Here is a 56,915-nt window from a genome sequence, read left to right as displayed (position 1 = left end):
GCGACGAGACACTGGCGCAACACCCAGTCGCACTCAGGCAACTGGCGGCGGCCGACTGTATCCTGCTCACCAAGCCAGACCAGGCCAGTGCGGCGCAGCATGCATCATTGCGTCTGCAACTTGATCGTATCAACCCATCAGCCGCCCGGATGGAAATCAACCACGGCACCATAGCAGCAGACCGGTTGCTGGAACTCGCTTCGGCAACCCACCATGCGGCACGCACCAGCAATACACCCATCACGGGCACCGCCCTGCTGTCGCCGCACCCGCTGTCGATGCGCCATGCAGGCAGTACGCTGCCGGCCGATCATGGCCTTGCGGTAACCACCGTCACCTTCGAAACACCGCTCGCACTGGCCAGCCTGCCACAGTGGATTGCCACGCAGACGGCCAACCTGCCCGGTCATGTCCTGCGAATCAAGGGGCTGGTGCATATCCAGGGAGCTGCTGTGCCCTACGCCATCCACGGCGTCGGCCACAGTATCTATCCACCTGTGCCGCTGCAGGGCTGGCCAGATACTGACCGGCGTAGCCACATTATTTTCATTACCCACATGCCGACGGCATAAAGCCGCAGTCGCACGGCCATGCCATGAAAGTCAATTTCATCAAGGCCGCGGCAATCCTGCTATGCGACGTTACAAAGTCCCGTATAAGATAGCGATGCCCCCACTACGGAGATGCTCCATGCCCAACCTCAGCACACCGCGCAGGACCGTACTTGCCGCTGCACTCGCCCTGACCGTGACCTTCGCACCACCATTGGTCGAAGCATGCACCCGGCTGGTCTATCACGGCGTGGCCGACCAGATCGTGACGGCACGTTCGATGGACTGGAAAACCGACGTGGGCACCAACCTCTGGGTCTTCCCGCGTGGCATGCAGCGCAACGGCGAAGCCGGCCCCAACTCCATCAACTGGACCTCGCGCTATGGCAGCGTCATCGCATCGGGCTATGACATCTCGACCACCGATGGACTCAATGAGGCGGGGCTGTCGGCCAGCGTGCTCTGGCTGGTCGAATCCAGCTACCCCGAGCACGACAGCGGCAAACCGGGCCTGACCATTGCCGCCTGGGCGCAATATGTGCTGGACAACTTCGCCACCGTGGCCGAGGCCGTGGCTTACCTTTCGACCGAACCGTTCACGCTGGTCAGCGACAACGTGCCAGGCGAAGACCGCCTGGCGACCCTGCACCTGGCCATGTCCGATGCTACCGGCGACAGCGCCATCATCGAGTATATCGATGGCAAGCAGGTCATCCATCACGGCCGCCAGTATCAGGTCATGACCAATTCGCCGACGTTCGACAAGCAACTGGCCATGGAAGAATACTGGAAGGACATCGGTGGCACCATTGTGCTGCCGGGGACCAATCGGGCCGCAGACCGCTTTGCCCGCGCCTCGTTCTACGTCAATGCCGTCCCCAAGACCGATGACCCGCTCGAGACCATCGCCAGTGTCTTCAGCGTGATCCGCAACGTATCCGTACCCTACGGCCTGACCACGCCCGACCAGCCGAATATCTCCTCGACCCGCTGGCGTACCGTGACCGACCACAAGCGCAAGCGCTATTTCTTTGAGTCCGCGCTCACGCCCAATACCTTCTGGGTCGATCTGGACAAGCTGGATCTCTCCGAGCAGACCGGCAAGGTCATGAAGCTGGATCTGGGGGCCAATCAGAAGAACATCTACTCAGGCATGGCCAACGACGCCTTCCGGGAAAGTGCGCCGTTCCGGTTCCTGGGCATCTGAACTCAGTCGTCCCGCTGCTTGCCCAGGCCCAGATAGCTCTCGATCACGGCCGGATTGTCCCTGAGCTCGTGGGCCGGGCCTTCGAGTGACACCGCGCCCGCTTCCAGCACGTAGCCATAGTCGGCGACCTGCAATGCAGCGCGGGCGTTCTGCTCGACCAGCAGGGTCGCTACACCGGTCGCACGCAGGCCGGCGATGATATGGAAAATCTCGCGCACGATGCGTGGTGCCAGCCCCAGGCTGGGCTCGTCGAGCATCAGCACACTGGGCTTGGACATCAGGGCACGCCCGACCGCCAGCATCTGCCGCTCACCACCCGAGAGCGTTCCCGCCATCTGCTGGCGACGCTCCTTCAGGCGCGGAAACAGGGTGAAGATTTCGTCCATGGTGTCGCGCCACTGGCGCTCGCCTGCCCGGTAGCGGCGAAAGCCGCCCAGCAGCAGGTTGTCCTCGACACTCATGCTGCCGAACAGCTCGCGCTTTTCCGGCACCAGCGCCAGGCCTTGCGCCACCCGATGTTCCACCCCCCAGTGCTCGATCTGGTCGCCCTGATAGCGCACGGAACCATTGGCCCGCCCATTGCGCGGCAATGATCCCATGATGGCATTGAGCATGGTGGATTTGCCTGCACCGTTGGCTCCGATCACGGTCACGATGGCACCAGGTGCCACCTTGAGCTCAGGCACGGTCAGGGCGTGGACCTTGCCATAACGGACAGTCAAGTCTGCCACCGCCAGGACCGGCGGCTGGCGCTGGCCATTGTCGGCCACAGAATGCTCGCTCATGCCTCGTCTCCCTCTTCGACACCACCCAGGTAGGCTTCCAGTACGGCAGGATGGCGCTGGATTTCCTCGGGCGATCCCTCGGCCAGCCATGAGCCGAAATCCATCACGACCAGATGATTGGTCAGTCGCATCACAAAATCCATATCATGTTCGACCAGCAGGATGCTCATGCCCTCCTCCCGCAATTGCGACAGGACTGCAGCCAGTTCCTGCTTTTCACGGTAGCGCAAACCGGCAGCCGGCTCATCGAGCAGCAACAAGACTGGATCTGCCGCCAGGGCACGGGCGATCTCCAGCAGGCGCTGCTGGCCCAGGGCCAGATTGCCCGCCTGTTCGTGCAGATAAGCGCCCAAGCCAACGCGTTCAAGCTGGCGGGCGGCTTCCTTGAGCAGGCTCGCCTCGCGGGCACGATCCAGACGCAGAATCCCGGCGGGAACACTGACGTGACTGCGGAGGTGCGCACCCAGCGCCACGTTTTCCAGCACCGACATCTCCGGCAGCAGTTGTACGTGCTGGAAAGTACGGCCCATGCCGGTCTGCGCGATCTCGCGTGCAGAACGCCCGCTGATGCGCTGCCCCAGAAAGCGTACCTCACCGGAAGTCAGAGGCAGGATGCCGCTGACCAGATTGAAAGTCGTGCTCTTGCCGGCACCGTTCGGGCCGATCAGGCCCACGATCTCGCCGGCACGCACGCGGAAGCTGATGTCATTGACAGCCACCAGCCCGCCAAACTGCTTGCGGATATGGTCGACTTCCAGCACCAGGCTGCCTTTCTCGGGGCGGATACGACAAGGCAGCTCGGCAGCCGCCGGATCGATCACGGTCGCCGTAACAGGCAAACTCGTGCCACGCACCCGCCACAGTCGCCGCCAGAATGCCGACAGCCCCGGCCACAGGCCCTGCGCTGCATACTGCAACATCAGCACCAGCAGCACACCGAAGACGATCATTTCGATATTGGTGCTGGTATCGAGCAGTTTGGGCACGATATTCTGGATCTGGTCTTTCAGGCCCAGGATGACGGCCGACCCCAGGATGGCTCCCCAGACATGCGCCGCCCCGCCCACCACGGCCATGAAGAGATACTCAATGCCGTAGTTCAGGCCGAACGGACTGGGGCTGACGGCACGCTGCATGTGCGCATACAGCCAGCCGGACACCGACGCCAGCATGGCGGCATAAACGAAGATTACCGTCTTGTAGGCAGCGGTATTGACACCGAAGGCCTCGGCCATGCCGGCCCCGCCGCGCAGCGCGCGGATGGCACGACCCGGGCGTGATCCCAGCAGATTGAGCGTAGCCCACACCGACAGCAGCACGCAGAACCAGATCAGGTAATAGATGCTGCGACCGCTGCCCAGTGACCAGCCGAACAGGGACAGCGGCTGGATGCCTGAAATGCCATCGTTGCGGCCCAGCCATTCGAGATTGCCGAACAGGTAATACAGCGACAGGCACCAGGCCAGCGTGCTGAGCGGCAGATAATGCCCGGACAGACGCAGCGTGATGACGCCGATGATCCACGCCAGCACGGCTGTGATGACCAGCCCGGCCGGCAGGGTCAGCCACGGCGACCAGCCTGCCTGGGTGGTCAGCCAGGCCGTGGTGTAGGCACCAATTCCGACGAATGCTGCCTGCCCGAACGAAGTCAGGCCCCCCACCCCGGTCAGCAATACCAGCCCCACCACCACCAGGCTGGCCAGGCCGATATAGTTGAGCTGGGTAATCCAGAATTCCGGGGTCGCGCCAGACAGCGGCAATAGTGCCAGGATCAGCACGAAGGCGCACAGCGTCGCCCGACAAAGGGTACGGTTACGCATGGCTGATCACTCCTCTTCTTCTTCGATATGCGGGCTGCTCAGCGAACGCCACAGCAGCACCGGAATGATCAGGGTGAAGACGATCACTTCCTTGTAGGCGCTGGCCCAGAACGAAGCAAAGGCCTCGATAATGCCCACCAGCAAGGCACCGGCTGCGGCCACCGGATAGCTCGCCAGGCCGCCGATGATGGCACCGACGAAGCCCTTGAGACCGATCAGAAAACCGGTATCGTAGTAGATGGTCGTGACCGGAGCGATCAGCATGCCCGACAGCGCGCCGATGGCTGCCGCCAGGGTAAAGGTCAGCCGGCCCGACATCACGGTACTGATGCCCATCAGGCGTGCCCCGCGACGATTGACCGCCGTGGCTCGCAAGGCCTTGCCATAGATGGTGCGCCCGAAAAACAGCCACAATGCCACGATCAATGCTGCGCAGGTCAGCACCACGAACAGGCTTTGCGCCGACCAGGTGACCGCGCCGAGATCGACCTGTCCTTCGACGAAGGCGGGTGTACGCCAGCCTTCGGCACCGAAGAAAGCCAGCGCCACACCCGTCAGGGCGAAGTGCACGGCCACCGATACGATCAGCAGCACCAGCACCGGCGCATCGACCAGGGGCTGGTAGACAATGCGATACAGCATGGGTCCCAGCGGCACCACCAGCGCCAGCGTCAGCAGCGCCTTGCCCCACAGGCCGATATCGTAGGCAGCCAGCCAGTGCGTAAGCGCAAACAGTGCCACCGGCAGAACCAGATATTGCAGCGCCGCCCAGGCCAGTCCGGTCGCCCGGCGCTGGCGAAAGGCCTTGAACAGCTCCATCAGGAAGGCACAGGCACCTGCGATCAGCAGCAGCCAGACCGTACCGGGCACGCTGCCATTGACCAGCATGGCCAGTGTCAATGCGCCAAATGCGACAAACTCGCCCTGGGGGATGAAGATGACCCGCGTAACCGCGAAGATCAGGACCAATGCCAGGCCCAGCAAGGCATAGATAGCGCCGTTGACGATCCCGTCCTGCAGCAGGATCAGCGCGATGGTTGCATCCATTCAAATTCCTGTCGAAGCCCTGGGCGCTGCCTGCGGCAGTCTGACCCGGGCTTTTCGTTCGGTCTTCCCGGCCGCCCTGCGGGCGGCGCGGGAATCCAATTTATATCTGTTGCCTGTGCGGTATCAGCCGATCAGGGCAGGTAGACCCACTTGCCATTCTCGATCTTCGCCATGACGCGAGCGCGATTGTCGAGTCCGGAATGATCGGTCGGCGACATGCTGAAGACGCCATGCACGCCAGCGACTTCCTGCAACCCTTCGATGGCATCGCGCAGCGCCACGCGGAAGGCTTCGGTACCCGGCTCGCCAGCCTTGAGCGCCTCGGGCAACGCAGCCTGGATCAGCACGCCGGCATCCCACAGATGACCACCGAAGGCCGATACCGAACCGGCACCATACATGTTTTCATAGGCCTGGGTGTATTCCAGCGCAATCGCCTTGCCTGGGTGATCATCAGGCAATTGCGCCGCAACCACCAACGGGCCGACCGGCAGCAGCGTGCCTTCGCCATCGGCACCGACGACGCGCAGGAAATCGTTGTTGGCCACACCGTGGGTCTGGTAGATCAGGCCGCCATAGTTGCGTGCCTTGAGTTCCTTCTGCGGCAATGCGGCAGGCGTACCGGCACCGGCCACCAGCACGGCATCGGGACGGGCAGCAATCAGCTTGAGCACCTGACCGGTGACGCTGGTATCGGGACGGGCATAGCGTTCGGTCGCCACGATGCGGATGCCCTTGGCCTCGGCGGCGCGCTTCATCTCGTCAAGCCAGCCATCGCCATAGGCATCGGAAAAACCGATGAAGCCCAGTGTCTTGACATTGTTCGACGCCATCGATTCTGCCAGCGCCTCGGCCATGAGAATATCGTTCTGTGTCGTCTTGAAAGCCCAGCGGCGCTTGTCATCCATGGGTTCGATGATACGGGCATTGGCCGCCACGCTGATGAGCGGCACCTTGGCCTCGGCCACCACGTCCAGCATCGCCAGCGTACCTGGCGTGGCGGTGGTACCGATGATCACATCGACCTTGTCCTCGGAGATCAGCTTGCGGGCATTACGGACTGCCTGGGTGGTATCGGTGGCGTCGTCCAGCACGATGTACTCGATCTTCTGGCCGGCGATCTCGGTCGGCAGCAACGCCACGGTATTGCGCTCGGGAATGCCCAGCGATGCGGCCGGACCGGTACTCGATACCGTCACGCCTACCTTGACCTGTGCCTGCGCCCAGCCTGCACAGAGTACCAGCGCAGTGGCCAGCATCGTGCGAACCATATTGTGTCCCCTCATTCTTGCTCTCCCGATCCGGAAATGAAACAGCTCTCTTATAAAAGCCAAACAGCGTATTGTATTCAAAATGTGCTCAGATACCGTGCGCCGCATCAGCCGACCAGAACCGCCGCACGCGCACGGCAGCCAGCGCGGCCAGCACGCACTTGACGATATCGCCCGGAATGAAGACCAGCACGGCTGCTATCGCCTTGCTCAGATCCATGCCGGTTACCAGCGCCAGCCAGGGCGCACCCAGCGCATAGACCACCACCACGCCGCCCAGCAGGCTGGCGACCGCCTGCCCACCCAGCGCACGCCAGGCCGCGCCGGAGGCAGGCAAACGTTGCGCCAGCCAGCCGGTCACGAGCGCACCGGGCAGCATGCCCAGCAGAAAGCCTCCTGTTGGCCCCATCAGGACCCCCATGCCGCCACGCCCACCCGGCAGGACCGGCAGGCCCACCACGGCCAGCAATACATACAGCGTCACGGCCAGCAGGCCACGCCAGGGCCCGAGCATCAGCCCTGCCAGCATGATCCCCAGTGTCTGCAGGGTCACCGGCACCGGGATCAATGGCACGGGCACCGGCGGCACTAGGCTGAGTACCACGCACAGCGCGGCAAACAGGGCAACCAGAACGATATCGCGCGTTTTCATGGAAGACTCCTTTGTCTATTTGTCATATCCGGATTTTCAGAAACTCTGCTCATCACACTCGCCTGCCACATTTCAGCGCCGCGCATCCACAGCCTGAGCAATCGCCTCGGCCTGCCGCAGCATGCGGGCCAGCAGCGGTTCGATGCGCTGCAGCACATTGCCGCCGCCCCTTGCTGCCTGAGCCTCTCCTATTTCCTGCCAGGCACGGGCAATCTCCGGCACGAAACGCAATACCAGAGCACAGGCCAACGCCACACGCGAGGCATCGAGCAGCCGCAGTCGCTGCAGCGGCATCAGGGCGCGCTCGAGCGTGACCAGCAGATCCCCGCTGCGCGTAGACAGCATCAGTGCCAGCCCCAGCCCGAACAGGGCCAGTATCCGCAGCGAGGCGGCCCAACCGGCCATCGGCCCCTGGGCCCAGCCGGTAAAAAGCCCCAGCAGAACGATCACCGGCAACATGCGCCACAGGGGCCGCCACAGAAACCGCAGATGACCGGCTGCCCAGCAGGCTAGCCCCCAGGCCAGCAACACGGCAGCCGCCAGCCAGGGCAGTGCCGTCACGAAGAAAAGCCCGGCCCCCGCCGCGCACATCACCAGCAGCTTGAGGCCCGCCGGCAAGCGCTGCAGGACGGCATCACGTCCGACGTGATATTCGATCAGCATGGCGCACCACCCAGCGTCGCACAGCGGCGACGATACCAGTCCAGTGCCGCTGCCGGCGCATCATCGGCCACCACCTTGCCGTGCTCCATCACCAGCACCCGGTCGAAATCATCCAGCAGCGGCAAGTCATGGGTCAGCACCAGCAATTGCTGCGGCAGTGTCTTCAATACCGCACGCAGCCGTTCCCTGTTGAGCAAGTCGAGTTGATTGGTCGGCTCATCAAACACAATGGCCTCGGGCGCGCAGACCAGCACGGCCGCCAGGGCAGCCATCTGCTGCTCGCCACCCGAGAGCGCATGCGCAGGTCGTTCGGCCAGTGCAGACAGCCCCAGTGCCGCAAGCTGTGCATCAATGCGCTGCGCCTGTTCGGCACGCGTCAGCCCCAGCCGCTGCAGGCCGAAAGCCATATCTTCGCGCACGATGGGAAACACGATCTGGTCGGCTGGATTCTGGAACATGAAACCAACCCTGCGGCGCACGGCACCTGCCTGGCTGCGGGTATCGAGCCCATCGACCCGCACCGAACCCGTCGTCGGCAGCACCAATCCATTGACCAGGCGAGCCAGCGTACTCTTGCCGGCCCCATTGAGTCCGACCACGCCTACGCGCGACTCGGCCAGCCGCAGCGAGATCTGCTGCAGGATGGGCCTTCCGGCCGCTTCGACACCGGCCTGTTCAAACTCGATCAACATGAGGCAGAATTATGCCATCAACCCATCCCGCTCACGCCCTGCCAGCAACGGATCACTCATATGGAAAAGCTCACTCTCCCGGATGAAGAATGGCGCGCCCGCCTCGACCCCGACGAATATGCCGTCACCCGCCGCAAAGCCACCGAACGTCCATTCTCGGGCCGCTACCTGAACACGACGGCCACCGGCATCTACCGGTGTGTCTGCTGTGGCACGGCGCTGTTTGCCTCCGACACCAAATTCGATGCCGGCTGTGGCTGGCCCAGCTATTTCGAAGCCATCGACCCGGCCAATGTGCGCGAGGAGCGCGACACCTCGCACGGCATGATCCGGACCGAAGTACTATGCAACGTGTGTGACGCCCACCTCGGCCATGTCTTTCCCGACGGTCCGCCACCCACCGGGCTGCGCTACTGCATCAACTCACTGGCCCTGACCTTCGAACCCATACGATGAAAAAATTCCTGTTCGACCTGTTTCCGCTGATCCTGTTCTTTGTCGCCTACCGGTTTGCCGATATCTACACTGCCACCGGCGTGGCCATGGCAGCCGCCGTGCTGCAGATCGCCTGGCTCAAGCTGCGCAGCCTGCCGATCGAGGCTACCCACTGGATCAACCTGGGCGTCATTGTCTTCTTCGGCGGTGCCACCCTGATCCTGCACGACGACGCCTTCATCCGCTGGAAGCCCACCGTGCTGTACTGGCTGTTCGGTGCCATCCTGCTGGGGGCGCAATTGCTGTTCGGTCGCAACCTCATGCAGAAGATGCTGGGTGCCAAGGTCGACATGCCAGCGCCTGCCTGGAGCCGGTTCAACCTGAGCTGGGCCGTATTCTTCCTGATCGCGGGCGCGCTCAACCTGTACGTCGCCTTCTCCGGCCGATTCACCGAATCCCAGTGGGTCAACTTCAAGGTATTCGGCCTGACCGTGCTGCTGATCATCTTTGTGATCATCCAGTCCCTCTGGCTGGCACGCCACATGACTCCCGCCGGGCAGAATGCCGAGGCGGGGAACTCCGGCAGCAATCCCCGGTCTGACAGCAAGGATGACTGACATGACACAACCTTCACCGCTCTCTCCTGATGTTTCTGCCGAACGCGCCGCCCTGCTGCGCGACCGGCTGGTCATCCTGCAACCTACCGACCTCGAGATCGAGGACCAGTCACACCAGCACGCCGGCCATGCCGGCAGTCGCGGCGGTGCCAGCCACTTTCGGCTGCGCATCACCAGCCCGCGCTTTGACGGTCTGAGCCGCGTAGCCCGCCAGCGTCTGGTGTATGATGCGCTGCAGGATCTGATTCCCTTTCCGATTCACGCGCTGGTTCTGGAAACCCAGGTACCTTAACTAGGACATCCCATACCTATGAAACGCATCGCCCTTATGGCTGCCGCCTGCGCCATCGCAGTGCCCGCCTACGCCCAGAACGTCGCCACGGTCAACGGCAAGCCCATCACCCAGAAAAGTTTCGACCAGTTCATCTCGCTGCTGGTCAGCCAGGGCGCAGCCGATTCTCCCGAGTTGCGCAACCAGGTCAAGGACGAAATGATCAACCGCCTGGTCTTTGTCCAGGAAGCCGAAAAGGCTGGCCTGAACAAGAGCGCCGATGTCGAGACCGAGCTCGAGCTGGCACGCCAGGGTATCCTGGTCCGTGCGCTCATGAGCGACTATCTCGAAAAGCACGCCATCAGCGACGAAAAGATCCAGGCCGAATACGACAAGGTCAAGCAGGCCCAGGGCGACCGTTCCGAATACCAGGTGCGCCATATTCTGGTCGAGGACGAGAAAACTGCCCAGGACATCCTGGCCCAGATCAAGCGCGATGGCTCCAAGTTTGCCGATCTGGCCAAGGAACACTCCAAAGACCCCGGCAGCGCCGAACGTGGTGGCGAACTGGGCTGGTCTGCAGCCAGCAACTACGTCCAGCCGTTTGCCGACGCAGTCACATCCCTGAAGAAAGGCGATCTGGCCGACAAGCCGGTCCAGACCCAGTTCGGCTGGCACGTGATCCAGGTCGAAGATACCCGCCCCATCGAATTCCCCGCCCTGGAGCAGGTCAAGCCCCAGATCGAGGAAATGCTGCGCCAGCAGCAACTGAGCGCCTATCAGCAGGAACTGCGCGAAAAGGCCCGTATTCAGTAAGGCCGACAGCAATCTGGTTGCCTGCATCAGCGGCAGCCAGGACAAAATTACCCACCACGCGCACCATCAAGGTGCGCGTGGTTTTTTTATCTGAACATGGGGGAAATCCATAATGATCTATCGCTGCAGCATCCCCCATAATGATGTTGCAGTGCATCGAACAATCGCATCCAGCATGCCACCCCAACCACAAGGACCCTCGGCGTGAGTCCCGCCCTCGAGATCAATGCGCTCAATGCCTGGTACGGCGCTACCCACATCCTGCGCGATGTGTCGTTCAACGTACCCACCGGCTCCGTCGTGACGTTGCTTGGACGCAACGGTGCCGGACGCTCCACCACCTTGCGCGCCATCCTGGGCATGACCAGTCGGCGCAGCGGATCGGTCCGCATCCATGGACGTGAAATCATCCAGTTGCCTACCTACAAGATCGCCCACATGGGCGTCGGCTACTGCCCCGAAGAACGCGGCATTTTCGGCAGCCTGACCTGCGAGGAAAACCTTCTGTTGCCACCCGCAGTCGACCAGGTGGCGGGTGGCAGCATGTCCCTGGCCGAAATCTATTCCCTGTTTCCCAACCTGGCGGCCCGGCGCGACACACCGGGCAATCGCCTGTCAGGCGGCGAACAGCAGATGCTGGCCATCGCCCGCATCCTGCGCACAGGTGCTCACCTGCTGCTGCTGGACGAAATCTCCGAAGGGCTGGCCCCCGTCATCGTCGAGACCCTGGGGCGCATGCTGCACGAACTCAAGGCGCGTGGCTATACCATCTTGCTGGCCGAGCAGAACTTCGACTTCGTCGAACCCGTCTCGGATTTCTTCTATCTGATGGAACATGGTGTCATCACCGACTGCGTAGCGGCCTCTGGGGTGCAGCAGAATCGCCATGCGCTCGAGCGCGTGATGGGAGTTTGAAGCGATCGCTCCGACGGACAATCTCGTACTGACTGACAACACAATTTTCCAGAACAGCCTACGTCCAGACTCCGAAACGCCCCACGCTCAGCCTGGGCTTCAAGGATAGCTTCGGTGAGTTGCTGACCGACGTCAGGGCTTATCGCAGCCGGCTGATGCCATTTTTTTCCAACTTGTTGCCCGAAGGGCACCTGAGAAGATATCTTGCAGAAAAAACAGGTATCCATCCAGACAGGGAGTTCTTGTTGCTTCAGGCGCTGGGCCAAGGAAAAAGCATACCTGCCCATGAGTCGCGAAGTGCGCGAAGCCATCGAGGGTCACCTGCGCACTTTGCCCATCGTTGCACTTTGAGTCGCAAGCCCCTGGTCTATTAATCGCCCAGCAACGCCTTCAATCCATCCTCATCCAGCACGGGCACACCCAGCTCGCGGGCTTTTTCCAGCTTGCTGCCGGCCTCTTCGCCCGCCACCACATAGCTGGTCTTGCGCGATACCGAGCCGCTGACCTTGCCCCCTGCTGCCACGATATGACGTGCCGCCTCTTCCCGCGACCAGACCGGCAGCGTGCCGGTCAGCACGAATGTCTTGCCGGCCAGACCCAGACTGGCGGGTGCCTCGTCAAGCTGCGGCTCGACACCGGCCGACATCAGGCCGGCAATCACCTCACGATTGTGCGGCTCGGCAAAGAAGTGGCGAATCGAAGCCGCCACCACCGGGCCGACATCCGGCACCCGGGTCAGGTCCTCTTCGCTGGCCGCCATGATGGCCTGGATGGCCGCCTCGGGCGTGCGCCCGGCCGCCGGGCCGAAAGCCTGCGCCAGATCACGGGCCGTCGTCTCGCCCACATGGCGGATACCCAGCGCAAACAGCAGACGGCTCAGTACCGGCTTGCGCGCGGCTTCGATGGCCTCGACGAGATTGGTGGCCGACTTGCGGCCCATGCGCTCATAAGCGGCCAGTTCCTCGGCCTTGAGCGTGAACAGATCGACCAGGCTGTGGACCCGGCCTTCATCGACCAGTTGCTCTACCAGCTTGTCGCCCAGCCCATCAATATTGAGTGCCTTGCGGCTGGCCGCATGCCAGAGCATCTGCTTGCGCTGCGCACCGCAGATCAGACCGCCGGTACAACGCGCAATGGCCTCGCCTTCGAGCCGCTCGATGGCCGAACCACACACCGGGCAGACCGGACATGCCTCGCTCATGCGCCAGGCCGCAGCAGTCTCCGGGCGCAGCGCCAGAACAGGGGCCACGACCTCGGGAATGACATCGCCGGCGCGACGGACGATGACGGTATCGCCGATGCGCACATCCTTGCGCAGGATTTCATCTTCGTTGTGCAGCGTAGCGTTGGTGACAGTCACCCCACCCACGAACACCGGCTTGAGCCGGGCCACAGGCGTCAGGGCACCAGTACGCCCCACCTGGACCTCGATGCCCAGCAGTTCGGTCGTCGCCTCCTCGGCTGGAAACTTGTGTGCCAGGGCAAAGCGCGGCGCACGCGCCACATAGCCCAGCATACGCTGCAAGGCCAGATCATTGACCTTGTAGACCACACCGTCGATATCGTAGGGCAAGGTCGTGCGTGCCTGTCCCGTCTCGGCATAATAGGTCAGCAGGCCAGGCAGGCCCTGTACCAGACGGTTGCGCAGCCGGTTGACCGGCAAACCCAGGTCATGCAGCCAGTCGAGTACCCCTGCATGCGTGACTGGCAAGGCGCTTTCGGGCAATACCTCGCCCCAGCCATAGGCAAAGAAGCGCAGACGGCGCTGCTCCGTGATCTTTGGGTCGAGCTGCCGCAGACTGCCGGCGGCCGCATTGCGTGGATTGACGAACTGTTTTTCACGCCGCGTTGCCTGATCGGCATTGAGCCGCTCAAAATCCTTGCGGAACATCAGCACCTCACCGCGAACTTCCAGCACATCCGGCACCTTGCCGGCATCGCCCTGCAGGCGTAGCGGGATTACCTTGATGGTGCGAATATTATGCGTGATGTCCTCGCCTGTCTGGCCGTCTCCGCGCGTTGCGGCCTGCACCAGCAGCCCCCGCTCGTAGCGCAGACTGACCGCCAGGCCATCGAGCTTCTGCTCGCAGAAATAGTCCAGCAGGCCATTTTCCGGCAACTTGCCGGCCTCGCGCACCGTATCGCTCATGCGCTTGTCGAATGCGGCAACGTCTTCTTCGCTGAAGGCATTGTTGAGCGACAGCATGGGCAGCCGATGTTCGACGCTGGCAAAACCATCCAGCGGTGCAGCCCCCACACGCTGCGTAGGCGAATCGGGCACGATCAGCTCGGGATGCGCGCCCTCGAGATCACGCAGACGCTGCATCAGCCGATCATAATCGGCGTCGGCAATCAACGGATCATCGAGCGTATGGTACTGGTAATCATGCCGCCCGATCTCGGCACGCAAGGCCGTAACCTCACTGGCCGCATCAACGGGTTTGGTACTCGCGCCGGACATGTCGGATGCCTGCGCGCCCTGCGCCTTCTGCTCCATGGACATCGTGGTTGCAGCCGCCGATCAGGAAAAAACCCGCAAGGTACGCGGATGGCCGGCCGGCAGACCCGAAGCCTGCATTTTCTGGTACAGCTCGCGCACCTGCTGATCGATGGCTTCCTCGCAACCCGGCTCGATGGGTCGCCCCTGGTCGTCGATCAGTTGCGCCTCGAGCTTCTGGGCCAGTCGCACGGCCGTTTCCAGCATCTTGCCGAACGGACGCTCCTGGGGCTCGCTGCGCGGCACATCCAGCAACATATCCAGGCGGCTGATCGGCACATCGGACTTGGCCGGGTTATCCAGCCCCTGGATAACCAGCGTGACATGCGGCGGCTTGCGCCCACGCGTAGGCAGGTGCAATACATTACCCGTCTGCACGAAGCCGCAACTGCGCGCCACGAACATGACATCCTGTGATTTCTTGGGTGGTTCGAGCACGACCGCCACGCCAAGCTGCATATCCAGCGCGGCGCAGGTCTCGTCGAGGCTGGCGGCCTTCTCGACGACCTTCTTCTGCTCCGGGCCATCCATCGTGGCATCGAATTTTTCGGCGATTTCCTGCAGGCAGAGCCATATCTGCGACCATTCGATATCGGTCAGCGGGCCATTGCGGTTGACCATGAGAACGGCCACCTGCACCAGTCCATAGGACTCATGCCCGCGCAGCCCGACACGATGGGCCTGATCGAAGGTCCGCGCAAAAACCCGATAGGATTTGGTGCTGGCCTCCTTGAGGCGTTCCAGTTCGAGCGCCAGTTCCTTGCCGACCACCGGTTCGGGAAAATGCAGCTCGATCACGACCTCACAGGTTGGGTCTGGCTCATCGGACTCTTCCTTGCGCTCTTCGCGCGCGCGTGGTGCCGCTGCCTCCTCATCCTCGTGCAGGCCAGGTTCGCGTCGTCCGGCTTCCTTTGCGGATGCCGGACGAGCGGGCGCTTCCTCGGCCATCAGCGGGTCGGTGCTCCCTTCCGGGAAGGGCACCTGCATGCGGGCACGGGCACGTCGGTCCTGCCACCAGTTGAAGGCCAGCACGCCGGCCACGAACAACAGGCCCAGGACGATCAGCCCAATCTGTAAATCACTCATTTCCATGTGCTCCTGGCAAACCCGGCATCCTGACCGGTTTTTTCTGCATATTTCTTGTCTGGAACGCTAAATGTCCGAATCCATTGCGCATTATGACGCAATCAGGCGGTCCATTGTAAGGCCGCCTCCATATCGACCGCCACAATCCGCGAAACCCCCTGCTCCTGCATGGTGACGCCGATCAGTTGCTGAGCAATCTGCATGGCAATCTTGTTATGCGAGATGAACAGGAATTGCGTCTGGCCGCTCATGCCACTGACCAGCTTGGCATAGCGCTCGGTATTGGCATCATCCAGCGGCGCATCCACCTCGTCCAGCAGGCAGAAAGGTGCCGGATTGAGCTTGAAGAGCGCAAACACCAGCGCTGTGGCGGTCAGCGCCTTCTCACCACCGGACAGCAGATGAATAGTGCTGTTGCGCTTGCCTGGCGGCTGGGCCATGACCTGTACACCGGCATCCAGGATTTCGTCGCCGGTCATGGTCAGGCGTGCCTCGCCACCACCGAACAGCACCGGAAAGAGTTCACCGAAGTGCTGATTGACGGTGTTGAAGGTTTCCTGCAGCAACTGTCGTGTTTCACGGTCGATCTTGCGGATTGCATCTTCCAGCGTTTCGATGGCCAGTTGCAGGTCGGCATACTGGCTGTCGAGAAAGTCCTTGCGCTCCTGCGCAGTACGCAACTCCTCGAGCGCCGCCAGGTTGACCGAACCCAGGGCCTCGATGCGCCGGGCAATCCGTTGCACTTCGGCCTGCAGCCATTCGGGGCGCTGCCAGTCGGCAGACAGCCCAGCGAGCTCTTCGCCCAGTTTGTCGCGATCGGCCTGGCGGGCATCGAGCTGCTCGGCGAACTGTTCCTGGGCCAGCCGCGCCGCCTGCTCCTGCAATTGCAGCTCGGTAATGCGCGCACGCAAGGGCTCCAGCACATGCTCCTGGCGTACACGCTCTTCGTCAGCCTCACGCAACCGGGTTGCGAGGGTATCGAGTTGCTGGCGGGCCAGGGCCAGTTTTTCCTCGGCCTCGGCACGGCGCTCCAACGCTTCCTGCAAGCCCTCCCGCGCCGTATCACCTTCCAGCGTCAGCAACTCCTGCTGCTGCTGTGTCAACTCGGCCTGGGTGCGGCGCAACTGTTCCTCGGCCAGTTGCAGGTTGCGCCGGATCTCGCCCAGCCGATGCTGCAGTCCCTTGTCGGCAAACTCTGCCTCATGCGCCATGCGCTCGCGCTCGCGCAGGCGTTCCCGCGCCTGTTCTGCGCTGGCCGAGATACGCTCACCTTCCATCTCCGCCTCGGCAAATGCTTCCTGCTGTACGGCCAGTTGCTCGTCCAGCGCTTCGAAGCGCATCTGGGCTTCCTCTCCCGTGGCACGCAGTTCTTCCTGCTGGGCCTGAACTTCAGCCATGTCCTCTCGCAAACGGGTGGCACGTTCCCCTGATTGCCGGGCCTGCTGCTGCAGACGTGAATGCTCCAGCTGAATATCATGCACGCGCCGGGTCATCTCGCCCACCCGTTGACGAGCCGGCCCCATGGCCTGACTCAGTCGCTGCCACTCAGCCTCGGCGCGGGCTGCCGTCGTGCGGGCCTGGTCGGCAATCAATTGCTGCGCGCGGATCTCGCGTTGCAGGTTTTCGATTTCCTGCTGACGGGCCAACATGCCGGCCTGCTCGGAGTCTGGCGCATAGAAACGCACGCTATGGGCATCGACCAGATGCCCGTCGCGTACAACCAGGACCGTGCCGGCAGGCATCTGGTCGCGCAACTTGAGAGCCTGCCCCAGATCCTCGGCAATATAGGCGTGCCCCAACCAGCCGGCCAGCAATGTACGCAGTGCAGGATCCCCGGTGCGCAGGCGCTCCAGCAGCGGAGTCACCCCCGGCAAAGCCACTGGTGTCACGGCAGCAGGCGCAGCCTGCTGATAGAAAGCCAGCCGTGCCGGCGGCGCATCGGCGGCGAAGGCCTGGGTCCAGTCCAGATTGCTGACCTCCAGCGCGGTCATGCGTTCGCGCAGGATCGCCTCGAAGGCCGCTTCCCATCCGGCATCCACGGTCAGCTTCTGCCACAGGCGGGCCAGCTGTCCAAGCTCATGCCGTGCGATCCAGGGCTCCAGGGCACCTTGCTTCTGGACATCCTCCTGCAACTTGCGCAGCGCTTCCAGCCGTGCATCAAGCTGCGCCAGACGCCCGGCCTCCTGCTGTACCGCCGACTGTGACTCGCGACGGATCTGATCAGCCTGCGGCCCCTGTTCTTCCAGGCGCACCTGCTCGAGCTGCGCCTGCTGCAATCCTTCTTCTGCGGCCTTGAGATCACCCGTCAATTGCGCCAGACGGTCGGTATCCGGCTGCTCCAGTGAGGCGTATTCCTGCTTCAACCTTTCCTGGCGGGTTTCCAGTACCTGCAATTGGCGGCTGGCATCACGCTGCGTCTGCGCAGCCAGCGCCAGATGCTGTTCTACACGAGCCAATTCGCTGCGCATCTGTTCGCGCTGCTGGGCTGCCTGGCGTACCTGCTGCTCGATTTCAGGCAGATTGCCCTGGGCCAGATCCGCCTGCAGGCGGGCCTCTTCGACCTTGGCGGCACTGATCTCGAGTTCCGTTTCCATCACCTCGATCTGTTCGCCACAATGGGCCTGCTGCTGCTCCCATTCGGCCTGTTGCGCGCGCAGTTGCACACAGCGATTTTCCAGCCGGGCGCGGGAATCCACCAGATGCCGGATATCGGACTCAAGCCGTCCGACCAGCGCATTGGCTTCATAGAGCACACCCTGGGCAGCATGCACGGCATCGCCGGCGGCATAATGTGCCTGCCGGCGCTGTTCGAGATCAGCCTCGCCGGTACGCATCCGGGCAATGGCCCCTTCCAGTTCGGTCTGGGTCTGCTCGATTTCGCGTGCGAAACGCCGCTTTTCCTCGACGGCGGCACGCTCCTTGAGCAGCCACAGCATGTGCTGCTTCTTTTCACCCTCGGCCTGCAGGTCGCGATATTGCCGGGCCACCTCGGCCTGGCGTTCCAGCTTGGCCAACTGGGTATCAAGCTCGCGCAGGATATCTTCGACCCGCACCAGGTTTTCACGGGTATCGCCCAGCCTGTTCTCTGTCTCGCGACGACGTTCCTTGTAGCGGGAAACACCCGCTGCCTCTTCGAGATAGACACGCAGTTCTTCGGGTCGCGCCTCGATCAGGCGGGCAATCATGCCCTGACCGATGATGGCATAACCGCGCGCACCCAGCCCCGTTCCAAGGAAGAGGTCATGAATGTCGCGACGACGGACCTGCTGGTTGTTGATGAAATAGCTGCTGGTACCGTCACGCGTCAGCACGCGTCGCACGGCGATTTCGGCGTAGACGCTCCATTGCCCGACGGCGCGCCCCTCGGCGTTGTCGAACACCAACTCGACCGACGCACGGGCTGCCGGCTTGCGCCCCCCCGACCCATTGAAGATCACATCCTGCATGGACTCGCCACGCAGTTCGGAAGCCTTGCTTTCGCCCAGCACCCAGCGCACCGCGTCGATGATGTTGGACTTGCCGCAGCCATTGGGGCCCACCACGCCCACCAACTGGCTGGGCACCGGAATCACCGTCGGGTCGACAAAGGACTTGAATCCTGCGAGTTTGATCTGGGTCAGGCGCACAATTCTTGAACGGATAAATAATCAGTGGCTATGATACCGCAGGCATCGTGCCGGAAAGGCGTGTCACCCAGCCTTGGGCGCTCTCAAGGCAAGTGGCACGCACAGCATGCACGAAGCCAAGCCGGCTATACGTGGTTCGATCATTGCAAAATGAAGATCGATGCACCTTAGACCGGCTATACTGCCGGTCAATTTTATTGCAGACCGCACATTTTCTTACCTGTCGGCCGGGCGTATTTGCGTTCAGTCACGCCAACCGGGATCGCTGCTTGAAAAGAAATTTCTACCTCGTCATGGCCGCGCAGTTCTTTTCATCGCTGGCCGACAATGCGCTGTTCATCGTTGCGATCGCACTGATCCAGTTGCTGCATGGTCCCGACTGGATGGCTCCCATGGTCAAGTGGGTCTTCGCCCTTTCATACGTGCTGCTGGCAGCCTACGTAGGTGCGATTGCCGACTCCTTTCCCAAGGGCCGCGTCATGTTCGCCACCAACGCAATCAAGGTCGTTGGTTGCCTGATGATGTTTTTGTGTGCCGGCCTGCAATTTGATGACTCCCAGCGACAGGTCTGGCTGGTCTGTAGTGCCTACGCACTGGTCGGTATCGGTGCGGCTGCCTATTCCCCAGCCAAGTACGGCATCGTCACCGAGATGCTGCCCCCCTCTCTGCTGGTCAAGGGCAACAGCTGGATCGAAGGACTGACAGTTCTATCAGTCATCCTGGGCATGGTGCTGGGCGGCTTTCTGGTATCGCCCCAGGTCTCGGAATGGCTGCTGGAACACCCCTGGCTGTCAACCTGGGTACACACCTCCAGCGAAGCGGCCATCCTGATCATTGCCTGTGTCTACCTGACTGCTGCCGGCTGCAACCTGCTCATCCCGGATACCGGGGTACGGTATCCTCGTCAGCAGAAAAACCCGATGCGCCTGATGCGTATTTTCCTGAGCTATGTGGTCATCCTCTGGCGTGACAAGCTGGGACAGATATCGCTGGCAGTGACGACGCTGTTCTGGGGGGCCGGTGCCACCTTGCAGCTCATCGTCATCAAGTGGGGCGAAGTTCACCTGGGCTATGCCATCGACCACGCAGCCATGCTGATGGGCGTGACGGCCGTGGGGATCGTGGTGGGCTCCATCCTGGCGGGCCGCATTCCGCTGCAACGCGCCCTGGCCGTGCTGCCGGTCGGCGTGCTGATGGGGCTGGCCGTATTGCTGATGCCCATCGTCAAATCGACCTGGAGCGTATATGCGCTGCTGCTGCTGATCGGCACCCTGTCGGGCTTTTTCGTGGTGCCGATGAATGCCTTGCTGCAGCACCGCGGACACTTCCTGCTTTCGGCCGGCCACTCGATTGCCGTACAGAACTTCAATGAGCAGTTGAACATCCTGCTGATGGTGGCGATGTACAGCCTGATGTTGCGCCTCGACATCCCGATCAACACCATCATCATCATCTTCGGCGTGCTGGTGGCTGTGCTGATGCTGGTCTTCATGCGCTGGAGCAAGCTCAATCTGGCTGCCGACCCCCGCCTGCATGGCGAGATCGGCAAAACCGGGCACGGCAGCGCACTATAGCCAGGAAAACCTCCTGCCCGGTTTCTGACCGCTACGACAAGGCGGCAAAATACTGCGCAGGGGGCCGTCCCAGGGCTTTCTTGAACATGGTGATGAACGCCGTCACCGAGTCATAGCCAAGATTGCCTGCCACTTGCTGGACCGGTCGCCCGGCCGCAAGCTGCTGCAGGGCGATGATCAGGTGGAGCTGCTGCCGCCACCGCCCGAACGTCAGTCCCGTCTCTCTTTTCAACAATCGCGCCAGCGAACGTTCGCTCATGGCCAGTTTCCCTGCCCACTGAGCAAGCGTACTGCGATCGGCTGGATCCATGACCAGGGCATCGGCAAGGTGCCGGATCCTCGGATGATCCGACACCGGAAGATACAACTGCTCGAGCAGAACCGCAGCCACACGCCCTGCTGCACCATCCCTGGGATAGTCCGGCCCTTGTACGGCCAGATACAGGATCAATTCTCGCATCATCGGACTGATGGCCAAGGTGCAGCATTTCTCAGGCATCAACGCAGATCCCGGTTCGACAAACAGGAAACAGAGACGGGCATTGTCGGTCACACGGTTGCTGTGCAACATGCCCCCCGGAATCCACACTGCATGGTTTGGCGGCACCATCCACACAGCCTGGGCACAGGTTCAGGCATCATCCTGGGACTGACATTCATCGGTCTGCTGGCAGGACAAGACCGGAGAATCGACGCGTGATCTGAAACGCCATCACTGCACCCCCATCGACACAGGAGCGACATATATGAAAATCATCCTCATCGGCGCGACCGGCACCATCGGCAAGGCCGTGCACGCCGAACTCGGCCAACGCCATGACATCATCCCGGTAGGGCGCAACAGTGGCGACCAACACGCGGACATTGCCGATCCCGATTCGATCCGACGCCTTTATGCAGATATCGGTCCCTTCGATGCGCTGGTCAGCACGACCGGTACCGTGCATTTCGGCCCTCTCACGGAGTTCACGGCCGAGCAGTTCGATCTGGGCTTGCGCGACAAGCTCATGGGACAGGTCAACCTGGTGATGCTGGGCCTTGCGCATATCCGCGACGGCGGCTCGTTCACGCTCACCAGCGGCCTGCTCAACGAAAATCCCATCCGACAGGGAATCAGCGCCGCACTGGTCAATGGCGGAATCGAGGGCTTTGTACGCGGCGCAGCCATCGAGTTGCCACGCGGCATTCGTATCAATGCCGTCAGCCCGACCGTGGTCGAGGAGGCGCTGGGAAGATACGCCCCGTTCTTCCGAGGTTTCAAGCCAGCCCCCGCCCGCGATGTCGCCCTGGGCTATGCAAAAAGCGTGGAAGGCGCGCAAACCGGACGCATCTACCGGATCGGCTGGTCGCGCGACAATTAAGTGCGCGGCACAGAAAGCGCAGCCAATCGCTGCAGGTCTTCCCATGAACGCACTTTTTCCTGCGGACTGCGCAGCAGGTAGGCCGGGTGATAGCTGACCACGGCCGGTATGCGGGTACCGGCCACCTCGATCTGGTGGACCTTGCCGCGCAGCCGACTGACAGGCTCCTGCGACCGCAACAGTGTCTGGGCCGCGAAACGTCCCAGGATCAGGATGGCCGCCGGGCGGATCAGTTCGATCTGGCGGAACAGATAGCCGCTGCAGGCATCGATCTCATCCGGACGTGGATTGCGGTTGCCCGGTGGACGGCATTTGATGACATTGGCAATGAACACGTCCTTGTCGCGTCCATGCCCCACCGAGGCCAGCATGGCATCCAGCAGTTGCCCGGAACGCCCCACGAACGGCAGGCCCTGACGATCTTCCTGCTCTCCTGGCGCTTCACCGATGACCATCCAGGTGGCCTGTTCCACCCCCATGCCGAAAACCGCATGGCGACGGCGCTGCCCCAGTTCGCAGGCTCCGCAATCGGTCACCACCTGGCGCAGGTCTGCCAATGACAAAGCAGCCAGATCCGTGCGTCGTTCCTGCCGGGCTGATACTGTTTCCCCGGAAGCCACGCTGGATTGTGCGGCACGGGGAGAGGCGGCACGCTTGACGCCTGCCATGGCAACAGCCTGCGCACGGCTGCGCTCGGCCCCGGCGGGGTGCGATTCAGCAACTGCATGGGCCGGCTGTCTCGCCTGCGCTGCTGCGCCGGCCGTCTCTCGAGCCGTTCTTACCGCCTGTCCACTGGTCGTTGCCGCCGCCTCAGGCGAAGGCCGTACCACCGCAGTGGTACGCGGCACCGATGGCAGCCAGATACGGCCTACACCCAGTTCGCGCAACCAGGCCTGTTGCAGGCCTCCCACCACAAAACGGCCGGATGGCGGTGCCGACACCTGCCCTGCCGTTGCTCCCGGCGTCTGATCCAAGCCTGTCATTCTCCGTTATCCGATTCCGAGTCATCCAATTGCAATACATGCGCATCTTCACGCATTCCCTCGCCGGCAGGATAATAGCCCTTGCGGATGCCGATCTGCCTGAAGCCGCGGCGCGCATAGAAAGCACGTGCCCGTTCATTGGAACGACGCACCTCCAGCAGCACGGGCAGTTGCCGTTGCGCAGCCAGCAGGATACACCAGTCCATCAGGATCCGACCCAGCCCCTGCCCCTGCCAGGCAGGGTGCACGGCAATGCTCAGCAGATGGGCTACGTCCGGCGCATACATCAGGACGGCAAAGGCGACGGGTATCTCCTCATGGCGCAATACCCAGGCTTCGTACCCGGCACCCAGCGAATCGGCAAAATTGCCGCGCGACCAAGGAAATGCCTGCACCCGCGCCTCCAGCGCAGCCACGGCATCGAGATCCCGCTCCGTCATGACGGCGGGTCGCCACGCAACGGACATGCCCGCCATTGCTCAGCCCCCCGTCACTGCAATCGCACGGGGATTGCCTCCCTGGCCCTGGGCACGCTCATGAGTCGTGAAAGCGACCTTGTCCCTGACATAGAGCGGCGCAGCATCTTCGGGGGCCACCCGCACGCCCGCCTGCCAGTCCAGCCAGGCCAGTCGCGCCACGCTGGCCACTTCCGGATGCAGTGCCTGCTCGACACGATCTGCCACATCGACAGGCCGTACGGCATCAGGCATGTCCCAGGCATCACCGGCCAGCCACAGAGAAGGCATGCAGTCCGAGCCATTGCCCCAGCCAGTGCGGCGCACGGCAATCCATTCAGCCAGATCATGTACTGCCACCAGCTCGGGCATCTGCAAGCACAGCCAGCCAGCGCCGGGTGCCTCGCGCCGATAGGCAGCCATATAGGTCTCGTTCATCCTGGCATCAAGTGCCACGACCACATCCACCCGCCCAGGCAAAGCCTCACAGACACGTGCGGCCGCTTCGGCCACTGCACGGTGCGACACGATCGGCAAGACGGGGATATCCAGCGACATCGCCATACCCTGTGCCACGCCGCATGCCACGCGCAATCCCGTAAAGCCTCCCGGCCCCTGACCGAACGCCACTGCATCGAGGTCGGCAGGCCGCAATCCTGCCTCGCCCAGCAGGCGAGTCGCCATCGGCAGCAAATGCTCGGCATGCTCACGCATACCGTCATGGTGCAACACGCTGATTGTGGGTGCTCCCGAGGCATCCGGACGCAGCAGCGCGACGCCACAGCTGTTACCAGATGATTCGATAGCCAGGATATTAGGTTTCATAAAGAAAATATGTCGATAAATTGAGTCGTATGACGGCAAAAAATGTAAGATATTGCGACGCAGGCCTAGCGCACGTTTTGGACCGCTGTTACATTTGGCCCATGAGCACACAAAACACACCTCCCGCACGCAAAGTCCTCATCGTCGACGATGATCCCCGTCTGCGCGATCTGCTGCGCCGCTATCTGTCCGAACAGGGTTTTACCGTGTTCGTGGCCGAAGACGCAAAAGAAATGGGCAAACTCTGGCAACGTGAGCATTTCGACCTGCTCGTGCTGGATCTGATGCTCCCCGGTGAAGACGGCCTGTCCATCTGCCGCCGTCTGCGCGGTGGGCATGATAATACGCCTATTATCATGCTCACAGCCAAGGCCGAGGAAATCGACCGCATCGTCGGTCTTGAAATGGGGGCCGACGACTACCTGTCCAAGCCCTTCAATCCCCGCGAACTGCTGGCCCGGATCAATGCCATCCTGCGCCGTCGCGGCACCGAGGAACATCCCGGTGCCCCCAGCCAGGAAAACGAATCCATCGTTTTCGGTCCCTACACCCTGAACCTGTCCACCCGTACATTGAGCAAGGACGGCGAGCAGATCCCCATCACCACCGGTGAATTCTCGGTGCTGAAGGTCTTCGCCCGCCATCCCAAGATTCCGCTCTCCCGCGACAAGCTGATGGAACTGGCTCGTGGCCGCGAATACGAGGCCTTTGACCGCAGTCTCGACGTACAGATCTCACGCCTGCGCAAGCTGATCGAACCCAACCCGTCCAAGCCGGTCTTCATCCAGACCGTCTGGGGTCTGGGCTATGTCTTCGTGCCCGACGGCGGCGTCTGACACAACGCCTGACACACCCGGCGCGCATGCGCCGGGATTCTCCTCCCTGCACAGATGCCGAATATACTGAATCGCGCCCGCGCGCACGCCAATATCGGCCTGTTCGGGCGTACCTTTCTACTGCTCGTTGCCCTGATGTTGGTCAGCCTGCTGGCCTGGCTGCAGGTGTTCTTCAGCATGGAAGTCGGTCCGCGTGCCAGCCAGATGGCACAACGCGTCGCAACCGCCATCAACATCACGCGTACGGCACTGGCCCACATCCCCGACAGCGATCACAGCCAGTTGCTGCTCGACCTGGCCACCAACGAAGGCATCCAGGTCTATCCTCGCAATACCACCGATTTCGCTCAACCCATCCCGAATGACGAGTTCTGGCTGCGTGTCGCCTCCAATATCCGTGAGCGCTACGGCCCGGACACCTATGTTTCCTGGACGGTCAACAGTATTCCCGGATTCTGGGTCGGTTTCCAGGTCGACGATGCCGCCTACTGGCTGGTCTTCGAGCGGGAACAGATCGAACCAAGCCGGGGTATCGAGTGGGTTGGCTGGGGTGCCACAGCACTGCTGCTGTCACTGATCGGTGCCGCCGTCAGCGTGGGTTTTGTCAACCGCCCGTTGTCACGTCTGGCCAAGGCGGCACAGATTCTGTCGCGTGGCCATGCCCCGGCCATGCTGCCAGAGACCGGTCCCAAGGAAATCCGCGATCTCAATGCCAGCTTCAACCGCATGGCACGCGACATCCAGCAGACCCAGACTGACCGCGAGATCATGCTGGCCGGGATTTCGCACGACCTGCGCACACCGCTCACTCGCATGCGCCTGGAAATCGAGATGAGCGGCATCTCCGAAGAGGCGCGTGCCGCCATCGATGATGATCTGGCGCAGATCGACCACAGCATCGGCCAGTTGATGGAGTATGCCCGCCCCCCCAGCCTGCAGCCCAGCGAAGCCAGCAATGTTTCGACCATCCTGTCGGAAATGCTGGAGCGCGAGCGTAGCCATACTGCCACGCTGGGTGGCGAGTTGAGGTCTTCCATTTCTCCGGGCCTGTTTGCCCGTGTCTCTCCCCTGGACCTGACCCGTGCCGTCAGCAACCTGATCGAAAATGCCCGTCGCTATGGCCGCAACAGCGATGGCCAGATGCTGATCAAGGTCAGCCTGCAAAGTGAAGGCAACCGGCTCATCCTGGACGTCAGCGATCAGGGTCCGGGTATCCGGCCGGATGATATCGAGCGCCTGTTGCGGCCTTTCTCGCGCGGAGAGTCCGCTCGCACTGGCGTGAGCGGCGCAGGGCTCGGTCTGGCCATCGTGGAACGCCTGCTGACACATGCGGGCGGCAGCCTCAAGCTGTTGAGCAACCCAGGCGGTGGGCTACTGGCGCGGATCGAATTGCCGGCAGCCTGAGCCAGGCTGCGCAGACAGGGGCAGATCACTGCCCTATATATCAATCAGAGGCCTGCACCCGTGCCAGCAAGGCCACCGCAGTGACCGCGATCCCTTCCTTGCGGCCCAGATACCCCAAGTGCTCGTTGGTCTTGCCCTTGATGTTCACGACCGACTCCGGAATACCGAGATCTGTCGCGATATTCGCCACCATGGCGGGCGCATGCGGACCGATCTTGGGAGCCTGAGCATGAATGGTGGCATCGATGTTTACCACCTGCCAGCCGGCTTCCCTGACTTTGGCATAGGCAGCGCGCAACAGTACCCGGCTGTCGGCGCCGGCATAGGCCGGATCCGTATCGGGAAAATGCCGCCCGATATCTCCAAGAGCCGCACCACCCAGCACCGCATCGGTCAGGGCATGCAGCAGGACATCGGCATCGGAGTGCCCCTTGAGTCCGTGGGTATGCGGGATCGTAACGCCGCCGATGATCAGCGGACGACCTTCGACCAGCGCATGCACGTCAAAACCTTGTCCGACACGGAAAGGCACATTCAGGATATCCATTTTTCCATCCATTCGAAATCAGCCGGCCAGGTCAGCTTCATGTTGGCCATGGCCCCCGGCACCAGCAGGGGCTGGACCTGCAGGGCCTCGACGGCAGAGGCTTCATCAGTCACCAGCAGGCCTGACAGGCGTGCCTGCTGCAGCGCCTGCAAAAGCTGCGCGGCCGGAAAGAGTTGCGGCGTCTGCGCCAGCCACAGTCCCTCGCGAGGCAATGTGGCCGCCACCGAGTGTGCGGCGGGCGCGGTCAGCGCCCCGCCTTCGGGCGACGTTTCGCGCTTGACCGTATCGGCCACCGGCAGGGCCAGCAGTCCACCCCGGCCGGCCTCCAGGCAGGTATCTATCAGGCGGGCCAGGGCCTCAAGTGGCAGGCCAGGTCTGGCCGCATCATGCACCAGCGCCCAATCGTCCTCGCGCCAGTCGCCTTGCAGCAATCCCTGCTCTACTGTATCCGCCCGGGTTGCGCCACCGCACGGCAGGCATTCGGTCCGGGGCAAACCAGCCAGCACCTCTGCCGCCAGGGCATCATCGGGTGCCACCACGACCCGCACAGCGGCAATGCGCGGCTCCGCCAGCAGTGCCAGCACGGTACGCCGCAATACCGCCTGCCCATCGAGAAGGCGATATTGCTTGGGTCGGGCCGGTTCGTCCGGCCTCAATGCCCGCGCCCCTACGCCGGCCGCCGGCACCAGGGCGATGATGCGCCCTTCGGTCATGCTTGTCTGTATCATGCCGCAATCATACCTGCGCGCCGCATTATAATTCCAGCCCTGATGCAGACTCACGCCCTTGCCCCTTCCCTTCCCGGCCTGGAAACCCTGTGTACGCTCAAGCCCGGCACGCGTCACATACAGCCCCGGCCGCCCGGTTCCGGTGATGCCTGGCTGCTGGCCAAGCTGGGCCAGCACCGCCGCAAGCTGATCGTCGTCCTGTGCGAAGACCCGCGCGATGCGCAACGGCTGACCGACGAAATCCGGCTTTTCGAGCCTGGCCTGCGCGTGCGCCAGTTTCCCGATTGGGAAACCCTGCCCTACGACGGCTTTTCGCCGCACCAGGATCTGGTTTCGGAACGGCTGCATACCTTGCACGCGCTGATGCGCCGCGAGGTTGATATCCTGACCGTACCGGTCACGACCGCCCTGTACCGGCTGCCGCCCGCCGCATTCCTGGCTGCCTACACGTTTTCGTTCCGCCAGGGTGACCGGCTCAATGAGCAGGCTCTGCGCGACCAGCTCACGCTGGCCAACTACGAGCACGTCACCCAGGTGACTGCGCCCGGTGAATTCTGCATCCGGGGCAGCCTGATCGATCTGTTCCCGATGGGCTCGGCCCTGCCTTACCGGCTGGACCTGTTCGATGACGAGATCGAAAGCATCCGCAGCTTCGATATCGACACCCAGCGCAGCATTTATCCGGTCAAGGAAGTCCAGTTGCTGCCCGGCCGCGAGTTTCCGCTTGACGAAGCCGCACGCACGCATTTCCGCAGCCGCTTCAGGGAAGTGTTCGAAGGCGATCCGTCCAAGGCAGTCCCATACCGGGATGTCGGCCACGGCATTGCCTTTGCGGGCATCGAATACTACCTGCCGCTGTTTTTCGACCAGACGGCCACCCTGTTCGACTATCTCGACGAACAGGCCATGATGGTTTCCCTGGGGCACGCCGAAGGTGCCATCCTGCGATTCGGGGCCGACACCCAGAGCCGCTACCAGTTTCTCAAGAGCGACCGCGAACGCCCCATCCTGCCCCCCGGCGAACTGTTCCTCGACAGCGAGGGCTTTCACACCCTGCTCAAGCGCTTTGGCCGCCTGGTGCTGGCCTCCGATGAAGCTGCCGCCGCGCCTGCGGCCGGCTTCTCCGCCCTGCCCGATGTCGCGGTCCTGCATCGCGCCGCCGATCCGCTGCTCAGACTGCGTGAACTCATCGATATCGCGCTGGATCACGGCCAGCACATCCTGTTGTGCGCCGACTCTGCCGGGCGCAGGGAAACGCTCGCCCAGATGCTGGCCGGCCACAATCTGGCACCACAGATACAGACCGATGCCCTGCATGACTTCCTGCAGGCGCCCACCACTTTCGGTCTGACCGTCGCCCCTCTGACGACGGGGTTCGGGCTGGATGGCGGTTCGCTGCTGTTCCTGACTGAAAACGACCTCTATCCCAGCCAGGCCGGCGGCACGCGCCGCCGTGCCAGGCGCAGCGCGGAAAGCACCAGCAGTGTCGATGCCATGGTGCGCGACCTCTCCGAACTGCGTCCCGGCGATGCCGTGGTGCATGTACAACACGGTATCGGCCGTTACCAGGGGCTGGTCAATCTGGACCTGGGTTCCGGGGAAATGGAATGCCTGCACCTGGAATACGCCCAGGGCAGCACGCTGTATGTGCCGGTCTCGCAGCTCCATGTCATCTCCCGCTACAGCGGTGCCGACCCCGAGGCGGCACCGCTGCATCATCTGGGTTCGGGTCAATGGGAGAAGTCACGCCGCAAGGCAGCCCGACAGGCACGCGACGCCGCCGCCGAACTGCTCGACCTGTACGCTCGCCGTGCAGCCCGCGAAGGCTATGCCTTCAATCTGCCGCTGTCTGACTACCAGGCATTTACCGAAGGCTTCGGTTTCGAGGAAACACCCGACCAGGCTGCCGCCATCGAGGCGGTCATGCACGACATGACTTCCGGCCAGCCCATGGATCGCCTGGTCTGCGGCGACGTCGGCTTTGGCAAGACCGAAGTGGCACTGCGCGCTGCCTTCCTGGCCATCGCCAACAGCAAGCAGGTGGCACTGCTGTGCCCGACCACACTGCTGGCCGAACAGCATGCCCAGACCCTGGCCGACCGCTTTGCCGACTGGCCGGTCAAGATCGTCGAGCTGTCACGCTTTCGCTCTGCCAAGGAAATCTCGGCCGCCATCGAAGGCATCAACGACGGCACCGTCGATATCGTGGTCGGCACGCACAAGATCCTGTCGAGGGACATTCGCTTCAAGCGACTCGGGCTGGTCATCATCGATGAGGAACACCGTTTCGGCGTACGCCAGAAGGAAGCCCTCAAGGCATTGCGGGCCGAGGTCGATATCCTGACCCTGACGGCTACCCCCATTCCCCGCACCCTGGGCATGTCGCTCGAAGGCGTGCGCGATTTCTCGGTCATTGCCACGGCACCGCAAAAGCGGCTGGCGATCAAGACCTTCGTACGTCGCGAAGATGGCAGTACCATCCGCGAAGCGCTGCTGCGCGAACTCAAGCGGGGCGGCCAGGCCTATTTCCTGCACAACGAAGTCGAGACCATCCACAACCGCCGCGCCCGCCTCGAGGAGCTGGTACCCGAAGCGCGTATCGGCGTCGCCCACGGCCAGATGCCGGAGCGCGAACTCGAAGCCGTGATGAAAGGCTTCTACCAGCAACGGTTCAATGTGCTGCTGTGTACCACCATCATCGAGACCGGCATCGACGTGCCCAGTGCCAATACCATCATCATCCATCGCGCCGACAAATTCGGCCTGGCGCAGTTGCACCAGTTGCGCGGACGCGTCGGCCGGTCCCACCACCAGGCCTATGCCTACATGCTGACACCGGGCGAGGATGCCATTACCGGCAATGCCAAGAAGCGGCTGGAAGCGATCCAGGCAATGGAAGAACTGGGTTCCGGCTTCTACCTGGCCATGCACGATCTGGAAATCCGGGGGGCAGGCGAAATCCTGGGCGAATCGCAATCGGGCAATATCCAGGAAGTCGGCTTCTCGATGTACACCGACATGCTCAACGAGGCGGTACGCGCCCTCAAGTCGGGGCAGGAGCCAGACCTGGATGCGCCCTTTGCGACTGCCTGCGAGGTCAACCTGCACGCACCTGCCCTGCTGCCGGCGGATTACTGCGCCGACATCCCGGCACGGCTGGGCCTGTACAAGCGACTGGCGCACGTTGCGAATCACGATGACCTGCTGCGTCTGCAGGAAGAACTGATAGACCGATTCGGCAAGCTGCCACCGCCCGCCGAGAACCTGATCGCCACGCACCGCTTGCGCATCGCCGCCCAGCCGCTGGGCATCATCCGCATCGATGCCAGCGAAAGTCAGGCCCTGATCCAGTTCCGCCCGGATGCGCCCATCGATCCTGTGATCCTGATCGAACTGGTGCAGAAACGGCGCCACATCCGTTTCTCCGGACAGGAAAAGCTGCGCATCGAACTGACCGCACCCAACATCAAGGATCGCGTACGCGCCATTCTTGATGTCATACAGACCCTTTCCCCCTTTAAATCATCCGTCCCGTCATGACCACTGCTCACCATCTCGTCATTCAGGCCCCCGGACTCGATCACAATCTGGCCGAACACGCCGCCGCACTCGCCAGCGCACAGGGTGCGCAGCGCATCAATGCCACGGCGGTACGCCTGCTCGATGTCGAGCATGATACCGACACGCGCCGGCAGATCCGCGACTGGTGCGCCACGCGCAGCCTGGACTTTGCCTTCATCCCCGCAGGCCGCAGCCTGGCCAGTTGCCGCATCCTGGCCATGGACATGGACTCCACCCTGATCAACATCGAATGCATCGATGAGATCGCCGCCCTGTCGGGCCGCGGCGACCAGGTCAAGTCCATTACCGAGGCCGCCATGCGCGGCGAGATCAAGGACTTTTCCGATAGCCTCACACGACGTGTGGCGCTGCTCGAAGGCGTCCCCGCCAGCATCCTTGAGCGTATCTATGAAGAACGCCTGCGCCTGAACGCCGGTGCGGAAAACCTGCTGGCAGGTGCCCGCGCGGCAGGCCTGAAGACCCTGCTGGTATCGGGCGGCTTCACATTCTTCACCGAGCGCCTGCAGGAACGCCTGGGATTGGACGAAACCCATGCCAACACACTGGAAATCATCGATGGCAAGCTGACTGGACGCGTGCTGGGCGACATCCTCGACGGTGCTGCAAAGGCGCGCCACCTGCTGGCACTGGCCGCTCGACTGGAAGCCGAACGCCATCAGGTCATCGCCATGGGGGATGGTGCCAACGATCTGCTGATGATGGAACATGCCGCATTTTCGGTCGCCTGGCGCGCCAAGCCCGTTGTACGGGCACAGGCTGCCTACGCACTGGATCATGCTGGCCTCGATGGCGTATTGAACTGGTTCGAAGGCAACTGAGACAGAATGAAAAGGCACCGATCCAGGCACCATGCGGCCTGGCGACGAGTAGAGCAAAAGCTATACGTGCAAATGAGATTCCAGATCATTTACTTTTAAGATCGGTCAATTTGATTTAAGTCATGCTCATTTCCGCACAATTTGCAGGCTATTGCAAAAACCGGCGATGTGCATGCTACACTTCGGCCGTCTTATGGGGAGTAGCCTGCTTTCAGCATTGAAAGCGCCCATGTCAACATACTTGATGCGCCTCGATGCATCATGGCATGGGCAGCAGTCCGGCTTGGCGAGACCATCGACGTACCGAGCTACCGGTCAGGGGCGCGGTGTGTCGTGGTATCCGCCCCAGACCAGGAAGCACCCTCATGATTACCCTACCCGTCACCCTGCTGGCCTTCGGCATGTCCATGGATGCCTTTGCCGCTGCCATCGGCAAAGGCACGGCGCTGAATCGTCCCGGCCTGCGCGAAGCCATGCGCATCGGCCTGATCTTCGGTGTCATCGAATTCATCACCCCGCTGCTGGGCTGGCTGCTTGGCCAGACTGCCGCCCAATACGTCAGCCACTGGGATCACTGGATCGCCTTCGTGCTGCTGTGCTTCCTGGGTGGCCGCATGATCCTGTCGGGCGCACGCCCGGCCTCTGGCGAACCTGTCGTGCTGCAACGCCATCCTTTCTGGGTGCTGGCCGTGACCGGCATCGCCACCAGCATCGATGCTTTCGCCATCGGTGTGGGACTGGCCTTCCTGGATGTGCCCATCATCCCGGCTGCCATCGCAATTGGCATGGCCACGTTCACCATGACCACCCTGGGCGTTCTGCTGGGACGCGTACTCGGCAAGCTGGCCGGGCGGCAGGCAGAAATCCTGGGCGGCGTGCTGCTCATCGTGATCGGCGCGGTCATCCTGAAAGAACATCTGCTGCCTGCTGCATAAGACATGCGCCACCTTTTTCGAGGCGGCTTGCTTTCATGTCACTACCAGGCCGCGGCAAGCGCCGGCAGTCCCTGATGCGTCGGGAAAAACGGCAGGACGTCTTCAGCCAATTCCTGAATCACCTCGGCAGCAGGCCGCTCCGAGAACTGTATCCCCAGCGCGGCATGGTTGACTCCCGCCGCCTGCCATTCCTCCAGCAGGGCAATCAGGCCATTGCGCCCGGTGCGCAGGATGTACCCACCCTGCTGAGGCGTGCGCGGATAGTCAGGGTCGTCGACCAGATCCAGCCATTCATTCGTCATGTGCGGCCGAAACCCGCCATCGGGGATCAATGCGCGCCAGGCACGGATTTTCTCGGCCAGACGCCGCGGCCCATTGGGCGTATGCGTAGCGTCGGGATAGGTCAGCCAGCCATCCGCCTGTTCGGCAATCCAGGCCAGCGACTGCCCCGACGAACTGGTGACAATCAGCGGTATCGACCCGGCGGCAGGCTTGGGCAGGAACTCGGCAGCGTCGAAGTGCCCCAGTGGTGAATCCATCACCAGGCTGCCGGCCTGCATGAGCTGGCGAAAATACGTGACCGCCTGCGCGAAGCGTTCACCACGGTCCGCATGTTTCAACCCATAGGCCGGAAACTCGATAGGCCGGTCGCCCGAAGCGATGCCCATCACCAGGCGCCCTCCCGAGAGCTGGTCGATGGTAGCCGATGCCTTGGCCAAGTCAATCGGATGACGCAGAGAGAAAATGACACTGCCCGTTGCCAGTGCCACTCTCTTCGTCCGCGCAGCGAGAAAGGCCAGGTACGTGAAGGGATCGAACACCTGTCCGGCATCGCCAAACATCGGATCGAACAAGGGAACATCGCGCACCCATACGGCGGCAAAATCATGGCGATCGATCCGCTCCACCAGTTCTGCCTGCCCGGCCAGCACCTGCATGTCGCCTTCGTAAAAACGCAGCGGCAGAAAAATGCCGAGGGTCAGGTGATCGGGCATAAACATGCGACAGTAGCCGGGATGGCTCTGGAACGCTGAAAATGATGCGCCCTGGATTGCGGGAATCATGGCTGTAGTGTCCATCATGACGGCCTCCTTATGCGCCGGTCGCAGGTGCAGGCAGCGTGACGCCCTTGCGTACGGCAGGTCGCTGCGCCACGCGCTCATGCCAGGCGCTCATGTACCGGTGCTTGCTGAAATCAAAGCCGATGATTCTGGCAATATGTGTCCAGCCGAAGTGCGCAATATCGGCAATGGAGTACGCCTCCCCGGCCAGGTAGGGATGCCGGGCCAGACGACTATCCAGCACGGCGAATGCGTCTTCGGTCAGATACCGGTAGCGCTCGATGGCAGCCGGCACCCTGCCCTCGGCAAACAGTTCGAAATGCACACGCTGCCCGATGATCGGACCAACGCTGGACGAGTGAAATTGCAGCCACTTGATCGCCTCCCAGCGCGCTACCGGCGCTTGCGGCAGCAACCGGCCAGTCTTCTCGGCCAAATACAGCAGAATGGCGGCCGATTCGAACAACGTGATACCGGTTTCATCATCGGTGATGGCCGGGATACGTCCATGCGGATTCAGGGCCAGGAACGCCGGCTGCCGATGCTCGCCAGCCTCGATCCGGACATGCTGCAACCTGTAAGGCAGTCCCAGTTCTTCCAGGGCAATGGTCGTCTTGAAACCATTGGGCGAACTGTCGGTATAGAGATCAATCATCGCGTAACTCCCGAACGGGTGGTTTGCCCCGGCAGGATGGCTGTCGCGCAGACCAGCCCCACCAGAACCATGCAGGCAGAAATCAGGATGGCGTAGCTGAAGCCCTGAGCAGCGCTGCCGCCGCTGGCAAGTACGGCAATGCTGACCGCAACACCGACTGCCAGCCCTACCGCCGAGCCGACTTCCTGGGTCGTGGTGAGCATGCCGCCCGCCAATCCATGATCGGCCGCCTCGACGCCCTCGATGCCTGCCACTGTCCAGGCAGGAAAAGCGACGCCGTAGCCAATACCCGCGAGCAAGGTCCCCGGTAAAATGGATGTACTCCATGAGGCATCTGCCAACAACGATGCGCCCAGCAATGCCAGCCCACCGATAAACAGCACCATGCCACCAAGGATGACTGGCCTGGTGCCCGTTCTGGCGATCAGGGCAGGCCCGCCCCAGGCGCTGGAGAGCGTGAAGGCCATTGCCATCGGCAGCAGTCCCAGTCCGGTCTGCGTGGCAGTAAAGCCCAATACTTCCTGCATATAGAGAGCGACCACCACAAACGTCGGCCCCAATGCGGTATTGGCCAGCAAGGAAACAAGGTTCGCCCCTCCTGTCGAGCGCCGCCAGAAAATCGGCAGCGGCATCAATGGGGATTCGACCTTGCTTTCCACGCGCACGAACCCCGCCAGCAGGATCAGCGCCAGCAGAACCAGCCCGAAGGTCTCGGCAGAGGCCAGGCCGACATGCTCACTATTGGCAAAAGCGAAAACCAGCGTGGCGGCACCACTGGCAACCAGCACTGCGCCCCATATATCCAGATGTCCGGATGCGGTCCGGGCATCTGGCTTGCCGATGGGCAGCACCCCCGACAGGGCGATGGCCAGCATGCCGACCGGCACATTGATCCACAGCACCCAGCGCCACCCCAGCAGATCCGTGATGACGCCCCCCAGGATCAGGCCTGCCACGAACCCACTGGCCGCCACGGCCGTCCACGCACCCAGCGCCCGGTTGCGTTGCTGCGGATCGGAAAAAACCGTCAGCAGCAGCGAAAATGCAGCCGGAGAAAACATTGCAGCCCCCAAGCCCTGCATGGCGCGGGTGGCAATCAACATCGCCGGACTGTGTGAAAACCCGCCCAGCAACGAACCTGCCGTAAAGAGCGTCAATCCGATCAGGAATACGCGCCGCCGGCCAAACATATCAGCCGCTCGGCCCCCCAGCAGCAGAAAGCCTGCAATGGCTACGCCATACGCATTGATGACCCACTGCAGCCCTCCCGGTGTGAAACCCAGGCTCTGCTGAATCTGAGGCAGAGGAATCATGGTGATGGAAAAGTCGAGCAATGCAACGAATTGCGTAGTGCACAGCAGGATCAGGCATAGCCGCCAATGCGGATGAGTCATGAGGACAGTCCAATTAATATAGGTTTACTAAATAATCACATGAAAACTAAATTTTCGTTATCATGGCCTTATTCATAAAAAATCAGAAGCGATCATTTTTGCTTCTCTTATTTAGGAAAACTAAATCAGATGGCAACCTCAGTCCCTCTGCAAGCGCTGCGCACCTTTGTAGAAGTCGGTCAGCGGGGCAGCATCAAGGCCGCTGCCCAAGCCCTGCACGTCACCTCGGGTGCCGTCAGTCAGCAGATCCGATTGCTGGAAGAGCGGCTCGGGATGGCCCTGTTCATGCGGGAACGACAGGGCTTGCGCCTGACCGAAGCGGCTGCCAGCGTCCATCCTGCGCTGCTCGAAGCGTTCACGCAGATCGATACAGCCATGGATACGCTGGACGTACTCAAGGAACGCCAGAAGCTGACTGTCAGTACCGTCGCCACCTTTGCGGCATCCTGGCTGGTGCCTCGACTGGGACGTTTCAATGCGCGACATCCACAGATCGAGGTACGCGTCGAAGCGACGTCAGCCCTGGTGGACCTGCGCCGTGACCGGGTAGACGTGGCACTGCGGCACGGGCTGGGCAATTACCCTGGCCTTGAAAGCACGCGCCTGATGGCCCCCGTGCTGGTGCCGGTGGCCTGCCCGGACCTGGTCGCGGGCAATCCGCGCCTCAGGGAACCGGAAGACTGTCTGGGCTACCCGCTTCTGCACGATAGCGATCGAGCGGACTGGCCACTGTGGTTTGCGGCGCATGATGTGGCGGATGACCCGCGTGCCGAGCGCGGCACGGCGTTCGAGGACGACTACCTACTGATCCGGGCGGCCGCAGCGGGTCAAGGACTGGCCCTGGTGCCGCAGGAATATGCACGCGAGGAAATAGCCGACGGGCGTCTGGTGCAGGTGCTGGACAAGCCTTGGCCGGCGCGCTTCGCCTATTATCTGGTGACGCTTGCAGGGGCCATGCAGCGCCCGGAAGTCCAGGCGTTCGCAGACTGGATCAGGGAAGAAGCGCAGGCATCGACCTGAGCAACGCGCCGTGGCCTCAGCCTCGGGACGACACCAGCAACGTACCGTAGTCCAGATGATGCATGCATTCGCGAATGACCAGCAGCGTAGCCGCGAACACCCCACCTTCGGGCAACCCACGGCGGGCCGTGAGGCTGCCCTCGATGGCCGCAGCCAGATCGCCGAACCACAGTTCGATACGCTCGCGCGGTAGCGCCCCGACAAGCAGGGCATCGGCCGGCAGGCCTGCCATTGCCCGCATCTGTGCGGTGCAGTCCCCCTGGTACAGCAAGTCCTTGCCACCAGCAGGCACTGCGGTGGTCGCCATGATGCTGTCCTCGACATCGGCGATGGCCTGCTCCATCTGCCCGGCATTGGGCCAGCCGTCACCCCAGTTCCGGGTCAGTGCCCCGACACCGGCACCAGCCAGCACAAAGGTTTCCAAAGCAGCGCCTTTTCCTGTCACAATAATGCTTTGCTCGACACCGACATGCAACAGCGCACCCGCCTCGCGGCCCTGCCCATCGCCCGGCAAGCGGCTCGCCTGCTCCATTGCGGTCCTGTGATCCAGCGATAACCCGGAAAACTGCATCGCGTACGCTCCATTGGTATTCGATCCCATCATTCTCCCATCTCCGCGCTTCCATGCAAATCGTTGATTTCTTCATGCAGTTGTTCGATTTCATCCTGCATATCGACGTTCACCTTCCCGAACTGATCGCCTCCTATGGCAACTGGATCTATGCGATCCTGTTCCTGATCATTTTCTGCGAGACCGGGCTGGTCGTTACGCCACTGCTGCCGGGCGACTCCCTGCTGTTCGTGACCGGGGCACTGTCCGCCCTGCCGGACACACCGCTCAATGTCCACCTGATCGCCGCGCTGCTGCTGGTTGCAGCCATTGCCGGCGACGCCGTCAACTACACCATCGGCAAGCACTTCGGCCATATTCTTTTCAGCAATCCCGACTCGCGTATTTTCAAGCGCAAGCACCTGACGATGGCGCAGTTGTTCTACGAAAGGCACGGCAAGGCCACCATCATCATTGCCCGGTTCATGCCCATCGTGCGCACGTTCGCGCCGTTCGTGGCCGGCATGGGTTCGATGCACTACCGCACTTTCCTGCTCTACAACGTAATCGGTGCGCTGCTCTGGGTCCTGCTGTTCGTCTATGCAGGCTACCTGTTCGGCAATCTGCCCATCGTGCAGAACAATCTCAGCCTGCTGATCGTCGCGATCATCATCCTGTCGGTCATGCCCGGTGTGATCCAGTTCATCCGCGTACGCCGGGCCCAGCGCCAACAGCGCACCTGAGCCTCCAGTTTGGAATACACTAAACGTTTCCTCCCTTCCTCCTGACGGAACCGCATCATGAGTACCGACACCGCCCAGCCGTCCCTGGCTTTCAGCATCAAGCGCACTGCGCACCCCCGCCCCGACGGCGAACGTGCGGACATTCTCGTCAACCCCGGTTTCGGCAAGCATTTCACGGATCACATGGCGGCCATCGACTGGAGCGTCGAACAAGGCTGGCATGATGCACGCATCCAGCCCTACGGTCCCCTGCAGCTCGATCCCGCTTCGTCAGTCCTGCATTACGGCCAGGAAATCTTCGAAGGCCTGAAGGCCTATCGCCACGCCGACGGTTCAGTCTGGACCTTCCGTCCCGAAGCCAACGGTGCCCGCCTGCAGCGCTCGGCCCATCGCCTGGCCCTGCCCGAACTGCCGGTCGACCTGTTCGTGGAATCGATCCGCCAACTGGTCCAGGTCGATCAGGCCTGGGTACCCTCCGCACCCGAAACCAGCCTGTACCTGCGCCCCTTCACCATCGCCAACGAAAGCTTCCTGGGCGTACGTGCCGCGCAACGCGCTGCCTATTATGTGATCGCCAGCCCGGCAGGTGCCTACTTCGCCAAGGGCGTGGCACCGGTATCGATCTGGCTGTCGAGCGACTACACACGTGCCGGGCGTGGCGGTACGGGCGCAGCCAAGTGCGGCGGCAACTATGCAGCCTCGCTGCTGCCCCAGCAGGAAGCCTACGCCAATGGCTGCTCGCAGGTTCTGTTCCTGGATGCGGTGGAAAACAAGTATCTGGAAGAACTGGGCGGCATGAACCTGTTCCTGGTACGCAAGGATGGCACGCTGCTCACGCCGGCACTGTCGGGCAGCATCCTCGAGGGCGTGACCCGCGCCAGCATCATCCAGCTGGCACGCGATCGCGGCCATGCCGTCGAAGAGCGTCGCATCAGCATCGATGACTGGCGTGAAGGCGTGGCATCCGGCGACATCGTCGAAGCCTTTGCCTGCGGTACGGCTGCGGTGGTCACGCCAATCGGCCAACTCAAGGGACACGACTTTTCCGTGGGCGATCCCGATGCGCCTGCCGGCAAGGTCACCCTGGCATTGCGCCAGGAACTGACCGATATCCAGCATGGCCGCGCCCCGGACCGCTACGGCTGGCTGACACGCCTGGCCTGATCAGGACCCAGAACCAAAACCTGCCACAAAGGCCCCGATTTCCGGATATCAATCCAGCAACCGGGGCCTTTGCTTTTGGCTAATTTTCACTTCAGACCGCATCATTCAACCCGGCTAACCAGGTACGTACACCTGCTGCCGCTACCTTGCCGCTGGCCATGCTGGCGGTCAGCAGATAGCCTCCGGTCGGCGCATCCCAGTCCAGCATTTCGCCGGCACAGAACACACCCGGCAAGGCATGCAGCATGCCGCCGGTATCCACCGCCGAAAAACGTACCCCACCAGCCGAACTGATGGCCTCTTCCAGGGGACGCATCGACACGATCTGCAACGGCAAGGCCTTGATGCCGGCCGCCAATCGCGCCGGATCGGCATAGACCTCGGCACCAAGGCTCTCGCGCAGCAACGCCATCCTGGCCCCCTTGAGACCCAGCCGGCTCTGCAGGTGCGATGACCAGGAACGCGCGCCGCGTGGCCGTGCCACTTCCGCAGCCACCCAGGCGGCATCGCGTTGCGGCAGCAGGTCCAGCCAGATCCAGGCCCGGCCTGCTTGCTGCAAGGCATCGCGGATTCGAGCCGAATGGGCATAGATCAGCCCTCCCTCCAGCCCATGACGTGTCACCATGCACTCCCCCCGCCGCCAGGCAGGGGCCAGGGCAGGATCCTGAACCGACAGCGCAATGCCCTTGAGCGGCTGGCCGGCATGCAATTGCCTGAAATGATCGCTCCAGTCCAGGTTGACGCCGGCATTGGATGCCAGCAGCGGCGCAATCTCTACACCCTTTTCCCGTAACAGGGGTACCCATGCGGCATCCGAGCCCATGCGCGGCCAACTGCCACCGCCCAGCGCCAGGACCACAGCCCGGGGCTGCACGCTGCGTGGTCCAGCAGGTGTCTGGAACTGCAATGCACCGCTTTCGTCCCATCCCTGCCAGCGGTGACGCCTGTGCAGCACGACACCGGCCTCTGCCAGCCGTATCAGCCATTGGCGCAGCAAGGGCGCAGCCTTCATGCCGACCGGGAACACCCGACCCGAAGAACCCACGAAAGTCTCGATCCCCAGCCCATGCGCCCAGTTGCGCAAGGCTTCGGCATCGAAGACATCGAGCCAGGCCGCCACCGGCGTCGAAGGTTCGTAGCGCCGTTCGAAACTGGCCCTGGGCTCGGTATGGGTCAGGTTGAGTCCGCCACGTCCGGCCAGCAACAGCTTGCGGGCTGGCGAAGGCATGGCATCGAACACTTCAACAGCAAAACCGGCAGCCGCCAGATCGCCTGCCGCCATCAATCCTGCCGGCCCCGCTCCCACCACCGCGACCTTCGGCCGGCCGTTTCCAATATCTTCTGACAACTCGGTACCCCCGCAAACCCCAAGCGTATAATCATAACCTTGCCCAGGCCACGCCGGCCCGGGCAGCACATGCAAGGAGAGGCCATGAGACACCTGATGCACTACATGCGCCAGCTGAACCAGCGCCGCATGTATACGTTCTACCTGATGCCGTCGCGCCCGCGCCGGCCCGTCGACGCCACGCTGGATCTGCTGCTGCACGATCGTGGTGCGTTCCGCGAAGACCGTGCCCGGTCGCTGCGCGAGATGTTCGCCGAGATCGAGTACGAAGACAGCGACGACGATCCACGCTAGGGCGCATCAACCGTCCGACAGGAGTCGTGCTCAAGGCTCCCTGAATCCGATACCCGCCTCTCTGCCTTTTTTGCCACCATGCCCGTTTCTTTCCTGACTGCGGACACGTCGGCACTGCGTGCTGCGCACCGTGCCCTGTCTTGCCTGTTCGTCACACTCCTGCTCTGCCTGCTGCCTCAGTTCGCTGTGGCCCAGGATCTGGATGCCGCAACAGCCTACGACAATCTGAGGCAGCAATTCGCAGAATTGCCCACGAATATCGGCGATAGCCTGCCCGACAACGACTTGCTTGCGCTGCGTGATCGCGCCCTGGCCATCCGGACGGAAGCCGTCACCCTGAGCGAAAGCCTGCCTGGCCGGATTGATGGACTGCAGACCCGCCTGACGGGCCTGGGCGAAGCTGGAGCCGACGAACCGGCAGACCTGGTAGTCCAGCGAACCCTGTTGCAGGCCCAGCGGACGGCCTTGCAGACACAGGCCAGCCTGGTCAATGTACTCATCCTGGATACCGATCAGGTGCTGGAGAAAATCGCCAGCATCCGTCGTGAACGCTTCCATGCCCAACTGGGACAGCGCACGCCATCCATTGTTTCCGGCACCCTGTGGCATGACCTGCTGCAGGAAAAACGCCCCGATCTGCGCCGCACCCAGGCCATCCTTGCCGACATCGGCACCAGCATCAAGGCGACACCGATCTGGATCTGGGCGGTCATCCTGCTGTGGATCGGAGCCATCCTTGTCCTGCAAACCCGGCTGCGCAAGCGACTGGACCGTCTCTCGGCCACGCGCCTGCCCACACGCCGGTTGCGGCGGGCTGCCCACGCCTGGATGCTGACCGGCCTGGCAACGCTGGCCCCCGTATTGGTACTGGAAGGACTGAACCTGGGCGTCAGTTGGTATGATCCTTTCTCGTTGCCGGTACGTGATGCCATTCAGGGCTTCATCGGCATTGTCGGCTTCGGCGGGTTTGCAGCCGGCCTCGGTATTGCACTGCTGTCGGCCAGCAAGCCGGCCTGGCGTCTTCCCCCCCTGCACGATGCCACCGCCATCGCATTGCGACCCCTGCCCCTGATCGGTGCCTTGCTGATCGTGCTGAGCTGGCTGATCGAGCAATCCGCCCAGTGGCTGGGCCTGGGCCTGACACTGACCGTCTGGCTCAATTCGATCCTGTCGCTGGCCACCGCACTTTCCGCCATCTACGCGCTGCTGCGGCTGCGCAAGCTGCGCCATCAGGGCATCCAGCCCTTCCAGGACGATACCGACAACACCTGGCTGGCCCGCGTCCTATTTCGCTGGCAGCATGCCCTGGCCGCGCTGACCTGGGCAGCGCTCATCATCAGTGTGGCACTGCTGCTGATCGGCTACGTGGCACTCGGCAGTTTCATTCTCCGGCAGATGATCTGGGTCGTGGTCATCCTGAGCGCGGCCTACCTGCTGTCGGTCACGATCAACGACAGCACGGCCCTGCTCTCGGAGCGGGCCGCCCACGCCGCACAGGACGATGGCGACATCCAGGCGACCAGGCCTGCCGGCAGCAAGCAGTTCATCGTCCTCTGCTCGGGCATCCTGCAACTGGGTATTTTCATCCTGACAGTCATGCTGCTGCTGGCCCCCTATGGACAGGGGCCGCTCGACCTGATGCGCTATTTCAGCCAGTTGCGTGGCAGTTTCCAGCTTGGCACCATCGATATCCGCCCCAGCCTGCTGCTGCAGGGTGCTCTGGTGCTGCTGCTGGGCATCGCCGCCGTCAAGGCCGTACAGCGCTGGCTGGCAGAACGCCTCTTGCCGGCCACCCGCATGGATCGCGGGCTGCAGGTCTCCATCACCACCCTGGCAGGCTACATGGGTTATGTCATCGCCCTCTCGGTGGCCCTGAGCAGCATCGGTATCAGCTTCGAGCGGGTCACCTGGATCGCCAGTGCGCTGTCGGTCGGGATCGGCTTCGGGCTGCAGGCCATCGTACAGAATTTCGTATCCGGTCTGATCATGCTGGCCGAGCGTCCGGTCAAGGTCGGCGACTGGGTTTCCCTCAACGGCATCGAGGGCGACATCAAGCGCATCAACGTGCGGGCGACTGAGATCCAGATGGGTGATCGATCAACCGTCATCATGCCGAATTCGGAATTCATCACCAAGGCCGTGCGCAACGTCACCCACGAGCATGCCATGGGCCGGGTCCAGTTCACCCTGCCGCTGCCGCTGAGTGTCTCCCCGGCCATCGTGCGTACGGTACTGCTGGAGGCATTCTCCCAGCACCCCGCCATCCTGCCGGCCCCGGCACCTGCCGTAACACTGGAAGACATCAACAGCAGCGGCAACCTGGTCTTCAAGGCAACCGGCTACGTCAATTCGCCACGCACAGCCTCGGGAGCACGCAGCGCAATTCTGTTCGATGTGTTCGAACGCCTGGCTGCAGCCGGTATTCCGCTCAGCAGCCCGGCCTCCATCGTGGTCAGCCAGGCCCAGCCACCAGAGCCGACATCAGACCACGAATAGCAGACCCACCGTCGCAAACAGCATGACGGCAAAGAGACGGCGCAACATGATTTCGGGCAGACGGTAGGCCAGCTTGACCCCCTGCGGCACGAACAGCAGGCTGCCCATGGCCAGTGGCACGCCCACCGACCAGTCGGCCTGCCCTGCCCAGGCATAGGTACCAAGCGCAATGGCTGTTCCAGGGATGATCATGCTCAGGGCAAATCCCTGCGCTGCCCGCTGCGAGAGTCCATAGATCGACGTCATCAGTGGCACTGCCAACACACCGCCGCCAACACCGAAGAATCCACCCAGCACCCCGGCGAACACGCCCAGCACTGCCGCCTGCCGTGGTCCGAGGTGGCGGCCAGGCCGGTCGGGCTCGGCCGCCTGTGCCAGCGCCGGGCGGCATGTCTGCCAGACGTAGAACACCCCGATGATTGCCAGGAATACCGCAAAACCGCGCCGCAGCGTCACAGGGTCGAGACCCAGCGCCAAGTGGGCACCTCCCCACGAGGCCATGATGCAGGTCACGGCACCCGCCATGGCCGCACGAAAATCGATACGCGCATGCTGGTTGTACTTGCGCACAGTCAGGATGATGGCGGGCAACACCATGATGATGGAAGTGCCCTGCGCCAGTTGCTGGTCCATGCCCAGGATCAGACTCAGCGCAGGAATGGCGATCAGGCCACCACCGATCCCCAGCATGCCGCCGGTAAACCCGATCAGCGCGCCTGCCGCCAGACACGCTGCAAACACCCACACCACACTCACCTGCCACTCCCATCCATGTAAATTGGCCTAGAATGGTACGCTGGTCCCTCACAAATACCAAATCATGCCTATTCAGATCCGCCGCCTGGACGCAACCACTCTGCGTGCCGCCCGTACCGCAGGCATGATCGGCACCCTGCTGGTGCTCACAGCCTGCGCCAGCCCTGCCGACATTGCAGTCGGCACCGCCCAGGCCGACATCTATGCACGCTTTGGCCTGCCGACACACACCTGCCCCCTGCCCGATGGCGGCCAACGCCAGATATGGTCCCAGCAGCCCAACGGGCAATATGCCTGGGCGCTGGAAACCAACGCCAGCGGCACCGTACAAAGCAACGAGCCCGTGCTGACGGATGCCTCATTCCAACGGCTGGCAACAGGCCGCTGGACGCCCGAGCAGGTCGTCTGTGCCTTCGGTCCGCCCGCCGAAATCGGCGAGGTCGGCCTGCCCAGCGTCAGGCAGACTGTATGGTCGTACCGCTACCGCCAGGACCATGTCTGGAATTCGCTGATGTATGTGTATTTCGGCAACGGCGATACCGTTACCCGGTTTCATCCTGGCCCCGACCCACGCTATGAAGTCAAGGATGGCAGTTGGCTGCGCTGATGCCATGAAAAAAGGAGCCCATCACAGGCTCCCGGTCGATCACTCCGAATCTGTCGGCGGCGCGACTCGGCGCTCGTGCTGCAACTGGCGAGCCCGCTGCCAGCGCCAGACCAGCAGGAACCAGCCTGAAATGCCATACACAACGAACAGGCCAAACAGCACCAGCGGCGGATCGCTGGAAATGAAGACGAACACCACCACCACGATCAACAGAGCCCAGAACGGCACGCTGCGCCCCAGCGCAAAGCTCTTGCCGCTGTAGAACGGTGCATTCGAGACCATGACCGTGCCGGCATAGATGGTCAGGCCAAAGGCAATCCAGACCAGCAGGTCGCTCTGCACAGGGAACTTGTTGTCCACCGACAGCCAGACAAAACCCGCCACCAGGGCCGCCGCAGCAGGACTGGGCAACCCCTGGAAGAAACGCTTGTCGACAATCGCAATGTTGGTGTTGAAACGCGCCAGCCGCAGTGCCGCGCCCGCCACATAGATAAATGCTGCCAGCCAGCCCCAGCGCCCGAGATCCTTGAGCGCCCATTCATACATGACCAGCGCCGGTGCCACGCCAAACGAGATCATGTCGGACAGCGAATCGTACTGTTCGCCGAACGCCGACTGGGTATTGGTCAGGCGCGCCACGCGGCCATCCATGCCGTCGAGCACCATGGCCACGAAAATGGCAATGGCAGCGGCCTCGAACTGATCGTTCATGGCCTGGACCACCGCATAGAATCCTGCGAACAGGGCCGCAGTCGTAAAGGCATTGGGCAGGAGATAGATACCGCGCCTGCGCAACTCTGGATCAGGCTTGAAGGGTGCCATGGTGAGCCTTGTCAAAAATAATCAGTCGGCCTGCGCACGCAGGACTTCGAGACCGCCCAGGTACGGGCGCAGCGCTGCCGGGATGGCAATGCTGCCATCTTCGCGCTGACCGTTTTCCAGCACGGCGACCAGTGCCCGGCCCACGGCCAGGCCGGAACCATTGAGCGTGTGCACCAGGGCCGGCTTGCCCTGCGCGGGACGATAGCGAGCCTGCAGGCGGCGGGCCTGGAAAGCCTCGCAATTGGACACCGACGAAATCTCGCGCCAGGTATTCTGGGCTGGCAGCCAGACTTCCAGGTCATAGGTCCGCGCTGCGCTGAAGCCCATGTCGCCGGTGCACAGCTGGACCACGCGGTACGGCAGTTCCAGCCGCTGCAGCACGGTTTCGGCATGGCGCACCATCTCTTCGAGCGCTTCGTGGGAATGCTCCGGATGCACGATCTGTACCATTTCGACCTTGTCGAACTGGTGCTGGCGGATCATGCCACGCGTATCGCGACCACCGCTGCCGGCCTCGGAGCGGAAGCACGGCGTATGCGCCGTCAGGCGGATCGGCAGGTCGGTTTCGGCAACGATCTCGTCGCGCACGGTGTTGGTCAGCGAAATCTCGGATGTCGAGATCAGGTACAGGTCCTCGCGCGGCACGGGCTGGCCGTTCTCGTCCAGCGACTCGCCACCCTTGGTGACCCAGAACATGTCATCCTTGAACTTGGGCAACTGGCCGGTACCATACAGCGTGGCCGTATTGACGATGTAGGGCGTGTAGCACTCGGTATAGCCATGCTCGGTCGTCTGCAGGTCCAGCATGAACTGTGCCAGGGCGCGGTGCAGCCGTGCAATCGGCCCACGCATGAAGGCAAAGCGCGACCCGGACAGCTTGACGGCGGTTTCGAACTCAAGGCCCAGCGGCTCGCCCAGCGCCACGTGATCCCGCGCACCGACGGCACCGGCCTGCAGGCTGGCTTCGGTCACGCCTTCGGGCAACCAGCGGCGCACTTCGACATTGGCGCTTTCATCCGGGCCAACCGGAACGGCGTCGTTGGGCAGATTGGGCACCGACAGCAACATGCCGTTCAATTCTTCCTGCAGGGTGCCGAGTTTTTCCTCGAGTTGCTTGAGCTGGGCAGGAATCGCCTGCGATTCGGCCAGTACGGCACTGGCATCCTCGCCCTTGGATTTGAGCTGGCCGATCTGCTTGGCCAGGGCATTGCGCCGTGCCTGCAGGCTTTCGGTCTCGACCTGCACCGATTTGCGCTCGGACTCCAGGCTGTTGAAGCGTGCTTCGTCGAAGGCGAAGTTGCGGCTCTTGAGTTTCTGGACGACAGTCGCGAGGTCTTTGCGCAGCAGTGCGGGGTCTAGCATGGTGTCTGGAGTGCCTTGAAAATGTGATTCGGGAGTTCAGCCCTTCTCCGGCTTGGGCTTCGACTGGCGCGCCTGCGCATCGAGCTGCCGGAGAAAAGCGAGCTTGTCGCTGATTTTAGCCTCTAGCCCGCGATCTGTCGGCTGGTAGAAACGGGCTTTCAGACCATCGGGAAAATACTGTTCCGCCGCCGCATAGCCGTGCGGCTCGTCATGGGCATAGCGGTAGGCCTTGCCATGGCCCAGCGCCTTCATCAGCTTGGTAGGCGCATTGCGCAGGTGAATGGGAACCGGCGCGCTGCCATGCTCGGCGGCATACTTGCGCGCCGCCTTGTAGGCATTGTAGACCGCGTTGGACTTGGCCGCGCAGGCCAGGTAGACCACCGCCTGCGCCAGTGCCAGTTCGCCCTCCGGCGAACCCAGGCGCTCGTAGAGATCAGCACCATTGAGCGCCAGCTCGGTCGCACGGGGATCGGCCAGCCCGATATCCTCGACCGCCATGCGCACGATACGCCGTGACAGGTAGCGCGGATCGGCACCGCCATCGAGCATGCGCGCGAACCAGTAGAGCGCGGCATCGGGATCGGAACCACGCACGGCCTTGTGCAGCGCGCTGATCTGGTCGTAGAAAGCATCACCGCCCTTGTCGAAGCGGCGCAGGTTCTGCGACAGCGCCACTTCAAGCCAGGCGCTGTCTACCGTGTCGCGACCGGCAGCCAATGCCGCCTCGGTCACCACCTCGACGGCATTGATGACGCGCCGGGCATCGCCATCGGCCCAGGCCGCCAGTTGCACCCGTGCCTCGGCAGCAAAGTCGATACCGGACAACTGCGCCACCGCCCGATCCACCAGTTCCTGCAGCTCCTCGGCACTGAGCGGTTCGAGCACATAGACGCGGGCACGCGACAGCAATGCGGAATTGACCTCGAAAGACGGATTCTCGGTCGTGGCACCAATGAAAGTGAACAGGCCGCTTTCGACGTAAGGCAGGAAGGCATCCTGCTGGGCCTTGTTGAAGCGATGCACTTCATCCACGAACAGGATGGTGCGCAGCCCCTGCCCCTGCGCGATCTGTGCCGTCTGCACCGCATCACGAATATCCTTGACGCCGCCCAGCACTGCCGAGATGGCAATGAAGCGGGCCTCGAAGGCATCGGCCATCAGTCTTGCCAGCGTGGTCTTGCCCACGCCTGGTGGCCCCCAGAAAATCATGGAATGCGGGCGACCCGATTCGAACGCCACGCGCAGTGGCTTGGCCGGTCCGACCAGATGCTTCTGCCCGACCACATCATCGAGCGTGCGCGGCCGCAGGCGCTCGGCCAGCGGCACATGGGCGGGATCGACCGATCCCTTGAAAAGGTCTTGCGAGTCGTCCGCCATGCTGCCCTACATGCGAACCACGTCCACGCCATCCGGCGCGGAGAAATGGAACTCTGCGGCCGGCAGGGTCGGATTGACCTGGATATTGCTCAGGCGGATGCGGGTTTTCTGTCCAAAGGCATCCAGCAGCTCCAGCACCTCGGGCAACGATTCGCCAAAGCCGATATCCACATGGCTGAAACCGGCATCGGTCTGGCGCGGTGTGGCGCGCAGCCATACCAGGCCATCGCGGGCCGGTTGAGACTCCAACGTGAAATTCTCTTCCAGCGAAGTCGAGCCGAACAGCAAGGCTGCCGGCGAAGCACCCAGCGCCTGGCTCATCGGCCGGATGCTGACCTGCAACAGGTCGGGATCGTACTGATAGAGTTGCTGGCCATCGGCCAGAATCAACTGCTCGAAAGGCTGATCCACCGCCCAGCGAAACTTGCCGGGGCGCTCGAACGAAAAACGCCCGGTCTGCATGGCCGACAGCGACTGCCCCTGGGGATCGCGGCTTTCCTGGCTGAACTGGCCGGTCGCGGTCTTGACGGTGGCAGTGAAGCGCTGCAACAGGGCACGGGCATCACCGCCCTGCTGGCGCTGCGCCTGCGCAACCTGCCCACTCCCGGCCACGACTTCCGTGACCCGCAACTCGCCGGCCGGTGTCCCCTGAGCCTGCGCGTGCGCCATGCCAGCGGCCAGCACCACGGCACCGCAGGCCTGTACCAGCCCGACCGCAGTCGGGTTCAAAACAGCCTGGGTCATCAATACGCGTATTTTCATTCCTGCTCCTCGTGCATGGGTGCCAGGATTTCCCGGTTGCCATTGGACTGCATGGGCGATACGACCCCGGATTGTTCCATTTGTTCCAGCAGGCGAGCGGCCCGGTTGTAACCGATGCGCAGATGACGCTGCACCAGCGAAATCGAGGCACGTTTCTGCTTGAGCACGATGGCCACGGCCTGATCGTAGAGCGGATCGGCCTCGGCGTCGGCAAAGCCGGAAATCCCCACGCCGTCGCCAGTCTCACCCTCACCACCGCCGTCAAGCAAGCCATCCACATAATTGGGCTCGCCCTGTGCCTTGAGATGCTCGACCACGCGATGTACCTCGTCATCAGAGACGAAAGCGCCGTGTACCCGGATCGGCAGCCCCGTACCCGAGGGCATGTAGAGCATGTCACCCATGCCCAGCAGGCTCTCGGCTCCCATCTGGTCGAGAATGGTGCGCGAGTCGATCTTGGACGAAACCTGGAAGGCGATCCGGGTCGGAATATTGGCCTTGATCAGGCCGGTGATTACATCGACGCTGGGCCGCTGCGTCGCCAGGATCAGGTGGATACCGGCCGCGCGGGCCTTCTGTGCCAGACGGGCGATCAGTTCTTCGATCTTCTTGCCCACCACCATCATCAAGTCGGCCAGTTCGTCGATGACCACCACCACCATGGGCAGCTCGTGCAGCGGTTCAGGCGCATCGGGGGTCAGCGAGAACGGATTGGGGATGGTTTCCGACTTTTTGGCGGCGTCGCGGATCTTGGCGTTGTAGCCCGCCACGTTGCGCACCCCCAGCTTGCTCATCAGCTTGTAGCGCTTCTCCATCTCGGCCACGCACCAGTTGAGTGCGTTGGCCGCATGGCGCATGTCGGTCACGACCGGTGCCAGCAGGTGCGGAATCCCCTCGTACACGCTCATTTCGAGCATCTTGGGATCGATCAGGATCAATCGCACCTGGGTAGCATCGGCCTTGTACAGCAGCGACAGGATCATGGCATTGATCCCGACCGACTTGCCCGAGCCGGTGGTACCGGCCACCAGCAGGTGCGGCATCTTGGCAAGGTCAGCCACCACCGGATTGCCGGCGATGTCCTTGCCCAGCGCCATGGTCAGCACCGAAGCGGCACCATGATAGGTCTGCGAACCGATAATCTCGGTCAGGCGCACGGTCTGGCGACGCGGATTGGGCAGTTCCAGCCCCATCAGGTTCTTGCCGGGGATGGTTTCGACCACCCGGATATTGACCAGACTGAGCGCCCGCGCCAGATCCTTGGCCAGGTTGACGATCTGGCTGCCCTTGACGCCGGTCGCCGGCTCGATCTCGTAGCGGGTGATGACCGGCCCGGCCTGGGCCGCCACCACCGTAACCTGCACACCAAAGTCCGCCAGTTTTTTCTCGATCAGGCGGGACGTGAATTCGATGGTTTCGGCCGACACCGTTTCCTGGCTGGCCTGGGCTTCATCGAGCAGCGACAGCGCCGGCAGGTCGCCACTGCTCGGTTCGTTGAACAGCGCCTGCTGCTTTTCCAGCTCGATGCGCGGGGATTTCGGCACTTCGGTAATCGCGGGCTCGATCCGTATCGGCTGCTCGTGCACCATCTTTTCCTGCTTGGCCACGACCTGCTCGGTGCGCACTGCCTTGGCGACCTTGCCGACCTGCCGGTCCTGCCGCGCCACATACCATTGACGTGCCCGGCTGATCAGCCGCTCGACCTGGGAGCCGACACGCTCGGCCACCATCAGCCAGGAAAAATTGAAGAACAGGCTCAGGCCAATCGCCAGCAGTACCAGCAGCACCAGGGTGCCGCCCGTGAAGCCGAGCCCGGTTTCGATCCAGCTGGCCCAGGCCTGGCCGATCACGCCCCCCGCCCCGCTGCCGCCTTCGCGCCCACCCGGCAGATGCAGGTCAGCCAGTCGCTGGTTGAGCCGCAGCGCCTCGATGCCGACCGAACCTGCCAGCACCATCACGAAACCGACTGCCTGCTCCCAGCGTACGCGCGGCAGCACCTCGGGCTGGCCGGGTTCCTTCCACCAATGGCTGGCCAGCCGGCGATAGCCGGCATAGACGCGATGCAGCAGCAGCACGACCCACCACCAGGCCGACAGGCCGAACAGGTACAACAGGATATCGGACAGCCAGGCACCGAATGCCCCGCCCCGGTTATGGATGGAAGCACTCTGCACCGAATGCGACCAACCGGGATCGGCGGCATTCCAGGTGAACAGTACCAGCGCCAGCCAGCAGGCCAGCGCAGCAAACACGATCCAGCGAGCCTCGCGCAGCAGATTGGAAAGCTTGCTCTGCAAGGGCGAAGGTCCGTTGCGCGTATTGCGGGAAGCCCGGCTGGCGCGGGCTGGACGGGGAGATTCTGCGGTCGTTCGGGACATGGGGCAATTATAAGCAATCCGCCGCCCGGCACACCGTCATGGCCATATCCGGTCACACTACTATAATGGCCCGCATCATCGGCCAGGCCGATTCCCCTCGTTTTTCCGGAAAGCACACTCTATGTCAGACGCCAAACACTTCAAGGTCCTGATCCTCGGATCGGGCCCTGCCGGCTACACCGCCGCCGTCTATGCCGCCCGCGCCAACCTGCAGCCAGGCCTGATCACCGGCATCGCCCAGGGCGGTCAGTTGATGACCACCACCGAAGTGGACAACTGGCCCGCCGATCCCGGCGGCGTACAGGGCCCCGAACTGATGCAGCGCTTCCTGGAACACGCCGAACGCTTCAACACCCAGATTACCTTCGACCACATCCACACGGTCAGACTGGAACAGCGGCCCTTCGTACTTGAAGGCGACAGCGGCACCTACACCTGCGATGCACTCATCCTCGCCACCGGGGCATCGGCCAAATATCTGGGCCTGCCGTCCGAGACCGCCTTCATGGGCAAGGGTGTGTCGGCCTGCGCCACCTGCGATGGCTTCTTCTATCGCAACAAGGAAGCCATCGTGATCGGTGGCGGCAACACCGCCGTCGAGGAAGCGCTGTACCTGTCCAACATCTGCAGCACCGTCACCCTGGTCCATCGCCGCGACAGCTTCCGAGCCGAACCCATCCTGGTCGACAAACTGATGGACAAGGTCGAAAACGGCAACATGCGCCTCAAGACCTTCCGCGAACTCGATGAAGTGCTCGGCGACGACAGCGGCGTGACCGGCGTGCGGCTGCGCGATCCGCGCACTGGCGCAACCGAGGAGATCGGCACGGCCGGTGTCTTCATCGCCATCGGCCACCACCCCAACACCGATATTTTCCAGGGCCAGTTGGACATGCAGGATGGCTACATCGTCACCCGTGGTGGCCACCAGGGACTGGCCACCATGACCTCGGTGCCCGGCGTATTCGCTGCCGGCGACGTACAGGATCAGATCTATCGCCAGGCGATTACCAGCGCCGGTACGGGCTGCATGGCCGCCCTGGACGCACAGCGGTGGCTGGAGAATGAGCAGAACTAAACCCCGCAACGGACTGGCGGCACTGCGCGGCCTCGTGCCGGCGGTGTCGCAAGACGCCTCCAAGCGCACAGCCCCGGCCCGTACGGCCAGCCAATCTGGTGGCCGTGTCCTGGAGGCCTCCCCTGTGCCACACGACACGACCGAGACAGACCTGTTCCGCAAAGCGATAGGAGAAGTTGCACCGGTACGCGCCGTTTCCCAGCGCCATGCATCCGGGCAACAGCCCCGTCGCGCCCTCGATCCCGAGGCGCTGGAACGACGTCGACAGGCAGCCGTCACGGCAGATGCCGCACAGGCTGCAGCCGAGGCAGCACAGCAGGCCGCCCGCGCAGCCCTGAACCCACGCCTGGCCAGTGCCATGGCATCGATCAGCCTGGAAGAAATATCGTCAGAGCATCATCGCCACGGCGGCTATCTGCAACCGGGGGCCGATCTCAGCATCCTGGCAAAACTGCACCAGGGACAATGGGGCGTGCAGGCACACGTAGACTTGCACGGCCAGACCCTGGCCGAGGCCGAACTGGCCGTGCACGATTTTCTTTCCAACTGCAGCCGCAACCGGCTCCGCTGCGTATTGATCGTGCACGGCAAGGGGCACGGCTCAAGCGGCAGCCAGCCCGTATTGCGGGAACATGTGCGCCAGTGGCTGCGCTGGCACACCGATGTGCAGGCCTTTATCGAGCCAGGGGAAACCTATGGTGGCGCGGGTGCTGCGCTGGTATTGCTGCGCAAGGGACAGAAAGCGGTAGCTGAATAAAGCCCCCCATCATGCTTGCTTGTATACGGGGCAACCTGCAGGTGTGAAAACGCCCTGATTACCGGCAAGCCATCACCGTCTCTGGCCACACTCAGGAAATATGCAGCGGCACTGGGCAAAAGGCTGGAAGTACGGTCATCTGACCGCCTTCCCGCCCAGGCCCTCTGGATCAGTTGTGGCTGGCCTTCCAGCTACCGTTGGCTTGCTTGCAGAACCAGTACTTCCAGTTTTCATCTGCATTGGCCTGGCTGATCCGAGCATCCAGCAGGCGACACGTACCTGCCGAATCAGTCTGAACGGTCTGCTCCGGGGTCAACACGATCTGGACAGGCGTTCGGCGGGCGCGGTTGCCATGGCTGCTGGTCCACTCGGTCTGCTGGCCATCGGCCATGTCGTTGAGCACCACCCCCACGGTGGCCTGCAATGATGGCGCATCCGCCGCAGGAATGCGTGAAATGATCGAATTGTTCAGGAACGACAGCGGTGCCGCCCCCGACAGTGCAGGCATGACGCCCACGGTCGCCAATACGCAGCAGCCCAGGATTTTTTTCATATGGTTCTCCTCAAACACGCCAGGCTGGTGCGCCAGCCCATCTGACGCTGCGGATCCCTGCCGACGGGCAAAATCATACACCACCCAGGATGCCCGACTGCGGGGCCTGAAAAGCAACAGGGCCAACCGTTTTTGGCGGTTGGCCCTGTTCCATTCTTTTTTTTATGGGGTACTGCTTTTTGTTGCCGTCATTTGCGGCTGATCGCCCTGCTTCGGGGCGTGTCTCCTCACCTGCATGAAACGAATTGTGCACCACCAAGGCGCAAAACACACTAGGGGAATGCCCTAGGTTGGTGCCTCTTGCACATTTACGGATCACCTGATTCAGTGACAGGCCCGATCATGGGCGAACTGCATGCTCAGTCTTCAAGCCCCAGTTTTTCATGCACGATCTGGATGAACATCCGCATGCCAACGGGCAGTACCGCATCATTGAAGTCGAATTTGGGATGGTGGCACATGTGTCCGCCCTGCCCCAGGAAGAAATAGGCACCGGGCTTGCGCTCCAGCATGTAGGCAAAATCCTCGGCGGCCATCAGCGGCGGGATATTGCGAACCAGGTTGTCTTCACCGACTACGGCCAGGGCTGCGCTGATCACCGTATCGACCGGCCCGTCCGCATTGACCGTAGGCGGCGAAGTCTGCAGGTGCTCGAAAGCGATGCGGCAACCGTACTGTTTCTCGGCCCCCTCGCAAAGTTCGCGCAGGCGGCGGATGGCCGTATCCTGTGCCGTCCGGCTCAACGTGCGAACCGTCCCTTCCATCGAGGCCGTTCCGGGAATCACATTGATCGCGCTGCCTGCGTGGAACTGGCAGACGCTGATCACCGCCGTCTCGAGCGGATCAATGCTGCGACTGGCAATGGTCTGGATCGCTTGTACCAGGGCGCTGCCCACCACAATCGGATCGATGGTGCGATGTGGCGATGCGGCGTGGCCCCCTACCCCATCTATCGTGATGCGGAACAGGTCACAGGCGGCCAGCGTGGCACCGTAGCGAACCCCGACCTTGCCGGGTTCCAGTGGTGGATGATTGTGCAGACCATACAGTTCCTCGCAGGGAAACCGCTCGAACAGGCCATCATCCATCATGGCGATTCCGCCCAGCAACGCCTCTTCGGCAGGCTGGAAAATCAGGTTCAGCGTGCCATGAAAACGCCGATGGCCGGCAAAGTAGCGTGCCGCCCCCAGCATGATGGTCGTGTGACCATCATGACCACAACCGTGAAATACATTGTCCTTGCCCGAGGCGTGCGGCGCACCGGTCTCCTCATGCATGGGCAGCGCATCCATATCGGCCCGCAGGCCGATCGACGGCCCCTCACCCAGTTCGCCACGAATGACGCCCACCACGCCGGTACCGCCGATACCGGTATGGGTCTCGATGCCCCAGGATTGCAACTGGCTGGCTACGAAAGCCGCCGTCTCGTGCTCCTGGAAGCCCAGCTCCGGATTGCGGTGGAACATGCGCCGCCAGGCCGTCATGTCCTCGATCCAGTCCTGGTCGGGTTGCGGGGCGGTGAAAGAAGGGTGCGACAAAACGATGTTCTCCTGAAAAACTCAACCGCCGTAGCGGAATATCCTGACAATCTGACGACCGATATCCTGCGGCGAAAGCCGCTCCTGTCGATACCAGATGCTGACATTATTGAGCAACGTCAGCAGCAGCAGGCGGTATACCTGCCGGTCGCATGCGGGATCCAGCGGCAGATCGCCGACCAGATCGCGAAACAGTTGCTCGAATTTGTCGCGCTTGGCCACCAGCCGCTCGCGTATCTCGGGCGGCACGGCATTGAAGTCGCCCATCAGCGGCATGGTCAGTGAATCCGGATCAAGCTGGATCTCCATCATGGCGATGCAGGCTGCCTCCAGCCGCGCCCAGGGCTCGTTCTGGGGGGCCACGGCCGCCTTGACGCGATCCTCGGCCACTTGCAATGCCATATCGTGGATGCTGACGAACAGCGCTTCCTTGGACTTGATGTAGTGGTAGAGAGACCCGCCCAGCAGGCCGACTTTTTCACCAATGTCGCGCACGGAGGTGGCCGCATAGCCACGCTCGGCAAACAGGGCGGCGGCAGCTTCGAGTACCTCGCGATGGCGTTCACTCAACCCATCCATCGGCAATGCACCGCTGAACCTGCCTTTGACAGAACGCCCTGCTTCCCCGGTTTGCTTGCGCGCCATGCTTACGTCAGCCTTCTGATGATGATAGCCGGCCATGTTTGAGCAGCCGACAGGTTCATCTGTATAGCGTTTTCCCCGAAAACGGTCAAATCAGGAAGGCATTCAAACACCTGACCAAACAATCAGGCAAGCATCATCCCAGCGCTTCGACACGGGGATAGAACTCCTTGTCCTCGCGTTTCATGCGCTCGAACACCTGGCGCAGGACCGTATTGGCGTCATGGCGAAACCCTGCTTCGTCCTGCTCGAGGCGACGCGGCGTATTCCAGCGCAGCGCGAACCCCTCGTAGGCTGCGGCAATCGATTGCATTTCATCCTGGTAATGCCGGCCCAGCTCGGCCAGTCCCTGATCACCCTGACGCTGCAGGGCGGGATACAGGGCCTTGTCCTCGACGGCCAGATGCAGCTTGATGACCGAACTCATGGCCACGATGCGACGGGCGATCCGCTCTGCATTGCGGGCCACACCATCGTGGGCCAGCTTGCGCAGCTCGGCGATGCTGTCGAGGATATCGAGATGCTGATGCTTGAATTTATCGAGGTTCATGAGTTTCTC

General features: G+C 62.5%; 52 protein-coding genes, 1 pseudogene and 1 riboswitch (1 of these 54 running past the window's edge). Of the genes and pseudogenes, 23 read left to right on the top strand and 30 right to left on the bottom strand.

Going from position 1 to position 56,915, the window contains the following annotated elements:
* Nucleotides 1-572: the 3' portion of a CobW family GTP-binding protein gene (locus tag ABN482_RS04760; protein WP_349502904.1), read on the top strand. 442 nt of this gene lie to the left of the window's left edge; 572 of the gene's 1,014 nt are visible here — the last part of the coding sequence; its start codon lies off the left edge, out of view; its stop codon occupies nucleotides 570-572.
* Between the two features lie 118 nt (nucleotides 573-690).
* Nucleotides 691-1,758 (top strand): linear amide C-N hydrolase, encoded by a 1,068-nt coding sequence (locus ABN482_RS04755; RefSeq protein WP_349502903.1) that lies wholly within the window; start codon nucleotides 691-693, stop codon nucleotides 1,756-1,758.
* Nucleotides 1,759-1,760: 2 nt separating this feature from the next.
* On the opposite strand, the gene ABN482_RS04750 is transcribed toward ABN482_RS04755, so the two are convergent.
* From ABN482_RS04750 to ABN482_RS04720, 7 genes are all read right to left on the bottom strand, one after another.
* Entirely contained in the window at nucleotides 1,761-2,543 is a 783-nt protein-coding gene (locus ABN482_RS04750) for an ABC transporter ATP-binding protein (protein WP_349502902.1), read from the bottom strand.
* On the bottom strand, nucleotides 2,540-4,363 hold the full coding sequence (locus ABN482_RS04745; protein ID WP_349502901.1) for a branched-chain amino acid ABC transporter ATP-binding protein/permease: 1,824 nt from the start codon (nucleotides 4,361-4,363) through the stop codon (nucleotides 2,540-2,542). Before ABN482_RS04745 ends, ABN482_RS04750 begins: the two co-directional genes overlap by 4 nt.
* 6 nt (nucleotides 4,364-4,369) lie before the next feature.
* Entirely contained in the window at nucleotides 4,370-5,410 is a 1,041-nt protein-coding gene (locus tag ABN482_RS04740; RefSeq protein WP_349502900.1) for a branched-chain amino acid ABC transporter permease, read from the bottom strand.
* Nucleotides 5,411-5,541: 131 nt separating this feature from the next.
* On the bottom strand, nucleotides 5,542-6,681 hold the full coding sequence (locus ABN482_RS04735) for an ABC transporter substrate-binding protein (protein ID WP_239990013.1): 1,140 nt from the start codon (nucleotides 6,679-6,681) through the stop codon (nucleotides 5,542-5,544).
* 88 nt (nucleotides 6,682-6,769) lie between these two features.
* A complete protein-coding gene (locus tag ABN482_RS04730) occupies nucleotides 6,770-7,333 on the bottom strand; it encodes a biotin transporter BioY (protein WP_349502899.1) in 564 nt (187 codons plus the stop codon).
* Between the two features lie 72 nt (nucleotides 7,334-7,405).
* Nucleotides 7,406-7,996 carry an energy-coupling factor transporter transmembrane component T family protein gene (locus ABN482_RS04725; protein ID WP_349502898.1) on the bottom strand — a complete coding sequence of 197 codons (591 nt, stop codon included), beginning with the start codon at nucleotides 7,994-7,996 and terminating at the stop codon, nucleotides 7,406-7,408.
* Complete coding sequence (locus ABN482_RS04720) at nucleotides 7,990-8,688, bottom strand: energy-coupling factor ABC transporter ATP-binding protein (protein WP_349502897.1); 699 nt, start codon at nucleotides 8,686-8,688, stop codon at nucleotides 7,990-7,992. The genes ABN482_RS04725 and ABN482_RS04720 overlap by 7 nt, the downstream gene beginning before the upstream one ends.
* Before the next feature lie 60 nt (nucleotides 8,689-8,748).
* Here ABN482_RS04720 and msrB point away from each other — a divergent pair, with 60 nt between their 5' ends.
* The 6 genes from msrB (at nucleotide 8,749) to ABN482_RS04690 (ending at nucleotide 12,116) form a co-directional block, all read left to right on the top strand.
* Entirely contained in the window at nucleotides 8,749-9,144 is a 396-nt protein-coding gene (gene msrB, locus ABN482_RS04715) for a peptide-methionine (R)-S-oxide reductase MsrB (protein ID WP_109061003.1), read from the top strand.
* Nucleotides 9,141-9,740 carry a septation protein A gene (locus tag ABN482_RS04710; protein WP_349502896.1) on the top strand — a complete coding sequence of 200 codons (600 nt, stop codon included), beginning with the start codon at nucleotides 9,141-9,143 and terminating at the stop codon, nucleotides 9,738-9,740. The genes msrB and ABN482_RS04710 overlap by 4 nt, the downstream gene beginning before the upstream one ends.
* 1 nt (nucleotide 9,741) lies before the next feature.
* A complete protein-coding gene (locus tag ABN482_RS04705) occupies nucleotides 9,742-10,032 on the top strand; it encodes a BolA family protein (protein WP_349502895.1) in 291 nt (96 codons plus the stop codon).
* 18 nt (nucleotides 10,033-10,050) lie between these two features.
* The gene (locus ABN482_RS04700) at nucleotides 10,051-10,827 is read left to right on the top strand and encodes a peptidylprolyl isomerase (protein WP_349502894.1); all 777 of its coding nucleotides are present in this window, start codon (nucleotides 10,051-10,053) and stop codon (nucleotides 10,825-10,827) included.
* 204 nt (nucleotides 10,828-11,031) lie between these two features.
* Complete coding sequence (locus ABN482_RS04695; RefSeq protein ID WP_143858031.1) at nucleotides 11,032-11,742, top strand: ABC transporter ATP-binding protein; 711 nt, start codon at nucleotides 11,032-11,034, stop codon at nucleotides 11,740-11,742.
* A 32-nt stretch (nucleotides 11,743-11,774) separates the two neighbouring features.
* Entirely contained in the window at nucleotides 11,775-12,116 is a 342-nt protein-coding gene (locus ABN482_RS04690; RefSeq protein WP_349502983.1) for a HipA N-terminal domain-containing protein, read from the top strand.
* Here the strand turns inward: ABN482_RS04690 and ligA are convergent.
* The 3 genes from ligA to smc all read right to left on the bottom strand — a co-directional run bounded on the left by ligA (nucleotide 12,113) and on the right by smc (nucleotide 18,951).
* Entirely contained in the window at nucleotides 12,113-14,203 is a 2,091-nt protein-coding gene (gene ligA / locus ABN482_RS04685; RefSeq protein WP_349502982.1) for an NAD-dependent DNA ligase LigA, read from the bottom strand. The two genes, ABN482_RS04690 and ligA, sit on opposite strands and share 4 nt — an antisense overlap.
* A 60-nt stretch (nucleotides 14,204-14,263) precedes the next feature.
* Nucleotides 14,264-15,325: a cell division protein ZipA C-terminal FtsZ-binding domain-containing protein gene (locus ABN482_RS04680; protein ID WP_349502893.1), complete on the bottom strand. Its 1,062-nt coding sequence runs from the start codon at nucleotides 15,323-15,325 to the stop codon at nucleotides 14,264-14,266.
* Nucleotides 15,326-15,426: 101 nt separating this feature from the next.
* Complete coding sequence (gene smc, locus ABN482_RS04675) at nucleotides 15,427-18,951, bottom strand: chromosome segregation protein SMC (RefSeq protein WP_349502892.1); 3,525 nt, start codon at nucleotides 18,949-18,951, stop codon at nucleotides 15,427-15,429.
* Nucleotides 18,952-19,220: 269 nt separating this feature from the next.
* Between smc and lplT the strand changes: the two genes are divergently transcribed.
* Nucleotides 19,221-20,525, top strand: coding sequence for a lysophospholipid transporter LplT (gene lplT / locus ABN482_RS04670; RefSeq protein ID WP_349502891.1), 1,305 nt, complete (start codon nucleotides 19,221-19,223; stop codon nucleotides 20,523-20,525).
* Between the two features lie 31 nt (nucleotides 20,526-20,556).
* On the opposite strand, the gene ABN482_RS04665 is transcribed toward lplT, so the two are convergent.
* On the bottom strand, nucleotides 20,557-21,096 hold the full coding sequence (locus ABN482_RS04665) for an AraC family transcriptional regulator (RefSeq protein ID WP_349502890.1): 540 nt from the start codon (nucleotides 21,094-21,096) through the stop codon (nucleotides 20,557-20,559).
* A gap of 175 nt (nucleotides 21,097-21,271) precedes the next feature.
* Between ABN482_RS04665 and ABN482_RS04660 the strand changes: the two genes are divergently transcribed.
* The gene (locus ABN482_RS04660; protein WP_349502889.1) at nucleotides 21,272-21,886 is read left to right on the top strand and encodes a short chain dehydrogenase; all 615 of its coding nucleotides are present in this window, start codon (nucleotides 21,272-21,274) and stop codon (nucleotides 21,884-21,886) included.
* Here the strand turns inward: ABN482_RS04660 and ABN482_RS04655 are convergent.
* Together ABN482_RS04655 and tsaB are read right to left on the bottom strand one after the other, a co-directional pair.
* A complete protein-coding gene (locus tag ABN482_RS04655; protein ID WP_349502888.1) occupies nucleotides 21,883-22,869 on the bottom strand; it encodes a uracil-DNA glycosylase family protein in 987 nt (328 codons plus the stop codon). The genes ABN482_RS04660 and ABN482_RS04655 overlap by 4 nt on opposite strands.
* Nucleotides 22,866-24,149 (bottom strand): annotated as a pseudogene (gene tsaB, locus ABN482_RS04650) (tRNA (adenosine(37)-N6)-threonylcarbamoyltransferase complex dimerization subunit type 1 TsaB). The gene ABN482_RS04655 and the pseudogene tsaB overlap by 4 nt, the downstream one beginning before the upstream one ends.
* A 101-nt stretch (nucleotides 24,150-24,250) precedes the next feature.
* Here tsaB and ompR point away from each other — a divergent pair.
* A complete protein-coding gene (ompR, locus tag ABN482_RS04645; RefSeq protein WP_109060590.1) occupies nucleotides 24,251-24,985 on the top strand; it encodes an osmolarity response regulator transcription factor OmpR in 735 nt (244 codons plus the stop codon).
* Between the two features lie 54 nt (nucleotides 24,986-25,039).
* On the top strand, nucleotides 25,040-26,389 hold the full coding sequence (locus ABN482_RS04640; protein WP_349502887.1) for an ATP-binding protein: 1,350 nt from the start codon (nucleotides 25,040-25,042) through the stop codon (nucleotides 26,387-26,389).
* A 40-nt stretch (nucleotides 26,390-26,429) separates the two neighbouring features.
* On the opposite strand, the gene ispF is transcribed toward ABN482_RS04640, so the two are convergent.
* Together ispF and ABN482_RS04630 are read right to left on the bottom strand one after the other, a co-directional pair.
* Nucleotides 26,430-26,927, bottom strand: coding sequence for a 2-C-methyl-D-erythritol 2,4-cyclodiphosphate synthase (gene ispF, locus ABN482_RS04635; protein ID WP_349502981.1), 498 nt, complete (start codon nucleotides 26,925-26,927; stop codon nucleotides 26,430-26,432).
* Nucleotides 26,924-27,664 carry an IspD/TarI family cytidylyltransferase gene (locus tag ABN482_RS04630; protein ID WP_502877238.1) on the bottom strand — a complete coding sequence of 247 codons (741 nt, stop codon included), beginning with the start codon at nucleotides 27,662-27,664 and terminating at the stop codon, nucleotides 26,924-26,926. The genes ispF and ABN482_RS04630 overlap by 4 nt, the downstream gene beginning before the upstream one ends.
* A 42-nt stretch (nucleotides 27,665-27,706) precedes the next feature.
* Here ABN482_RS04630 and mfd point away from each other — a divergent pair, with 42 nt between their 5' ends.
* The 3 genes from mfd to mntP all read left to right on the top strand — a co-directional run bounded on the left by mfd (nucleotide 27,707) and on the right by mntP (nucleotide 32,999).
* Nucleotides 27,707-31,204 carry a transcription-repair coupling factor gene (gene mfd / locus ABN482_RS04625; RefSeq protein WP_349502886.1) on the top strand — a complete coding sequence of 1,166 codons (3,498 nt, stop codon included), beginning with the start codon at nucleotides 27,707-27,709 and terminating at the stop codon, nucleotides 31,202-31,204.
* On the top strand, nucleotides 31,201-32,064 hold the full coding sequence (gene serB, locus ABN482_RS04620) for a phosphoserine phosphatase SerB (RefSeq protein WP_349502885.1): 864 nt from the start codon (nucleotides 31,201-31,203) through the stop codon (nucleotides 32,062-32,064). The genes mfd and serB overlap by 4 nt, the downstream gene beginning before the upstream one ends.
* A 189-nt stretch (nucleotides 32,065-32,253) precedes the next feature.
* Nucleotides 32,254-32,420, top strand: a riboswitch (yybP-ykoY riboswitch).
* A gap of 9 nt (nucleotides 32,421-32,429) precedes the next feature.
* Nucleotides 32,430-32,999, top strand: a complete 570-nt coding sequence (gene mntP / locus ABN482_RS04615) for a manganese efflux pump MntP (protein ID WP_349502884.1) — start codon at nucleotides 32,430-32,432, stop codon at nucleotides 32,997-32,999.
* A gap of 41 nt (nucleotides 33,000-33,040) precedes the next feature.
* Here mntP and ABN482_RS04610 read toward each other — a convergent pair whose 3' ends face one another.
* The 3 genes from ABN482_RS04610 to ABN482_RS04600 are packed head-to-tail and all read right to left on the bottom strand — an operon-like array spanning nucleotide 33,041 to nucleotide 36,109.
* Nucleotides 33,041-34,078 carry an LLM class oxidoreductase gene (locus ABN482_RS04610; RefSeq protein ID WP_349502979.1) on the bottom strand — a complete coding sequence of 346 codons (1,038 nt, stop codon included), beginning with the start codon at nucleotides 34,076-34,078 and terminating at the stop codon, nucleotides 33,041-33,043.
* Between the two features lie 13 nt (nucleotides 34,079-34,091).
* Nucleotides 34,092-34,715, bottom strand: coding sequence for a glutathione S-transferase family protein (locus ABN482_RS04605; RefSeq protein WP_349502883.1), 624 nt, complete (start codon nucleotides 34,713-34,715; stop codon nucleotides 34,092-34,094).
* A complete protein-coding gene (locus tag ABN482_RS04600) occupies nucleotides 34,712-36,109 on the bottom strand; it encodes an MFS transporter (protein WP_349502882.1) in 1,398 nt (465 codons plus the stop codon). Before ABN482_RS04600 ends, ABN482_RS04605 begins: the two co-directional genes overlap by 4 nt.
* A gap of 129 nt (nucleotides 36,110-36,238) precedes the next feature.
* On the opposite strand from ABN482_RS04600, the gene gcvA reads away from it, so the two are divergent.
* Nucleotides 36,239-37,129: a transcriptional regulator GcvA gene (gene gcvA, locus ABN482_RS04595; protein ID WP_349502881.1), complete on the top strand. Its 891-nt coding sequence runs from the start codon at nucleotides 36,239-36,241 to the stop codon at nucleotides 37,127-37,129.
* Between the two features lie 16 nt (nucleotides 37,130-37,145).
* Here gcvA and ABN482_RS04590 read toward each other — a convergent pair whose 3' ends face one another.
* Nucleotides 37,146-37,661, bottom strand: coding sequence for a hypothetical protein (locus ABN482_RS04590; RefSeq protein WP_349502880.1), 516 nt, complete (start codon nucleotides 37,659-37,661; stop codon nucleotides 37,146-37,148).
* Between the two features lie 92 nt (nucleotides 37,662-37,753).
* Between ABN482_RS04590 and ABN482_RS04585 the strand changes: the two genes are divergently transcribed.
* Nucleotides 37,754-38,422, top strand: a complete 669-nt coding sequence (locus ABN482_RS04585; protein ID WP_349502879.1) for a DedA family protein — start codon at nucleotides 37,754-37,756, stop codon at nucleotides 38,420-38,422.
* A gap of 57 nt (nucleotides 38,423-38,479) precedes the next feature.
* Nucleotides 38,480-39,586 carry a branched-chain amino acid aminotransferase gene (locus ABN482_RS04580; protein WP_349502878.1) on the top strand — a complete coding sequence of 369 codons (1,107 nt, stop codon included), beginning with the start codon at nucleotides 38,480-38,482 and terminating at the stop codon, nucleotides 39,584-39,586.
* A 91-nt stretch (nucleotides 39,587-39,677) separates the two neighbouring features.
* On the opposite strand, the gene ABN482_RS04575 is transcribed toward ABN482_RS04580, so the two are convergent.
* On the bottom strand, nucleotides 39,678-40,934 hold the full coding sequence (locus tag ABN482_RS04575; protein WP_349502877.1) for a TIGR03862 family flavoprotein: 1,257 nt from the start codon (nucleotides 40,932-40,934) through the stop codon (nucleotides 39,678-39,680).
* An 84-nt stretch (nucleotides 40,935-41,018) separates the two neighbouring features.
* Here ABN482_RS04575 and ABN482_RS04570 point away from each other — a divergent pair, with 84 nt between their 5' ends.
* A complete protein-coding gene (locus ABN482_RS04570; protein WP_349502876.1) occupies nucleotides 41,019-41,228 on the top strand; it encodes a hypothetical protein in 210 nt (69 codons plus the stop codon).
* Nucleotides 41,229-41,306: 78 nt separating this feature from the next.
* Nucleotides 41,307-43,724, top strand: a complete 2,418-nt coding sequence (locus ABN482_RS04565; RefSeq protein WP_349502875.1) for a DUF3772 domain-containing protein — start codon at nucleotides 41,307-41,309, stop codon at nucleotides 43,722-43,724.
* Here ABN482_RS04565 and ABN482_RS04560 read toward each other — a convergent pair.
* Nucleotides 43,710-44,480, bottom strand: a complete 771-nt coding sequence (locus ABN482_RS04560) for a sulfite exporter TauE/SafE family protein (RefSeq protein WP_502877237.1) — start codon at nucleotides 44,478-44,480, stop codon at nucleotides 43,710-43,712. The genes ABN482_RS04565 and ABN482_RS04560 overlap by 15 nt on opposite strands.
* Before the next feature lie 64 nt (nucleotides 44,481-44,544).
* Here ABN482_RS04560 and ABN482_RS04555 point away from each other — a divergent pair, with 64 nt between their 5' ends.
* Nucleotides 44,545-45,087, top strand: coding sequence for a hypothetical protein (locus tag ABN482_RS04555; RefSeq protein ID WP_349502874.1), 543 nt, complete (start codon nucleotides 44,545-44,547; stop codon nucleotides 45,085-45,087).
* Nucleotides 45,088-45,126: 39 nt separating this feature from the next.
* On the opposite strand, the gene pssA is transcribed toward ABN482_RS04555, so the two are convergent.
* From pssA to ABN482_RS04530, 5 genes are all read right to left on the bottom strand, one after another.
* A complete protein-coding gene (gene pssA / locus ABN482_RS04550) occupies nucleotides 45,127-45,909 on the bottom strand; it encodes a CDP-diacylglycerol--serine O-phosphatidyltransferase (RefSeq protein ID WP_349502873.1) in 783 nt (260 codons plus the stop codon).
* 21 nt (nucleotides 45,910-45,930) lie between these two features.
* On the bottom strand, nucleotides 45,931-47,271 hold the full coding sequence (gene serS, locus ABN482_RS04545) for a serine--tRNA ligase (protein WP_349502872.1): 1,341 nt from the start codon (nucleotides 47,269-47,271) through the stop codon (nucleotides 45,931-45,933).
* A gap of 36 nt (nucleotides 47,272-47,307) precedes the next feature.
* A complete protein-coding gene (locus ABN482_RS04540; protein WP_349502871.1) occupies nucleotides 47,308-48,648 on the bottom strand; it encodes a replication-associated recombination protein A in 1,341 nt (446 codons plus the stop codon).
* A 6-nt stretch (nucleotides 48,649-48,654) separates the two neighbouring features.
* Nucleotides 48,655-49,317 carry an outer membrane lipoprotein periplasmic chaperone LolA gene (gene lolA / locus ABN482_RS04535; RefSeq protein WP_502877241.1) on the bottom strand — a complete coding sequence of 221 codons (663 nt, stop codon included), beginning with the start codon at nucleotides 49,315-49,317 and terminating at the stop codon, nucleotides 48,655-48,657.
* An 89-nt stretch (nucleotides 49,318-49,406) separates the two neighbouring features.
* The gene (locus ABN482_RS04530; protein ID WP_143858014.1) at nucleotides 49,407-51,788 is read right to left on the bottom strand and encodes a DNA translocase FtsK; all 2,382 of its coding nucleotides are present in this window, start codon (nucleotides 51,786-51,788) and stop codon (nucleotides 49,407-49,409) included.
* Between the two features lie 121 nt (nucleotides 51,789-51,909).
* Here ABN482_RS04530 and trxB point away from each other — a divergent pair, with 121 nt between their 5' ends.
* Both trxB and ABN482_RS04520 read left to right on the top strand, forming a co-directional pair.
* The gene (trxB, locus tag ABN482_RS04525; RefSeq protein WP_349502869.1) at nucleotides 51,910-52,866 is read left to right on the top strand and encodes a thioredoxin-disulfide reductase; all 957 of its coding nucleotides are present in this window, start codon (nucleotides 51,910-51,912) and stop codon (nucleotides 52,864-52,866) included.
* A complete protein-coding gene (locus tag ABN482_RS04520) occupies nucleotides 52,853-53,623 on the top strand; it encodes a Smr/MutS family protein (RefSeq protein WP_349502868.1) in 771 nt (256 codons plus the stop codon). Before trxB ends, ABN482_RS04520 begins: the two co-directional genes overlap by 14 nt.
* A 169-nt stretch (nucleotides 53,624-53,792) precedes the next feature.
* On the opposite strand, the gene ABN482_RS04515 is transcribed toward ABN482_RS04520, so the two are convergent.
* From ABN482_RS04515 to ABN482_RS04500, 4 genes are all read right to left on the bottom strand, one after another.
* Nucleotides 53,793-54,176, bottom strand: a complete 384-nt coding sequence (locus ABN482_RS04515) for a hypothetical protein (RefSeq protein ID WP_349502867.1) — start codon at nucleotides 54,174-54,176, stop codon at nucleotides 53,793-53,795.
* Between the two features lie 359 nt (nucleotides 54,177-54,535).
* On the bottom strand, nucleotides 54,536-55,714 hold the full coding sequence (locus ABN482_RS04510) for a M20 aminoacylase family protein (protein ID WP_349502866.1): 1,179 nt from the start codon (nucleotides 55,712-55,714) through the stop codon (nucleotides 54,536-54,538).
* Nucleotides 55,715-55,735: 21 nt separating this feature from the next.
* Nucleotides 55,736-56,359 carry a TetR/AcrR family transcriptional regulator gene (locus tag ABN482_RS04505; protein WP_349502865.1) on the bottom strand — a complete coding sequence of 208 codons (624 nt, stop codon included), beginning with the start codon at nucleotides 56,357-56,359 and terminating at the stop codon, nucleotides 55,736-55,738.
* 133 nt (nucleotides 56,360-56,492) lie between these two features.
* On the bottom strand, nucleotides 56,493-56,906 hold the full coding sequence (locus ABN482_RS04500; protein ID WP_502877240.1) for a hemerythrin domain-containing protein: 414 nt from the start codon (nucleotides 56,904-56,906) through the stop codon (nucleotides 56,493-56,495).
* Nucleotides 56,907-56,915: the final 9 nt, after the last annotated feature.

Origin of the sequence: Corticimicrobacter sp. (assembly GCF_040137905.1) — a bacterium.
Lineage (GTDB): Bacteria > Pseudomonadota > Gammaproteobacteria > Burkholderiales > Burkholderiaceae_B > Corticimicrobacter.
This window is presented reverse-complemented; position numbering and strand designations above follow the sequence as displayed.

Excerpts from the sequence above, each read along its gene's own strand:
- ABN482_RS04570 (WP_349502876.1), top strand. The coding sequence starts at position 41,019 with ATGAGACACCTGATGCACTACATGCGCCAGCTGAACCAGCGCCGCATG.
- ABN482_RS04710 (WP_349502896.1), top strand. The coding sequence starts at position 9,141 with ATGAAAAAATTCCTGTTCGACCTGTTTCCGCTGATCCTGTTCTTTGTC.
- ABN482_RS04735 (WP_239990013.1), bottom strand. The coding sequence starts at position 6,681 with ATGGTTCGCACGATGCTGGCCACTGCGCTGGTACTCTGTGCAGGCTGG.
- ABN482_RS04755 (WP_349502903.1), top strand. The coding sequence starts at position 691 with ATGCCCAACCTCAGCACACCGCGCAGGACCGTACTTGCCGCTGCACTC.
- ABN482_RS04600 (WP_349502882.1), bottom strand. The coding sequence starts at position 36,109 with ATGACTCATCCGCATTGGCGGCTATGCCTGATCCTGCTGTGCACTACG.
- ABN482_RS04730 (WP_349502899.1), bottom strand. The coding sequence starts at position 7,333 with ATGAAAACGCGCGATATCGTTCTGGTTGCCCTGTTTGCCGCGCTGTGC.
- msrB (WP_109061003.1), top strand. The coding sequence starts at position 8,749 with ATGGAAAAGCTCACTCTCCCGGATGAAGAATGGCGCGCCCGCCTCGAC.
- ABN482_RS04700 (WP_349502894.1), top strand. The coding sequence starts at position 10,051 with ATGAAACGCATCGCCCTTATGGCTGCCGCCTGCGCCATCGCAGTGCCC.
- ABN482_RS04640 (WP_349502887.1), top strand. The coding sequence starts at position 25,040 with ATGCCGAATATACTGAATCGCGCCCGCGCGCACGCCAATATCGGCCTG.
- mfd (WP_349502886.1), top strand. The coding sequence starts at position 27,707 with ATGCAGACTCACGCCCTTGCCCCTTCCCTTCCCGGCCTGGAAACCCTG.
- ligA (WP_349502982.1), bottom strand. The coding sequence starts at position 14,203 with ATGTCCGGCGCGAGTACCAAACCCGTTGATGCGGCCAGTGAGGTTACG.
- ABN482_RS04740 (WP_349502900.1), bottom strand. The coding sequence starts at position 5,410 with ATGGATGCAACCATCGCGCTGATCCTGCTGCAGGACGGGATCGTCAAC.
- ABN482_RS04745 (WP_349502901.1), bottom strand. The coding sequence starts at position 4,363 with ATGCGTAACCGTACCCTTTGTCGGGCGACGCTGTGCGCCTTCGTGCTG.
- ABN482_RS04725 (WP_349502898.1), bottom strand. The coding sequence starts at position 7,996 with ATGCTGATCGAATATCACGTCGGACGTGATGCCGTCCTGCAGCGCTTG.
- ABN482_RS04500 (WP_502877240.1), bottom strand. The coding sequence starts at position 56,906 with ATGAACCTCGATAAATTCAAGCATCAGCATCTCGATATCCTCGACAGC.
- ABN482_RS04505 (WP_349502865.1), bottom strand. The coding sequence starts at position 56,359 with ATGGCGCGCAAGCAAACCGGGGAAGCAGGGCGTTCTGTCAAAGGCAGG.
- ABN482_RS04520 (WP_349502868.1), top strand. The coding sequence starts at position 52,853 with ATGAGCAGAACTAAACCCCGCAACGGACTGGCGGCACTGCGCGGCCTC.
- ABN482_RS04580 (WP_349502878.1), top strand. The coding sequence starts at position 38,480 with ATGAGTACCGACACCGCCCAGCCGTCCCTGGCTTTCAGCATCAAGCGC.
- pssA (WP_349502873.1), bottom strand. The coding sequence starts at position 45,909 with ATGGCACCCTTCAAGCCTGATCCAGAGTTGCGCAGGCGCGGTATCTAT.
- ABN482_RS04530 (WP_143858014.1), bottom strand. The coding sequence starts at position 51,788 with ATGTCCCGAACGACCGCAGAATCTCCCCGTCCAGCCCGCGCCAGCCGG.
- ABN482_RS04705 (WP_349502895.1), top strand. The coding sequence starts at position 9,742 with ATGACACAACCTTCACCGCTCTCTCCTGATGTTTCTGCCGAACGCGCC.
- ABN482_RS04515 (WP_349502867.1), bottom strand. The coding sequence starts at position 54,176 with ATGAAAAAAATCCTGGGCTGCTGCGTATTGGCGACCGTGGGCGTCATG.
- lolA (WP_502877241.1), bottom strand. The coding sequence starts at position 49,317 with ATGGCGCACGCGCAGGCTCAGGGGACACCGGCCGGCGAGTTGCGGGTC.
- ABN482_RS04590 (WP_349502880.1), bottom strand. The coding sequence starts at position 37,661 with ATGGAGCAGGCGAGCCGCTTGCCGGGCGATGGGCAGGGCCGCGAGGCG.
- ABN482_RS04750 (WP_349502902.1), bottom strand. The coding sequence starts at position 2,543 with ATGAGCGAGCATTCTGTGGCCGACAATGGCCAGCGCCAGCCGCCGGTC.
- ABN482_RS04660 (WP_349502889.1), top strand. The coding sequence starts at position 21,272 with ATGAAAATCATCCTCATCGGCGCGACCGGCACCATCGGCAAGGCCGTG.
- ABN482_RS04605 (WP_349502883.1), bottom strand. The coding sequence starts at position 34,715 with ATGATTGATCTCTATACCGACAGTTCGCCCAATGGTTTCAAGACGACC.
- ABN482_RS04665 (WP_349502890.1), bottom strand. The coding sequence starts at position 21,096 with ATGTTGCACAGCAACCGTGTGACCGACAATGCCCGTCTCTGTTTCCTG.
- ABN482_RS04555 (WP_349502874.1), top strand. The coding sequence starts at position 44,545 with ATGCCTATTCAGATCCGCCGCCTGGACGCAACCACTCTGCGTGCCGCC.
- ABN482_RS04565 (WP_349502875.1), top strand. The coding sequence starts at position 41,307 with ATGCCCGTTTCTTTCCTGACTGCGGACACGTCGGCACTGCGTGCTGCG.
- ABN482_RS04720 (WP_349502897.1), bottom strand. The coding sequence starts at position 8,688 with ATGTTGATCGAGTTTGAACAGGCCGGTGTCGAAGCGGCCGGAAGGCCC.
- ABN482_RS04630 (WP_502877238.1), bottom strand. The coding sequence starts at position 27,664 with ATGATACAGACAAGCATGACCGAAGGGCGCATCATCGCCCTGGTGCCG.
- mntP (WP_349502884.1), top strand. The coding sequence starts at position 32,430 with ATGATTACCCTACCCGTCACCCTGCTGGCCTTCGGCATGTCCATGGAT.
- serB (WP_349502885.1), top strand. The coding sequence starts at position 31,201 with ATGACCACTGCTCACCATCTCGTCATTCAGGCCCCCGGACTCGATCAC.
- ABN482_RS04610 (WP_349502979.1), bottom strand. The coding sequence starts at position 34,078 with ATGGACACTACAGCCATGATTCCCGCAATCCAGGGCGCATCATTTTCA.
- ABN482_RS04680 (WP_349502893.1), bottom strand. The coding sequence starts at position 15,325 with ATGAGTGATTTACAGATTGGGCTGATCGTCCTGGGCCTGTTGTTCGTG.
- gcvA (WP_349502881.1), top strand. The coding sequence starts at position 36,239 with ATGGCAACCTCAGTCCCTCTGCAAGCGCTGCGCACCTTTGTAGAAGTC.
- ompR (WP_109060590.1), top strand. The coding sequence starts at position 24,251 with ATGAGCACACAAAACACACCTCCCGCACGCAAAGTCCTCATCGTCGAC.
- trxB (WP_349502869.1), top strand. The coding sequence starts at position 51,910 with ATGTCAGACGCCAAACACTTCAAGGTCCTGATCCTCGGATCGGGCCCT.
- ABN482_RS04585 (WP_349502879.1), top strand. The coding sequence starts at position 37,754 with ATGCAAATCGTTGATTTCTTCATGCAGTTGTTCGATTTCATCCTGCAT.
- serS (WP_349502872.1), bottom strand. The coding sequence starts at position 47,271 with ATGCTAGACCCCGCACTGCTGCGCAAAGACCTCGCGACTGTCGTCCAG.
- ABN482_RS04540 (WP_349502871.1), bottom strand. The coding sequence starts at position 48,648 with ATGGCGGACGACTCGCAAGACCTTTTCAAGGGATCGGTCGATCCCGCC.
- ABN482_RS04655 (WP_349502888.1), bottom strand. The coding sequence starts at position 22,869 with ATGACAGGCTTGGATCAGACGCCGGGAGCAACGGCAGGGCAGGTGTCG.